Consider the following 53,005-nt stretch of genomic DNA (forward strand, 5'->3'; position numbering starts at 1 on the left):
GTCACATCGTCAGGACGACGCTGGCCGTCGTTCGGCCCGCTTCGAGGTCGGCATGAGCTTGGGCGGCATCCTTCAGCTTGTATTCGGCGCCAATCGGGTTGACGAGCCCGTCCTGCAGCGCCGCCATCAGCGCCGTTGTGCCCTGGCGGTAGAGATCCGGATCGCTGGCATAGGTCAATACGCTCGGGCGCGACAGGCCGATGGCGCGAGGCGCGGTCAGCTCCTCTATCTGGATCGGGGGAATAGGGCCGGCCGGCTGGCCGAGGCTTGCGACCATGCCGAAGGGGCGGACGACCGCAAGCGTTTGCGAGAGCATGGTGCCGCCGATCCCGTCGACGGCAAGATGTACGCCGCGGCGATCGGCTATGCGGCGTGTTTCCTGCCCCCAATCCTCAGATGTATGGAGGAGAACCACGTCGGCTCCGGCCTCATGGGCAAAGCCGGTCTTGGCTTCGGAACCGACCGTGGCGATGACGTTTGCTCCGATCCGCTTGGCAAGGCGGATGAGGAGCTGGCCGAGGCCGCCGGCGCCGGCATGCACCAGCACCCATTCGCCTGCTTTCACGGGATAGACCTTCTGCAGCACCATTTGCGCCGTCAGCCCGCGCAGCATCGTGCTGCCGGCAGCCCGCTCGCTGACGCCGTCTGGCAATTTCACCAGCCGAGCGGCGGAAAGAGTGCGCACCTCGGCATAGCTGCCGAGGGGATGGCCGATATAGGCGACGCGGTCGCCGACCTTGAGCCCTTCGACTTCCGGACCGATCGCCTCGATGATGCCGGCGCCTTCGAAGCCGAGCACGCTCTGGCCGGGTGGGAGCGGATAAAGCCCGGAACGGACATAGATGTCGACGAAATTGACGCCGGAAATGCTCTGGCGGATCCGCGCCTGGCCGGGGCCGGGTTCAGTGACTGGTAGATCGACGGCTTTCATGGCTTCGGGTCCGCCGGGACCGGTAATGGCAATCGCTAGGGGCATAGGCAAGTCTCCTTTCGGGAGATCTTTGACCATAAGCGTCGACCTGAATAAATTCGGTATGAACTCACAATATCTGTGCAATAATGCACCGATGATTGATTGGCAGGATCTTCTTCACTTCGCCGCTCTGGCGAGAACCGGCTCGCTTTCGGCTGCCGCGCGGGAGCTGGGCGTCGATCACGCAACCGTCGGAAGGCGCATTGCGGCCCTGGAAAGGTCGCTCGATCTGCGCCTCATCGACCGTCGGCCGCGCACCTCGCCATTGACCGCCGACGGCCGTGCCATCGCGGAACTGGCGGCGGGGATGGAGGAAAATGTCGAGGCCATCAGGCGCTATTCGAAGAGCGCCGTCGCCGGCCTTTCCGCCGCGGTCAAGGTCAGTGCGCCGCCATCGATCGCTGCCCACCTTCTCGCTCCGAAGGCGACGCTTTTTCGTGAAGAGCACCCGGATATCACGCTGACCATTGCCGGTGTCACCCGTCGCGCCGCGCTCAATTACGGCGAGGCAGATATCGCCGTTCGCATGACCAGGCCGGAGGAAAGTGACCTCCTGGTGCGCCGCATCGGCGTCATGCGCTTCGGCCTCTACGCCATTCCGAGCGTGGCGCAGGTGCCGGAGAAGGATTGGGTGTTCATCGGTTACGATGCGGCGATGGAGCATCTGACGCAGCAGACCTGGCTGCGCAGCCTATTGGAAGGCCGCCCGATCGTGTTCCGCGCCACCGATGTCTTCGGCCAGCTGGAGGCTGCCCGAACCGGCCTCGGCGTCGTGGCGCTTCCCGCCTTTCTGGGCGATGGCGAGCCGGCATTGGTACGCCTGCCGGTGGCGGTGCCGTCGCCTGCGCGCGACCTCTGGCTCGTGACATATCCGGATCTGCGCCGCTCTCCGGCGATCCGCGCCGTCATGGATTTCGTCGCCGATACCATCGAGCGAAGCTGTCCGTTGCGTAACGGCAGCGACGCCGCAGCGTGACACACTGGTTTTGCTTATCATTTTCCTGTTGCAGACCAGACGCGAATCTCTATCCATAAACGGATGCGCCATCCCTATGGTCGGTGATTGATGACGAAGCTGAGCAGCTGGTTCGTGGTGGACAGGGCGGATCTGGTCGCGGGCATATCGGTTGCCGGACTGATGCTGCCGGAAGCGGTCGCTTACGCAGGCATTGCCGGCCTGCCGCCGCATCGTGCAATCCTCGCCGGCATCGCCGGATGTCTCGTCTATGCCATATTCGGCCGCAGCCGCTTTGCCATCGTCTCTCCCACATCCTCGTCCGCAGCCATTCTCGCAGCCACCTTGGCGGTGGTGCCGGGCGATGCCACGATCAAGGCGGGGCTTGCCACGGTCGCCGTCGCGCTCGCCGGCATTCTCTTCGTCATCGCCGGTGCCTTGCGCCTGGGCGGCATCACCGGTTTCATCTCGCGGCCGGTCCTGCGGGGCTTCGCGCTCGGGCTGGCGATCACCATCATCCTGCATCAGCTGCCGATTCTGGTGGGCGTGCCCGTGCAGGGCTCGAATATCCTGAGCTACGCGGCGGCACTCTTCGGCGCTATTCTGCAGTGGAATCCGATCAGCGTCATAGTCGGCATCGTCGCGTTGGCGGCATTGCTGCTCTTGAAGCGATTGCCGGGCATTCCCGGCGCTTTCCTCGTGCTCGTCGCCGGCATCTTCACCTCCTATCTGTTCGGCTTGGAAGGCCATGGCGTCAAGCTGGTCGGCCCCATCGAGATCCTGCCGCAATGGCCGTCGCTGCCGGACGCTAACTGGACCGCCTATTCGCGGCTGGTACAGTTCACCGTGCCTCTGGTCCTCATCCTCTTTGCTGAGTCCTGGGGAACCATGCGAGCACTCGCCCTGCGTTATGGCGAGACGCTGGAGGTCAATCGCGAGCTTGGAGCGTTGGGTGCTGCCAATATCGCCAGCGCCGTCGTTCAGGGCATGCCAGTCGGCGCCGGTTTTTCCGCAGGCTTCGCCAGTGAGGCGGCTGGCGCGAAGACGCGGGCGACGACCGTTTTCGCTGCAATCGGCCTGGCGATCTTGATTGCCTGTGCGGGACAGCTGGTGGCGCTTCTGCCGGAACCGGTGCTCGCCGCCGTCGTGATCGCGGCTCTGACCCATGCGCTCGATCCCAGCCCCATTCTGCGCCTGCGCCGTCTGCATCGCGATTTCTACGTGGCAGTGGGTGCCGCTGTCGGCGTGCTCGCCTTCGGCGTTCTCAATGGCATGCTGCTGGCGATCGCGCTCTCGCTTGCCGCCATGATGCATCGCCTGGCATCCCCGTATATCGCCCGATTGGGACGGCTCAACAACAGCCATGACTTCGTCGATGTCAGCAGGCATGACGATGCGTCCGAGATACCGGGCATTGCCATCTGGCGCCCCGGCGAAACCCTGTTTTTCGGCAATGCCGATACGATCTTCGGCGAGATATTGTCCGGCAGTCGCAACGAAGCCGGGTTGCAGGCAGCTATTCTCAGCCTGGAAGAAAGCTCCGATATCGACAGTACGGCGATGGACGCCTTGATGGAGTTCGACAGCGCGATGCAGCGAGCTGGCCTCCGCGTCCAGTTCGCCCGCGTACATGACCGCGTTCGCGATCTCATGACGGTCGCGGGCATGGTCGACGTCGACAAGCGCTGCAGCTTCAGCGTCGATGATGCCGTGGCCGCGGTGATGGCGGCAGTTGAACCTGTTCCGAAACCGTAAGCGCCAGATTCAGAGCAATGGCCAGTGCCAGACATGGCCATGCTCGCCGTCGCCCTGAAAGCTGTTGACCAGCGTGAACGTTTTGACTGTCCAAGCAATCGGCTCTTCCAAAATCACTTCGGGAAGAATGTGGTTGCAATAAAACAGCGTCATGTGGGGTTGGAACGAAGTGGATATGCCGCTTTCAAAGCCCATACTTTGCATTGCAGTATCCAATTCCCGACGGAGTGTCGTTAGCCCCTCGTTTCCCTCCCTACACCAGAGTACATATTGACGGTTGTTGCCGTTGCCGAATGTGCCTGCCCGATCGAATGTCAGGGGAAACGATTTTAAGCAGATGGTTGACCCGGCCTCTAACGCAGCGAAGGTGGCTTCCTCCTGGGAGCGAGAGACAATGTCGATGGGATAGATGGTGGCATGGTAGAGATCATGCTTTCTGGCTGTGCGCATCAATCCATTTCGCCGACTTTGGTCGACGGTCATTTCTGCAGCCAATTTAGCGATTTCCGGGTCCGGCAACGCCGCAAAGTAGAGAGCTTGCCGACGTTTTGGCGGGCTTTTGCCCTTGCGATTAATTGGCGGTTTGCCGAGATCAAATGATAATTGATCGATGTGTTGCATGGCTTCATTCAAAACCGGCTTGGCTTTGCCTCCTTTTTCCCTGATCTCTAAAGCATATGACTCAACGACAAGGATTTCAAGAACAAAACGAGAACAAATGGCAGATTCATAAATCAGAATACCGACATCCTCGTTTCAAAAATGCGATCGAATAAAAGGCCCGTCTGATCTGTTCATTCCAAGCGAGGCTTGCTCTCTATTCTCTCCAACAAGGAATGACCGTCCATGTTTACCAGGGCCATCTTTTCAGCCGTATTTCTCGTCCTCATCGGGCTCGGCACTTCCGCTTGCTCTACGTCGGGAGATCACAATTCCGGCGGCGGCATGACGCTGAACGCGCCTCCGACTGGCGGCGGATATTGATCCCGTTCTGTCAATCGCCCTGAATCCGTTCGGCGGCCGTCAAAACGGTGGCAATTCTCGCTCCTTGCAAGAATCGGGTTGAATTCGAGGCTCCCGAGGACGATTTTCATGACAAGTGGAAACACGGGAGCTTTCGTCATGAACGAGACAAGGCAGAATTACCTGATCTTCGAAACCGCTGGCGGCTTTTGCGGCATCGCCTGGAACGAGGTCGGCGTGCTGCGCTTTCAATTGCCGACCAAGGATGCGGGCGCGACCGAACGCCTGCTTCTGCGGCGTTTGCCGAACGCGCAGCCCGGCGCGCCGAGCACGGAGATTGCGGGAGTGGTCGCCAAGGTGAAACGCTATTTTGCCGGTGAGGAGATCGACTTTTCCGACGTCACGCTCGATCTCGGCGAGCAGGACGCCTTCTTCAGGCAGATCTACGATGCCGCGCGACAGGTCGCTTGGGGCCATACGACGACCTACGGCACATTGGCCAAGCAGCTTGGCGCAGGGCCGGAAGCCGCGCGCGATGTCGGGCAGGCCATGGCGAAGAATCCGGTGGCGCTGATCATTCCTTGCCACCGCGTTCTAGCCGCAGGCGGCAAGATCGGCGGCTTTTCCGCGCCGGGCGGCTCCAACTCCAAGGCTCGCATGCTGGAGCTGGAAGGCGTTCAGCTGGCGTCGCCGAAGCCGGTGCAGCAGTCGCTGGCGTTTTGAGCCAGTCGATCCGGGTGTGCGGCTAAAGCTGCCCGCCCCCTATTCCTTCGGCTGACGGGCGCGGGAGAACAACAGTGTCTGCTTGTCATTGAGGCGCATTGGCTTCGGATCGCCATAGCCGGCTTTTTCGGCAACACGGATCGAGGCCGCATTGTCGGGCGAGATCAGGCAGACGCTGCGATCAAATCGCGGCTGTTGGTCGAGCCAGGCGACGGCGGCTGCCAGGGCTTCCGTCGCAAAGCCTTTGCCATGCGCCCACGCGGCCAGTGCCCAGCCGGCCTCCGGAATACCCCTGATTGGCGGTTCCATCACCCTGTGAAAGTCGGCAAAGCCGAGATCGCCGACATAGCGGCCGGAGGATTTTTCGCGGATTGCCCAATAGCCATGCCCGAGCAGCGGCCACAGACCATGATAGGACAGCATCCGCATCCATGACTCCCTGGAAGTGGAGACCACATTGCCGAAAATATGCCTCACGACCAGAGGATCGCTCCACATGCCCGCAAGCGGCTCGAAATCATCGAGCGTATGTCCCGTCAGGATAAGCCGTTCGGTTTCCAGTCGCGGCGGAGAAAGCGTTACTTCCATAAAGGCAGACCTTTGATTTAGCTTTGGGCATTCTGCTGCAGGCGCTCCGCAAGCGCATCCAGATCGGGCAGAAACCAGACCTCGCGACCCCTATTGGATTCATAGACGAAATCGCGCAGGGCATTACTGTCCGCGATCCATCCGGAGACGTCGCCGAGAATGACGAGCTGCGAACGATAGTTGACGAATTTCTGGATGATTGCGCCGGCAATGCGGGTTGAGAGCCGGAAAAACTCCTGGCTCAGCCGTGATGTCGGAACGACCACCAGCCGGGCTTCAGCGTCCCATGCAGCGCTGATCCAGTCATTCACGTCCCTTTCGCTGGCGAGGAGCGGACCGTTGTTATCGCCGATAACGACTCTTCGGCCGGAGAATTCTTTGACTATGTACATGCTGGTTCGACTTTGCATTCCATCGAGGGAAAGGTTGTTTGTTGTTGCTCTAAGTTGATAGTGGTTTCAAGGCGTCAGTCACCATCCTTATGCTTCATTGATATCCGCAATTCTTTTTCGGAGATCGGAGCCAAAGCCTAGCCTAAGGCGTTATCGCCGCTGCGTCATATCACTTGATCTGATGATCTCGTCCGCAATAGGACGATGAAGGCGAGAACGTGACTCACAAGGAGCAGCGGCACGTAAAGCGTCGGTATATAAATGCCTGCGCCGAAGAGACCGGGATTTCCGATTTTCGTTACGCCCATGTAATAGGCATTCAGAAGATCCAGAGTTCCCCAGATGTTGAATATCCAGACAACCGGAATGGCGATCGGCGACCGCCAGGAAAGGGCGGCCATGGAAGCGAGCGCGAGTATGGCCGAGATGAGATCGCCCCATCCGACCTTGTTGGCAAAATCCGAGCTCAACTGCGGAGATACGAATCCGGATACCAGAAAATTCATCCCCAAGAACCGGAACGCATGGAAAGCAGCAAGAAGTCTTAGAGCCTCATAACGCCGCATTGTGCGAAGCGCTGGCCAGACATAGACATAGGCTATCACCGAACTTGTCAGGAAGGCGCCGGCGACACTTAGAACGAATGGGAGATTGAGTTCCGGTGGCATCTCGGTTTCCTTCGTGTTTATCTTTCTGGTCTGACGGCATCGAAATCAATAAGTGTATTTCGCTGCCTTCGGGCGTTTAGGCATTGGCCAAGAGCAGGCGGAGCGGCAAAAGCGGACCGATCGCGATATATTCGTGATCCATGAGATTTTGCTTGGCCAACGGCAAGCCTTCCATGATTGCGTGAGCGTCGGCGACATCTCTCGAATCCAGCAGGAACACGGCTCCCCGGCCATCGCCTCGTGAATACCATTCGCGTATTTTTCCATCGAGATAGAGCTGCGCGGTCCGCCGGATTTCATCTGGCATGATAGCCATCACCCGCTCGCGTGTGACGCCCGCCTTCACGGTGAGGATGACCATCACTCCGGTGACTACGGGTGAGACGGCTTGCGCTTGAGCAGGGGTTGCGTGATCGTTCATGGAAGTAGCTCCTGTGAGAGTAAAGACCAGGAAGAGGTTGCAGAGCCGGGACGTCACAAACGTTCGGGCTTGGCGTTTGCGATGCTCCCGATTTGCAACTCACGTATAAGGCCACTTTCCATGAGCGACTATTCTCGATAATGTCGACGAGTTATGAAGCAGAACTTCACAGTCAGACAGGGTGCACTCGATGGCGTGGAGGCCTTTCTGAGCGTCGCCCAGCATTGCAGTTTTCGCAAAGCAGCGGCCGAACTTGGGGTAACGCCATCGGCAATCAGCCAGGCGGTACGCTCACTTGAGGCGCGCGTCGGCGCCGCACTTTTTATTCGCACGACGCGCAGTGTCAGCCTGAGCGAAGCCGGCGAACGATTTCACTTGCGCGCAAAGCCTGCTTTCGAGGAGCTTGTCGCGGCAAGCGAGGTCGCGCGTGACCTTGGGCAGCGGCCTGCGGGACTGCTGCGCCTCACCGTACCGCGGGCAGTGATGCCAATCCTGCTGGAGCCGCTGATCGCATCCTTCTGCCAAGCTTATCCTCAGGTCGAGGTGGAGATCGCCGCAAGCGCAGATCTGGTCGATATCGCTGCCGAGGGATTTGACGCCGGCATCCGGCTGGGGCAGTTCATTGCCGCTGACATGGTTGCGGTTCGGCTTACCCCGCCCTTTCCGCTGGTGGTCGTTGGTACCCCCGAGTATCTTCGCCGGCGGGGAAGGCCCGAACGTATCGATGATCTGCGCCAGCACGCCTGTTTGCGCATGCGCCGCTCGGACGCGTCAATCGCACCATGGTCCTTTGTCGATGGCAACAGGCCGATCGAGGCAATCGTCTCAGGCCCGCTGATCGCTCGTGATTTTCCCACCATTCTTGGTGCGGCCGGGGAGGATATGGGACTTGCACAAGTGCCTGAGCCGATTGCCCTCAGCCTGATGAAAGCAGGCAAGCTCGTGCAGGTTCTGGAGTCATTCGCGCCGTTGGCGCCGGGAGTGTTTCTATACTATCCCAACCGCCATCAAATGATGCCGAAGCTGCGTGCTTTTATTGATCACGTAAAAAGCCATTCGGGCGCTATCAGCAAAACACAAAGACGCATCGATGACAAACGACCACGCGAGCCGAAAAAGCGCTGATGTCGGAGGCGTTGACCGGATTGTATTGAAGTTACCAGGTGCTGCGGGCCAGGATGCGAGGTCTCGACTGCGGTTGCAAGGGCGCCATTGCATCTGATACGCCGCGCTGATCTGTTTCATTCGGCGCTACCATCTCCTCATTTCCATTCGGTTGTCTGGATGTATTCTAACGCTTTGTTTTAATGTGTTTTGGAACTAAAGGTCGTGCGAGACCGTTTATCTCTGACTTTGACACGGCGCTGACGTCGTGACCGGCCGGCTGGGTAAGCGGCGCTTTTGAGGAGTGTCTTAATATGAGGATTTCATCTGGATTTCGTTCGGTTGCGGTTGCCGCTATTGCTGCTGCGGGGATCGGCTTTGCCGGCGTCGCGCATGCCGATAGCGGCACGATCCGCTTTTCTGTCTATAAGGCGGCTTTCTTCGTCGGCGGCTCCGGAGGCGAGGGCACACTGACCTTCCATGGCCGCAAATATCCCATCTCGATCGGCGGCATCTCGGGCGGCCTCGCCTTTGGTGCCTCCAAGACCTATTTCCAGGGCACAGTGCGCAATATTCGCCGCGCCCGCGATGTAGGCGGTGTCTACGGTGCCGCCGGCGGCGGCGGCGCGATCGGCAAGGGTGCTCAGATGATCGTCATGACCAATGACAAGGGCGCCCAGCTCGAACTGACAGGCAGGCAGGTCGGCCTGCAGGTCAACGCCGATCTCAGTGGCCTGAGCATCACCGTGAAGTAAGGTCACCAGTCCAAGCCCATGGTGCAGAAGAGCCCGATCGGCGGAATTAGCGTTCGGGCTTTTCAGGAGAAGGTATGGTTTCCTCCTTCTTTCCATGCCCTTGAAGCGCGCGATGAACAGCTTCTCCGTCGGCGCGAGATGTCGTATAGCCGCCATCCTTGACGAAGTATCAAGCCAGCCCGCTGGCACCAGTATTGCGCTGGTCATTGGAAAGGGCCTCGATGACGTTGTCGTGCTGGCACGGGGAGAACGATTGCTGCTCCCGGTATTGCTAAAAACAAAAGGCTCTAGACGAGCACGGCACCGCCATCCACGATTACGGATTGGCCGGTGACATAGGCATTGCGCATGAACGACAGGTACGCTTCAGCGATATCCGACGGCTCGCCGACACGTCCCACGGGCAGCTTCCCGCCCACCGAGCGGAAGATCTGGTCCCGTGCCTCGGATGGGATACCGGACCACAGATCGGTGGCAACCATCCCGGGCGTCACAACATTGACGCGCAGAGGCGCGAGATCGAGGGCAAGCGCGCGGGTCAGGGATTCGATTGCGCCGCAAATGCTTGCCGCGAAGGCAAAACCTGCCGGCGGCCGCCGGGCCGAGGTTCCGCTCGTCAACACGATGGACCCGCCATCGCGCATGTGTGGCTGTGCCGCCTTCACGGCAGCGACCGCACCCCAATAGCGCAATTCAAAAAAGCTGCGTGCGGTCGCCAGATCGATTTCGGCGACGGGCTTGCCGAACGGCAAAGGCTCGCCGGCAGTGAAGACCAGGTGATCGAACGCGCCGAGCGTCGTGAAGAATGCCGAGAGGGACTCCATCGACCTTACATCGACGACCGCACCTGTGGCGGTTCCTTCCGGTAAACGCGTGATGGCGCCCGCGACATTCTCTTGTTGGCTGGAAGCGATGATAACATGAGCCCCTTCATGGACGGCTCCTTGAGCCACCGCAAAGCCGATACCACGAGATCCGCCAAGGATCGCGACCCGCTTGTTATGCAACATGACTTTTCCTTTCGCAGATGCGGATGGGTTATCCGTTGAGTGCGGCCCGCCTCTTGAAGGAAAGACTACTTCGATCTAATCATTCGAGCGATAATGTATCTACCATATTAATTTATCAATCGGCCGAAATTTGGATCCTTTTCTCGACCTCATCCACCTGCTTCGCCCACGCGCCACGCTCTGGGGCGGGATCGAGGGCTATGGCCGATGGGCCGTGTCGTTCCGCAAACGGGACGACCTGCTGTTCTGCTGGCTGGAGCGCGGCGCCTGCCAGTTGATCCGAGCTGACAAGGAACCGCTCCTGCTGCAGGAAGGCGACTTCGTCCTTATCAGAACCGACAAGAGCTTTGTCCTTGCCTCGGACGCGCAAGCTGTTGCTCGGGACAGCGAGGCGATGGTCGCAACCACAGGTAAAACGCTTCTGAGGATGGGTGCAGGCTCGGAAGCGCCTGTGGTATTACGTGGCGGGCGGTTCGTCTTCGACACCGCGAACGAGGGCCTCCTCACCTGGCTAATGCCATCCTTTGTCCATGTCATGCGTGATGACGTCTCCTCTTGGCGTGTTCGCAGTTTGCTGAGTTTGAACCTGTCGGAGTCATCGCAACCGAGAGCCGGTAGCGACTTCGTCATTACGCGCTTGATGGAATTGACATTTGTCGAGATTCTTCGCGGCGCCGTCCCTGACGCAACCCGGGAGCACAGGGGCTTGCTCGCCGGATTGAATGATCCCGTGACAGCCCGGGCGCTGACGGCACTGCACGAAGACGCCGCGAAAGACTGGACGCTGGCAGACTTGGCGCGGCTCTGCGGTGTTTCCCGATCCAGCCTTTCGAGCCGGTTCCGCAGCGTGGTCGGCATGGCGCCGATCGGCTATCTTCAGCACTGGCGCATGGCCGTTGCGAAGGATGCGTTGCGTCGCGGTGACAAAACTATTGGCGAGATCGGGCTCGCCATAGGCTTCCTGTCACCAAGCGCCTTTAGCACCGCCTTCACCCGATTTGTCGGCGTCTCGCCCAAGACGTTCGCCGCGCGGGAGCACCAAGCCCCGTCGTGAACATGTGCCCTCAATAGCAATTGTCCCGAGCCAGCCACCGTTCCAGGCGCACGCGCGCCTAGAGCCGGATGATTTTAGGTCGAGCCGACCTAAAATCTGAAATCCGTTCCGGAACCAAAGAAGTAGAGCGTGATGTCGTTCGAAATCCCCTCATACTTTTCGGCATCGCGCCCTAATACAGGGGACCGGGAGCGGACAGACCTAAACGAGAGGAGCATCCCTTTTGAAGCCAGTCGATGCTTCGATGGAGCGATGCAACAAAGCCGGGATAGATACTCCCTGTTGATCCAGGCGGGGCGTGTAAGCCTTCTCGAGTCGCTCCGCCTCCTCGTCGCTCAACACGACCGACAGCGAAGCCACGGCATCGTCGATGTGCTTGGTCTTCAGTGCGCCCACGATCGGCGCGGCGACCACGCGATTTCGACGTAACCACGCCAGGGAAATCTCGGCGGCGCCCACATCACGTTCCGCGGCGATGGCGTTTACCGCCTCGACGATTGCCCGATCGCTGGCCGCCGTATCCGGGTTTTGCTGGGCGCCGGACGGTTCGGTCTCCGTTCGCGTCGTCGTCATCCCCCATGGGCGGGCCAATTTCCCGCGCGCGAGCGGACTGTAGATCAGGGTCGACACACCCTCATCGGCACAGAGCGGGATCATCTCGCGTTCTTCTTCGCGCGCGACCAGATTGTAATTGTGCTGCATAGAGATGAAGCGCATCCAGCCGTTGGACTTCTGGATGTGCAACGCTTTGGCAAACTCCCACGCCTTCATCGACGAGGCACCGAGATAGCGTACCTTGCCCGCTTTCACGGCGTCGTGAAGCGCTTCGAGCGTTTCCTCCCACGGGGTCAGCTGGTCGCGGCGGTGTATCTGGTAGAGATCGATATAGTCCGTGCCGAGCCGCCGCAGGCTGTGATCAAGTTCAGCCATGATGGCCTTGCGCGATAGCCCGATCGCATTGGGGCCGTTGCGTGTCGCGCCCGCAACCTTGGTGGCGATGACGACGGCATCCCGGTTCCCGAAATCCTTGATCGCGCGCCCGAGGAATTCCTCGCTTGTGCCGGTAGAGTACATGTTGGCTGTGTCGAAGAAGTTGATCCCGGTCCTGAGGGCGTGATGGATCAACTCCCGGCTCGAGCTTTCTTCCACTGACCAGGCCGGATGGCCCTTGGCCGGATCGCCGAACCCCATGCAACCGATGCAGACGGGCGACACGTCGAGTCCCGAATTGCCGAGCTTTACATATTGCATAAACGCCTCCACCGTATAGAAACGGACATATGTCCGATTTCTCGATATAGATATGGACAATTGTCCGTTTAGTCAAGGCTCATGACCGAAACCCATAAGCGTCGCGCCGACGCCCGCACCAATCGCGACCGCATCCTGGCTGTCGCACGAGATGCTCTTGCAATCGATCCAGCGGCCTCGCTGCATTCCATCGCCAAGGCCGCGGGCGTGGGGCAGGGCACGCTGTACCGCCACTTCCCGACCCGGGAATCGCTCGTCCTCGGCATCTATCGCGATAGTATCGACGAGCTGGTGAGCCTCGCACCATCGCTCCTCGAGGCGTTCAAGCCACTCGAAGCCTTCCGAAGATGGGCGGAGCGGTTCGTCGATTACGGCCGCAAGAAGCACGGTGTCGCGGATATGCTGCGGGCTGCCATGACCGACCAGGACTTCCGGGAAACCTATTGGCCCATGGTCGACGCCGTCAGGCTTCTGATGGACGCTTGCGTCGATGCGGGCGAAGTTTCGAAGCCGGTCGACCCCGAGGACTTTCTGCAGTTGCTCGCCTTGCTCACCCAACTACCGCCTACAGCAGAAGGCACAGCACGCAGCGAGCGCCTGCTAAAGCTAGCCTTCCACGGGCTGGTGCGAAGTGAGGATCACTGAGGCTGCCGGTAACTCGGACGATTGGCAGCTTACTCGTCGCTCACAGCCAGAAGCCGATTGACCTCCAAGGTCCCAAACGTAGCCGGCGCAATTATAACGTTGAGGAGAAATCCAGCCGGTGCGCGCCTGCGTCAAAAGGTTAGCGAAGGGCCCCGGCTGTCGTTCAATTGCTATTCCGTGCTATCGACGGAGCAACTTACACTACAATATCCAAAACTATCTGGCTGTATCCCCCGTCACTCCCACTCGATCGTGCCGGGCGGCTTCGAAGTGACGTCGTAGACCACGCGGTTGATGCCGCGGACTTCGTTGATGATGCGGGTCGCGGCGCGGCCGAGGAATTCCATGTCGTAGTGATAGAAATCCGCCGTCATGCCGTCGACGGAGGTGACGGCGCGCAGCGCGCAGACGAATTCGTAGGTGCGGCCGTCGCCCATGACGCCGACGGTTTGGACCGGCAGCAGTACCGCGAAGGCCTGCCAGATCGCGTCGTAAAGGCCGGCCTTGCGGATTTCGTCGAGATAGATGGCATCGGCTTCGCGCAGGATTTCCAACTTCTCGCGCGTGATGCCGCCCGGGCAACGGATCGCGAGGCCGGGACCGGGGAAGGGATGGCGGCCGATGAAGCTGTCGGGCAGGCCAAGCTCTTTGCCGAGCACGCGCACTTCGTCCTTGAAGAGTTCGCGCAGCGGCTCGACGAGCTGCATCTTCATGCGCTCCGGCAGGCCGCCCACATTGTGGTGCGACTTGATGGTGACCGAGGGACCGCCGGTGAAGGAAACGCTCTCGATGACGTCGGGATAGAGCGTGCCCTGGCCAAGGAAATCGGCACCGCCGAGCTTCTTGGCCTCATCCTCGAAGGTCTCGATGAAGAGGCGGCCGATGATCTTGCGCTTGGTTTCGGGGTCGGAAACACCCTCGAGCTCGCCGATGAAGCGGTCGGAAGCATCGACATGGATCAAATGCAGGTTGTAGTGCTCGCGGAACATGGCGACGACGTTTGCCGCCTCGTCCTTGCGCATCAGGCCGTGGTCGACGAGGATGCAGGTCAGCTGATCGCCGACTGCCTCGTGGATCAGCAGGGCGGCAACGGAGGAATCGACGCCGCCGGAAAGAGCGCAGATGACGCGCTTGTCGCCCACCTGATCGCGGATCGCCTGCACCGCCTTGGCGCGGTAGGCCGACATCGACCAGTCGCCCTTGATGCCGGCGATGTTGTGGATGAAGTTGCCGATCAGCTTGGCGCCATCGGGCGTATGCACGACTTCCGGATGGAACTGCACGCCGTAATATTTGCGCTTCTCGTCGGCGATGAAGGCGTAAGGTGCGTTCGAGGACGTCGCGACCACTTCGAAGCCTTCTGGCAGCGCGGTGACGCGGTCGCCGTGGCTCATCCAGACCTGATGGCGCGAACCGTTGGACCACAATCCTTCGAAGAGAGCGCAATCCTTGTCAACTTCCAGGAAAGCGCGGCCGAATTCACGGTGATGGCCGCTCTCGACCTTGCCGCCGAGCTGCATGCACATGGTCTGCTGGCCGTAGCAGATGCCGAAGACCGGGATGCCGCTGTCGAAGATGATCTGCGGCGCTCGCGGCGAGCCTTCGTCCACGGTCGAGGCCGGGCTGCCGGAGAGGATCACGGCCTTCGGCTGCAGCCGCTTGAAGCCGGCTTCGGCGGATTGGAAGGGAACGATTTCGCAGTAGACGCCCGCTTCGCGCACACGCCGCGCGATGAGCTGCGTCACCTGGCTGCCAAAATCGACGATGAGAACGGTGTCTGGATGTGCTGTCTGGGTCATGGCGAGCCTTTAATGAAAAGCGCTTTCCCTGGCAATCGGGCAAATCACGTGAGAGCCGATTTTATTGTCCCGATTGTCCTTACTTTGCTTAGTTTCTGGCCCCTCAGAACCAGAATACGCCGTCTTCCAGCGCCGTAAACAGGCCGTCGACGGCATAGGAGAGTTTGCGGTCGATCACATGCAGATATTCCGTCCAGTCGGAAATGTGCTGCAGATCGACCTTCCCGTCGGAAATGCCCCGCAGGCCGATCAGCGGCAGGCCATAGGTCTGGCAGGCGCGCAGCACCGCGAAGGTTTCCATGTCGACCATGTCGGTGCCAATGCGCTCATAGGCCTCCGCGCCGGAGACGATATTGGCGCCGGTCGAAAGGCTGCCCTCGGCAATGGTCGGGATGCGCAGCGGCAGTTCGATCGTCGCGGGCAGATCGAGAAAGGGCGTACGGCCCTTTTCGAAGCCGAGCGGCGAGGCATCCATGTCGCGGTAGGAAACCGAGGTGACCTGATAGACTTCCGTCTGTTCCAGCCTGGCGGAGCCCGCCGAGCCGAGCGACACCACGAGATCGGGAAGATCGCCCTGGGCTTCGAGCTGTGCGAAGGCGCGGGTCAGCGCGATGGCCGCCTCGACCGGGCCGACGCCCGTCATCAGCGGATCGATGCGCGAGCGCAGGAAGGGCCCATATTCCGCCTCGGCGGCCATGACGAACAGGATCGATTTGCCCGATACCCGCTTCAGTTCGAATTTCATCCGCTAATTCCCTCTCTGCCCCGGATGACCATCATCGTTCCCGTCATCGAGGCGATCAGCTTGGCTGGCCCATCGCCGATGGCATAGCCGCGTCCGTCGGCGACGATGATCGTCGTGCCGGGCTTGGTGACATCGCCGCGAAACAGGAAGCGCTCGCCGCGCCCCGGCGACATCAGATTGATCTTGAATTCGATCGTGAGGATCGATGCGGAAGGGTCGATGACGCTATAGGCGGCAAAGCCGCAGGCCGAATCCAGCGCCGCGGCAATGATGCCGGCGTGCAATATGCCATGCTGCTGCGTCAGCTTGATATCGAAGGGCAGCTCGATCTCGACCGTTCCGTGCTCGACGCGCGTCAGCTCTGCGCCGATCGTCGCCATGGCGGCCTGCCGCTCGAAGCTGGTCCTGATACGGCTCCGAAAATCGCCGCTGGTCCCCGTATCGTCTGCCCCTGTCATGCCGTCCCCTTTCGCGGGTGCGAAATTGGCACGGGGAGGCGGTTTGGACAAGGGTTATCCGGTGGAAAAGCGGAGGCGTTCCAGCCTCCACTCCGGACATCGAATTTCCACGATCGGATAGTCATGCTATCCGAAGCGATGATGCTTGTGGCGAGGGCGCAGATGACGACGATCCGGCAATCGGTGGATGCCTACGAGACCTGGATGCGGGCGCAGCTCGGCGCCGATCTGGTCGAGGCGGGTCTGGCAAAGAAGCACAAGCTGATGAAGGCCGACAGCTTCTCCTTCCTGCGCGGTACCTATTGGCGCTGGGCGGAAACCATCCTCGACGTCTGCCCCGAGCTCAAGAGTGCGCCGCAATTGCTGGCGATCGGCGATACGCATCTGGAAAATTTCGGCACCTGGCGCGATGAAGAAGGCCGCCTCGTCTGGGGCGCCAATGATTTCGACGAGGCGGCCGTCATGCCCTACGCGCTCGATCTCGTGCGCCTTGCCACGAGTGCCATGCTGGCGCGCGGCGAGGACGGCCCGACGCTGCGTGTTGTTGCCGACAGCATCCTCGCCGGCTATCGCCGCGGACTGCGCGAGCCGTCTCCCGCCATTCTCGAGCGCGATTACAAATGGCTGCGCAATGCCGTCTTGCTGCCGAATGCCGAGCGCAAAGCCTTTTGGGAGAAATACCGCAACCTGCCGCCGGCGACGGATCCCGTGGCGGACCGCTACCTCAAGGCACTGCGCAAGGCGTTGCCCGAACCAGCGACGACATTCGAGCCGAAACCGCGTCTGGCCGGCACCGGCAGCCTGGGCCGTCCGCGCTTCATCGCCTATGTCGAATGGCGCGGCGGCCCGGTATTGCGCGAGGTCAAGGCGCTTCTGCAATCCGGCTGGTCGCTGAAGCACGATCCGTCGGACAGTACGATCCGGACGGGTATTATCGCCGGCGGGCGGGCGCGCTCACCCGATCCGCGCTATCAGGTGGACGGAGGCTTGCTGGTGCGCCGGCTCTCGCCCAACAGCCGCAAGATCGAAGTCGACGGTGATGCCGAGGTGCTGCTGTCGCCTGACATGCTCGATCTGATGGGGTTTGAAATCGCCAATTGCCACGCCAACGATGCTTCGCTCGTTCCCGGTATTCTGGCCGATCTCGATGCGCGCAATGCCGATTGGCTGCGTGTGGCCGTCAAGGCGGCGGCCGCAGCGGTCACGGCGGAGCAGGCGGAATTTGCGGGAAGAGGCTAAGGCCGGCGAACCGGTCAATGCCCAGCAGCTTCCAGGATCAGATGGGCGATTGTATCGGGATGCGAGATCAGCGAGAGATGGCTGGCCTTCACCTCGATCGTCGTCGCGCCCATCCGCTTGGCCATGAAGCGCTCCAGATCCGGATTGATCGTCCTGTCTTCGGTGGAGACCGCATACCAGCTGGGCTTGCTGCGCCAGGCGGCCTGCGTGGTCTTGCCGGACAGAAGCGCCTTCTGGAAGGGCTGCTGCACGGCATAGAGCACCTCGGCCTTGGCCTTAGGCAAGTCGCCGGCGAAGTCGCGCAGGAACGCTTCCTCGGTCAGCCGTCCTTCGTCGCCATCAAAGACGATGCCGGCTGATGCCGGCGGTGTCGGATATGTCTTGGCGAGCGCCGTATAGTCTTCGCCGGCATCCGGCGCGCGGGCGGCGACATAGACGAGCGCGGAAACCTTCGGATGCACACCGGCTTCGGTGACGATCATGCCGGAGAAGGAATGGCCGACGAGGACAGTCGGGCCGTCCTGACGATCGAGAACCCGCTGCGCGGCCCCCACCGCTTCCGGAAGTGTCGTCAACGGATTTTGTACCGCCGTGCAGTTCAGCCCCCTGGACTGCAGCCGGGCGATAACCTCCGTCCAGCAGGAGCCGTCTGCGAAAAGTCCGTGGGCCAGGACGACATTGCGTGCCTTCAATGGCGCAGACTTAACCGCTCCGGATGCGGGTGTCGCATTGCTGGCGGCCACGCCGCGCGCGGAAACGAGGGAGGCCGCGGCGCCGGCGATAATGGCGGTCGAGAAACTCCGTCTGGTCAACATCATGATCGTGATCCTTATGGTTGGAGGATTAATAGGCGCCAGAAAGCCGTCCGCGCCGAATGTCGGAGCGGCAAAGCTTCTGAAATTCTGTATGTCTCGGAGCGGCATATGATCAAACGCGCGGATCAAATATGGCCGATCCTGTATTCCTGTTCAGCGTCGAGCTTGCCTTGTGTATGCAAAGCGGAGGCTGTTGATTGTTTGTGTATTCGAAGTGGCGGATTTGGTCAATGATTGGATGCGTAACGGTTGCGTGATGGGTTATATGTATGCGAACACAATGAGGTGATATGCTTTTGCATACAGCCTTGGTTGACCTTGCCGAGGTAGGAGCGATGGTGGGCGACGCTGTTGAAGATCGCGAGTTGCTGTCGGAGCGTATTCACAGCCCGAAACCATCGTGCAGGCTATAGCAGAAGAGGATGGGGAAATGGCGTCGCGGCCCATGTGGAGACATATGCTGAATGCCGCGACGGCATTGCGGCACTTTATCGAGGCAGCAAGCTTACCTGAGCATTGCAGCCAAAGTCCGGCTCAGCCGCGGGCGATCCGCACGATATGCTGATCCCAGGCGACATCGCTGTGCGCACCGAGGAAATTGCCGTCGTAGGATGAGACGGCAAAACCGTGCCGTGCCGGCGCGATGCCGGCCGCATCGGCGATGCTCTCCACCTTCAGCACCTTGCCCGTCGTCGCATCCAGCGTAACCGAAGTTCCTTCGATCGGTGATGTCACACCGACCAGATTTTCGGCGCGATTGACGGCGATGGCGCCGACGTAATTGCCAAGTGCCCGCGTGGTCTCGTCGGGCAGGGTGACGAAACTCAGGTCCTCGCCTCTCGCGAAATGGCCGACAAGCGGCGGCAGGTCGTTGCGATGCCCTTCATATTGGCAAGCGAACCAGACGCGGCCACTGGCGTCGATATCGACATGCCGGGTCGAGACCTGCGCGTATTGCGCCGGCAGCGTATGTTTTTCGATCAGCTGGCCGCTCGCGGCGTCGATCAGCGTCAGCGACGGTTCCATGTGATCGAGGTTGAGCTTGGTGCGGCCGAAATCCGGATGGGTCTCGATGCCGCCATTGGCGACGATCAGGAATCTGCCATCGTCTGAAACCGTCATGTCGTGCGGGCCGACGCCATAGGTGTCGTATTCGCCGATGCGGGCAAAACGGTTGCTGCTGTCGTAGAGCCCGATGATGCCGCGATTATAGTCGAAATCGTTCTCGCTGGCATAGAGCAGCCTGCCATCCGGCGAAAACGTGCCGTGCCCGTAGAAATGCCGGCCTTCTCTAGCGGAAATGACGATCGGCTCGGCCTTGTTCCAGGGATCGAAGATCATCGCATAGGTGCCGGGCCGGCGCGCGAAGGCGACGGTCTTGCCGGTCGCCTTTGAGAAGGCCATGCCATGGGCGCGGGCGGGCAGCGCCACCTGGTCGACGATGTAGCCCTGTTCTGTCACGGTCGCCACGGCAAAGGAACCATCGGCACTTCGAATGCCGGAAGCATAGACCGCATCGGCCCGCTCCAGCGCCATCAAGGCACCGGGCTTCAGGGCCGCCAGGAAGGTCAGCCCCGCGGCTTTGACAAAAGTTCTCCGATCGATCAGGCCGCTGCGCATCGCGCTCAGTCCCCGTCGGCGAAGGAGAAGCCGGCCGAAAGACCGATGGCGCCGCCATACTGGTCGCTGAAGCCGGTAGCGAGATCGCGGCTGATGGAAAGCAGCTTGTCGATCTTGGCGCGTTCCGCGTCGTTGCCGATGGCGGCTTCGATATCCGGGTTGATTGTTGGCGCGGTGGTCGCGAGTTCGTTCAGCAGCCCGTCGATCTTGATAGCGACATCACGCTTGTCTGATGGCAGCAGGCTTGCCATGTCGGTCTTTTCCCACAGCGTCTTGATGCCCTCGACATTGCCGGTGAACGACGTCCAGGTGTTGCCCGAGCGCCAATAGATCGCCATCTTCGGCCGCGCCGCCGCCGGATCGCCCTTGTAGAAGGTTTCCAGCCGCTGGTCGCGCATATTGGCAGCGCTGTGCACGAGGATGCCGAGCAGTGCGGTGACGGCCTCCTTGTTGTCCATGAAATCGTCGCTGGTCTTGCCCGGGAATTTCCAGGATTTCTGCACGCCGTCGGGCGCGTCCCATTCGTCGGCGATTTCCTTGGCGGTGTTTTCGATGTTGCCGGCAACCGCCGCGCCATAGCGGCAGCGGAAGCTCTGCTTCTCCTTGCCGAGGACATCGGAGCCGTTGCCGAAGAGCACATATTCCAGCGCCGTCATGCTCATCAGCGCCACGCTCTTGCCGGCGACGGCTTCAACGGTCGTATCCTGCTCGTCGGCCTTAGCGATCAGCGCCTGCACCTGCTTGAGGCCGACGCCCTTACGGTCGGGATAGAAGAGGATATGCTCGAAGCGGTTCTGTTCGATGATCGGGCCGGTATCGACGATCTCGATGCGCGACCAGCTCTTCACGGTGTCGCCGAAAGCCGATTTGGCGCCGGAAAGGGTGGCGTCCGTAGGATCGGCGCAAAGCGTCTTCATCGCGGCAGTCAGTTTCGAGGCGGAGTCGTGCATGGCGCGGTAGCCGGGACGAATCACGTCATCCACCGCCTTCTGCAGAGTGGCTGGCACCGCTGCCTCATTCAAGCCCGTACCAGCGGTCGTCGCATCCTCGGCATGGGCAGGCAGGGCCGCAACGGTAAGCAGCAGGCCGAATGCAAGGCATTTCCATTGGCGCATCAGAGGGACTCCAGAAAGTTGATGAGGACTTGCCGATCGTCCTTCGAAAGACCGGCGAATGCGTTGCGGGCTTTTTCCGCCTCTCCTCCATGCCAGAGGATGGCTTCGGTCAGCGTACGGGCGCGGCCGTCATGCAGATAGGCCTGCCGGCCGCTCACCGTCTGTGTCAGGCCTATACCCCAGAGCGGCGGCGTGCGCCAATCGCGACCGGATGCCACGCCCACCTGCTGCCCATCCGAAAGACCTTCGCCCATGTCGTGCAGCAGGAAATCGGAATACGGCCAGATCAGCTGGAAAGCCTGCGGCGAATCCTTGGCGTCGCTGCTCTTCAAGCCGTCCCGCGTCACGAATTTCGGTGTGTGGCAGGCCGCACAGCCGGAGCGGTAAAACATCTCCTTGCCGTGCAATACGGCGGACTGGCTCGTCGCGCGTCGGGCCGGCACGGCGAGATTTTCGGAATAAAAGGTGACGAGGGGCAGCACGGGGTCCGGCGCTTCCGTGTCGCCCATCCGCTTCTGCACGCCAGTCGGCATTGTCAGGCAGTGGGCTTCCTTGGGCGTGCAGTCGCCATAGGGGTTTGGCCGGTCGGGCGTCGAAATGCCGATATCGGCGGAAAAGGCGTCGGCCACCTGGTCGCGCACGGTCGCGTTCTGTGCTTTCCAGCCGAATCGGCCGAGCGCGATCTTACCAGTGCGATGATCGCGGACGATGGCGGGGCGGCCGCGTATGCCGGTGCCTTTCCTGTCGTCCGGGTCGGCATTGGCGAGAATATCGGCATCCGGAATGGCTTCGATCAGCCCGAGCCCGATCATCGGCGGCGCTATGCGCGGCGAAAGGGTGGTGCTTGCATCCAGCGGACCGTAGGCGAGATCGCTGACGCCGTAATGCGGCTTGCGCAAGGTCACGGTTTCCCCGCCGGCAAGCGTCACCGTCTCCTCGCTATAGTTGACGGTCACCTTGCCTTCGGCCGCAAGGCCGGGGACGGCTAGATCCTGCAGCTGTGCCCCGTATGTCGAATCCGGAAAATTGAGTGCGTGAAAATCCTTGACGGCCTGCTCTTCCTCCGGCGTCACGGCGGGCCGCGCAAGGCGCAAGACCATCGAGGTCGCGGCAGCGCCCGCTTCCTCGGGCGGATGGCCGCGCCCGTCGCGAATATGGCAGCTCTGGCAGGAGCGGGCATTGAACAGCGGCCCCAGGCCGTCGGATGCTTGCGTGGAGGAGGGGGCGGAGACCCAAAGCTTGCGGAAGAGTGCATTGCCGAGATGAAAGTCCTGGCCCTGTTCCTGGTTTAGCTTGGCCGAAGGCTGGGAGAAAATATCGCGCGTGATCTTGTCGATCGAGGTCAGACCACCACCCTGCATCGTTTCATAGGGTTCGGCCTTGACGAAGTTGCTAGTTGCGCGAGTCACGTCGCGCACGCGCTTCAGCTCTTCCGTAGAGAGATCGCTACGCGTGCTCGGAAAATCGAGAATATCGGCGGCTGCCAGCGTGATGGAAAAAACCAAAAAACCCGCAGCGAGGGCGGGCAAAAGGGCACGATTGGCCGGGATGCGTGTCATGGGTGTCGGGGCGGCAACGCCTTGTCGCGCTGCCGCCATCCCTTATTACTTCTTGGTGAAGACGGCGTTCGGGTTGTCCAGGCTGTCCGAACCTTCGAGCTTGATCGTGCCGAGATCGAGAGCGGCGATGACCCGCTGGATGCTCTTCGTCTGGTCGAGCAGGCCGTCGATGGCCTTCTGCACGGTGGCGTTGCCTTCCTTGTTGCCCTCGCCAATCATCTGGTCGTATTTCTCGACCGTCTCGCCGCGATGCACCATCGCCTTCATGGCGGCAAGCGTCGCGTCGAGCTTGCCTTCCATTTCCTTGTCGAGCGACGGATCCTTGGCCTTGACCAGATCGTGCAGCGACGGGCCCTTCAGCTTGGTGCCGTCGACGCGGGTGTAATTGCCGGTATAGGCAGACGCGATGCCGATGGCGTCGCCATTGTGCTCGTTATAGGTATTGTCGGAGAAGCAATCCTGCTCTTCTTCCGGATCGTGCAGCAGCAAGCCGAGCTTCATGCGCTCGCCGGCAAGTTCACCGTAGGAAAGCGAGCCCATGCCGGTCAGGATGGTGGTCAGGCCGGCCTTCGGATCGGCTTCCACATGCTTGGTGGCTTCGCCGTCCGCCGCCCACTTGTCGGTCATCTCCTGCAAATCCGAAACCAGCAGCGTCGAGGCCGATTTCAGATATTCGGCGCGGCGGTCGCAATTGCCGTGCGTGCAATTCTTCAGATCGTAATCGGTGGCGGGACGTTCGCCGGCGCCGGCACCCGTGCCGTGCAGGTCCTGTCCCCACAATAGGAACTCGATGGCGTGATAACCCGTCGCGACATTGGCCTCAACGCCGCCGGCCTGATGCAGCGTACCCGAGAGGAATTCCGGCGTCAGATGCGAGGCGTCGACATCCTTGCCGTTGATCTTGATCGTCTTGTTGGCGATGACGTTCGCGACATAGAGCGCGTTCTCATCGCTTTCCGTGCCGTAGGAGGCGTCGACATAATCGATCAGTCCCTCGTCCAGCGGCCAGGAATTGACCTTGCCTTCCCAATCGTCGACGATCGGGTTGCCGAAGCGGTAGACTTCCGTCTGCGCATAGGGAACACGGGCCTTGATCCAGGCCGCACGTGCCGCCTTCAGCGTCTTGTCGCTGGGGTTGGCGAGCAGAGCATCGATCGCCTTGTCGAGTGCTTTCGCTGTCGTCAGCGCATCCTCATATTTGGCATGTGCCAGGTCCGCATAGTGCTTGAGAACGGCGGCCGGCTCGGGAGCGGCTGCGAGAGCCGGCAGGCTGAATGCGGCGGTCGTGACCACGGCCACCGCGAGCGCGGCGCCAATTCTGTTTTTCAGTTTCATGTTCCTCTCCTGTGACAGCGGGGGCACCGTCAAAACTTGGCAATTTGTGTCATGTATGAAAAACAAACTTGTGTCAAACGCTCTAGTTTAGAACGATTTTAAGGCGAGAGACCAAGGGTTTAACGCCACAAGCGAAATGGATTCGCTTGTGAATGCGCAGCTATAGGCCGTTTGGATATTGCGTCAGCAAGGCGTGGAAGCCGGCTCGATCGCCGCCAGCTCACATCTTCCGCTGCAGGCGGCTGAAGAAGAAGCCGTCGGTATCGGTAGAGGCCGGTGTCAGGGTAATGGTCTTGCCGTCGGAGGAGCGCGGCTTTGCGACATCCTTGCCGAACAGCGTCTCCCAGGAGCTCAGGGTTTCCACCACTTCGAAATCCGGATTCTGGGCGGCGAAACGGTTCACCTGTGCCTCATTCTCCTCCGGCAGCACCGAGCAGGTGACATAGAGCAGAGCGCCGCCGGGGCGGACGAATTCGCCGGCTTGCGCCAAGGCTTCCTGTTGCTGGCTGGTGCGTTCGTCGAGGTTTTTCTGTGTCAGCCGCCATTTGGTATCGGGACGCCGCCGCCAGGTGCCGGTGCCGGTGCAGGGAGCATCGACCAACACCTTGTCGAACTTGCCGCGCAGTTGGAGCAGGCCGTTGCGGTCATCGTGGACTTGAACGTTGCGGGTGCCGGCCCGCTTCAGCCGCTCGATGATCGGTGCCAGCCGCCGCCGGTCGCTGTCATAGGCATGGACCTGGCCCTTGTTGTGCATCGCGGCCGACATGGCGAGCGTCTTGCCGCCACCGCCGGCGCAATAATCAAGCACCTGGTCGCCTTCATCAGGCAGGACCAGATCGGCGACGATCTGCGAGCCTTCATCCTGCACCTCGAACCAGCCCTTCTGGAACGAAAGTTCGGCCGTGACGTTCGGCAGGCGGGATGCGCCTTCTCCGGCGGGAATACGGATGCCGAAACGGGCGATGTTCGATGGCTGCCCACCGGCGCGCTCCAGGGCCTTCACGACTTTGGCGCGGTCGGCCTTCAGCGCATTGGCGCGAAGGTCGAGCGTCGGGCGCTCGGCAAGGGCCTTGGCTTCGGCAAGCCAGCCATCGCCGAAGGCTTGGCTGAAGGAGGGCTCGACCCATTCGGGAATATCACCCTGGACGTGACGAGGCGCATCTTCGAGCTTGCGGGCCGCAAAGGCGGCCAATGTTTCGGCGCTCGGCGCCTCGGGTGCGAATTTATCGCCGTCCAGCTCGGCAGCCAGCGCCTCCGGCGTCAGGCCCCATTGGCGGAAGAGTACGGCATGGGCAAGCGCGGACGCGCTGTCGTCTCCCATCAGCCAGGCATGCGAAAGCCGCATGCGCAGGGCGTCATAGACGATGTTGCCGATCGCGGCCCTGTCGCCGGAGCCGGCGAAGCGATGGGCCAGGCCCCAATCTTTCAGGGCATCGGCCACCGGTCGCTTGCGCGCTTCGATATCGGCAAGAACTTCGATGGCCCCCTGCAATCGGCCGCCCAGACGCATTCACACTCTCCTGCTCGCGCGTGACCCGGAACCCGTTGGAGCTCATCTTGGGACTCTGCGCCCTACCAAAATCGCTGACGGCTCGCCAATCCGCGTAAATAGTGCCCAAGGCGGCGGATTTTGAGACGTCTCAATCGCGTGGTAGCCGCGATTGGCCGAGAGAGCAAGCGTCATGCCGATTTGCCGGATGGTTCCGGCTTGCCGCGATTACTTCGAGGCGACGACCTCGTAACAGACTTTCGCGGTACCCGAAGCGACCATGCCGATGTTCTGTGCGGCAGCGCGGGAGAGATCGAGAACACGTCCGCGAATGAAAGGCCCACGGTCGTTGATGCGAACGACGACGCTACGGCCATTGTGCTTGTTGGTGACCCTGAGACGCGTGCCGAATGCGAGCGAGCGGTGGGCTGCAGTAAGATTTCTGGAACTCATACGTTCCCCGGAAGCAGTTCGGGAGCTTCCCCCGTACCATGAAGCGCCTCCGCAGCCAGCGGATGCAAATGCCGGAGTCGAAACGACAGCAATGGAGGCGGATATAGTTGCGGCGATTGCCAAAGAACGTGCGATTTTCTTCAAACCGATTTTTCCCTCAAGCTATTGAACTTGCGCCCTGGGTAGGCGGCGGGGCTTAAATCAGGCCAAAAATGGCGAAAAAGTGCCACCATCGATCACGGAATGTTACAATCTGTAACATTTGTGATGCTGAGGGAATACTAGGACTATTCAGCGGATTTGCTTAATTGTGGAAAAAACCCAATAAAATCAGTTAAAAATAGAACGAATTTTCTCGTAAGCATCGACCGATGCCAGGCATCACAAAAATCGGAAAAATAATTTTCCGGCTTTGCCATAATCGCTGCCGCATTTGTGCAATTTTAGAGGTCATTAACCATAAATGCGGAGCAAATTGAACTAAGGCAGCCGGCTAAGTAGGAATTTTCATGCGATATAGCGGGGATATCGGGAGCAATTTCTCAGCCGCGCCATGCTCCAGAGGACCAGAGTTCGGCAAGCGACATGCGATACTCTGGGTAGCGGAGCTGGAAGCCGAGCGCACGCAGTTTCGCGTTCGAAACGCGCTTGTTCTCGCCATAGAAGGAGCGTGCCATCGGCGTCAGCTCAGCCGTTTCGAAAGGCTGTTCCGGTGGCGGTTCGACGCCCATCAGGCGGGCGGCCTCGGCAACGACATCCTGCGGCGGTGCAGGTTCGTCGTCGGTGACATTATATATGCCGCCGAGCTTGCGATCGGACAGGAAGCGGGCACATGCGCCGATATCCTCGACGCGGATGCGATTGAACACCTGGTTCGCCTTGATGAGCCGCCGGGCGGTTCCCTTTTCCAGATTGCAGAAGGCATTGCGGCCCGGGCCGTAAATGCCAGAGAGCCGCAGCACCGCGACGGGAAGGTCAAGCCGGACGCCTGCGCGCAGCCAGCCGTCTTCTGCCTCGACCCGCTCGACGGAGCGATCGGCGATTGGATGCAGTGATGTTTGCTCGCTGACCCAAGCGCCCTTATGGTCGCCATAGACCCCGACGGTCGAGAGATAGCAGATCCATTCCAGCTTCGGCATCAAGGCCTTGAGATTGAGCTGCGCCAGCCGCAGCAGCGGATCGCCTGATTTGCCCGGTGCGATCGATTGCACCAGATGCGTGGCGCTTTGCATCGCCTCGGCAAGAGCCAGGTCGAGGGCCTCGCCATCGAAGACGAAGGCCTCGATGCCATCTTTCGTCAGCTGCTTGGCCTTGTCGGCGGAGCGGTTGGTGCCCGTGATGCGAATGCCGGAGCCGGCGAAGGCCTTGGCGATGGCCGTTCCGGAATAGCCGCAGCCGAAAATCATCACATGCATCACGATACCCCTGCCAGTTTCCATTCGGCGCGGACTTCTTCGTCCGCCTCGTCATTTCTTTCTGCCGCAAACGCGTGGAATTCGCCAGCCGTCATCAGCCGGGACAGCGCCCAGACCGCCATGCCGCGCACGACTGGCGATGGGTCTCCAGCCAGTTGGCGACATCTCTCTATAAGGAAGCGATCGCGCGAATTGCCGGCAGCGATCAGCACATTGCGGATGAAGCGGTCGCGACCGATACGCTTGACCGGCGAACCGCTGAAGAATGTGCGGAAGCTTGCATCATCCAGATCGAGCAGGAAGGCGATGGACGGTTCCTTGAGATCGTCCCGAGCCACCAGCTTCATTTCCGAGGCGGCACTGGCGAACTTGTTCCAGGGGCAGGCGGCAAGACAGTCGTCGCAGCCGTAGATGCGGTTGCCGATCAACGGCCGAAGCTCAGGATCGATCGGACCCCTGTGCTCAATGGTCAGATAGGAAATGCAGCGACGCGCATCGAGCTGATAGGGGGCCGGGAAGGCAGCGGTCGGGCAGGCGTCGAGGCAGGCCCGGCAGGAGCCGCAATGGTCAATCTCCGGCTCATCGGGCTCGAGATCGGCCGTGGTGAACATCGAGCCGAGAAAGAGCCAGGAGCCAAAGCCACGGCTGACCAGATTCGTGTGCTTGCCCTGCCAGCCGAGGCCGGCAGCCGCTGCCAGAGGCTTCTCCATGACCGGCGCCGTATCGACGAAGACCTTGACGTCCTCTTTCGAGCGCGCCGCGAAGCGGGTGGCGATCTCCTTCAGCCGTCCTTTTATGACATCGTGGTAGTCACGGTTCCGGGCGTAGACCGATATTGCCGCCTTATCCCTCTTCTCCAGGATGTCGCGCGGGTCTTCCTCCGGGCCGTAATTGAGGCCGAAGACGACGATGGACCGCGTCTCGCTCCAGAGTACGCGCGGATCGCCTCGGCGGTCGCGGGTCTCCTCCATCCAGCTCATGGTGCCGTGATAGCCCTTGTCGAGAAACTGGCTGAGCCGGACGGCCGCTTCCGGAATGGCATCCGGCCTGGTGATGCGACAGAGATCGAAACCCTGAGCACGCGCTTCCTCTCGCACGAAAGCCGTCAGCGTGCTTCTGCGCTTGTCCGCTTTTTCCGTTTCGCGATCATCGGGCATATCGAGCCCTCGTCATAGCAATTCCAGGATAAGGTGCGTTAGCGGTTTTCCGTTCGGAATTGCGTGAAAAACGCTCTAGAAATCCAGATCGGCGTAATGTGAGACCGGGGTGACACCGCGCACACGCTCCGCCAGGATCGGCCTGAAGGAAGGGCGCGACTTCAGCCGCTGATACCATTCCTTGGCAACAGGCGATTCCGTCCAGTCGATCTCGCCCAGATAATCTAGCACGGAAACCGAGGCCGCGGCGGCGAGATCGGCGTAGCTCAGCCGCTCGCCGGCCAGCCACTGCCGCGAACCTGCGAGCCAGGAAAGATACTTCATATGCTGGCGGATATTGCCGCGCGCCATGCGCATGACCTTGGAATCCGGCGCGCCGCCGCCCTGTTCGGCGGTCATCTGCAGCTTGAAGACGCGCTCGCGCGTCAGCGGCCGCGTCACATCCTGCTCCATCTTCTGCATGAACCATTCCGTCAGCCGGCGGATTTCGGCGCGCTGGAACGGATCTTCGGCCAGAAGCCGGCGATCGCGCTTCAGAACGCCGTGTGTCTCGTCGAGATATTCGGAGATGACCGAAGCACCGCAGAGCGCCCGCATGCTGTCATCGACGTAGACAGGCAGGGTGCCAGCCGGGTTCAGCGCCAGGAAATCGCGGCGCTTTTCCCAGGTCTGTTCCTCGATCAGCTCCGTCTGATAGCCATATTCCGTCAGGATCAGACGAACGAACCGGGAGGAAGATGACATTGGGTGATGATACAGCGTCGGCATTGGTACTCGGGTGTTTCTGATTGATGCTACGGAAGTCTTTTCGGTCGCGATCCTGCGGCCCTAGTCATTTGTCATCGGTTGAAGCTATAGGATCTTGGCCTAGTTTGCACAAGCGAATCGGGCCGCCCTGCCGTTAGACAAAGGACACGATATGGCTGAACAAATTGTTATCGCGTTGGTTTTAGGCCTTGTAGAGGGGCTTACGGAGTTCATTCCGGTCTCCTCGACAGGCCATCTGATACTGCTTGGACATTTTCTCGGTTTCAAATCGGCCGGTACTTTTGAAGTTTTGATCCAGCTCGGCGCGATTCTCGCCATTCTGCTTGTCTATTTCAATCGCCTCGTCCAGATCGCCAAGGCGCTCCCCGTCAGCGCCAAGGCTCGTCACTTCGTGCTCGCTGTCCTTTTCGGCTTCCTGCCCGCCGCCGTCATCGGCGCACTGGCGCATGATTTCATCAAGACCGTGCTGTTCGATTCGCCGAAGGTCATCTGTATCTCGCTGATCCTCGGCGGCATCGTCCTGCTCGTCATCGACAGGATCGAGTTCAAGCCGAAATACACCAGCGCCTATGAATTTTCCTGGCCCATGGCGGTCAAGATCGGCTTCTTCCAGTGCCTGGCTATGATCCCTGGAACGTCACGCTCCGGTTCCACCATCGTCGGTGCCCTGTTGCTCGGTGCCGATAAGCGTTCGGCCGCCGAGTTTTCCTTCTTCCTCGCCATGCCGACAATGGTCGGCGCCTTCACGCTGGATTTGTGGAAGAGCCGCCACGATCTCAGCTTCGCCGATGGTCAGCTGATCGTCATCGGCTTCTTCATGGCCTTTATTTCGGCGCTGTTCGTGGTGCGCGCGCTGCTCGACTTCGTATCCCGCCGTGGTTACGCACCCTTCGCATGGTGGCGCATTGCAGTCGGCGCAATCGGTCTCATCGGTCTCTATTTCGGCTGAGACCGATCGTCGGGCTGATATCCTGGAAAAAGTGAAGGCCGGTCAAAACCGGCCTTTTTCATACCCGATCAGTTTCGGGAGGACGCGTCGATGGAACCCGTCGTGCAGGGGTCGACGCCATAGGTTGGCGCACATTCGCCCTTGATCGAGGCGATGCTGCCGCGAGCCACGAAGGAGCCTGCGAGAATCACCAGTGCCGCGCACGCAAACAGAAGCGCGATAGACTTGCCCATCGAAGAATGCCTTTCCGCAGAAGTGTGAAGCGCGCCGCGAACCGGTTCATTGTCCAAGCCTGAGACGCGCGGCTGTGTTAGTCAGTGGAATGAGCAATAGCAATAAATGTTCATATTAAATTTGACGTTAATGCTACTATTTCCGCACTGCGTCTTTTAAGCAACGCTGAGCTGTGAATGGCGCGGCTCCGCCAGCGTCGTAAAGTACGATCCTGCCTTCGCGGAGCAGCAAAAAACGCCGCCCGGCAGAACCGTGCGGCGCTTGAACTTCATGAGATGGCTGAATCGTCAGGCGGCTTTGCCCGAGCCGGTGAACTGGCCCTGCGGACGGTAACGCACCAGATAGGACGGCAGCACGGAGACGAGCAATGTCGGCAGCAGGCCGATGCCCTTCAGGGTGCGTCCTTCCGCTTCCGCCTGCTTGGAAACGACATTGTCGCTCTTCAACAGCGTTACCTGATCGGCGGTGATCGGCGGCTTGATGAGCGGCACCAGCGAGGCGACCGAGCCGATCAGTGAAGCCAGGCCGAACGGAATGGAGACGAGCGACTTCTTCCGGTTGATGACGGCAAGCGTGGTCTCGAGACATTCGCGGAAGGACAGCACTTCCGGACCGCCGAGCTCATAGGTCGTGCCGGCCTTCAGTTTGCCGTCGACGCTGCGGGCGACGGTTTCCGCGATGTCCTGAACGTAGACCGGCTGGAATTTGGTCTTGCCGCCGCCGATCAGCGGCAGGAAGGGCGCGGTGCGCGACATGTCGGCGAACTTGTTGAAGAATTCGTCTTCCGGTCCGAACACGATCGAAGGACGCAGGATGATTGCATCCGGCTTGATCGATAGGATGGCGGCTTCGGCGCGTGCCTTGGTTCGGGCATAGGCCGAGGGCGAATTGGCATCGGCGCTGAGGGAGGAAATATGCGTCAGCGAAGCGCCGGCATTGCGGGCGGCTTCCGCAATCGCCTTGGCACCGAATTCCTGTACCGCGTCGAACGTGTTGCGGCCGCTTTCGGCGAGAATGCCGACGCAGTTGACGACATGCTGAGCGCCTTCAACGGCACGGTCGATGGAATTGCGGTAGCGCACATTGGCCTGGACGATCGAAATCTGGCCGAGATTGCCGAGCGGCTGCAGGAAACCGGCAAGATCGGGGCGGCGAACAGCGACACGGATGCGATAGCCGCGCTTGGCAAGCGCACGCACGGTGTGTCGCCCGATGAAACCTGATCCTCCGAACACGGTGACGAGCGGCGGGAGGTTGGACAGGGTCATGGCAGGCTCCTCGAAAGGCTTTGATTGGGCTTATCTGGTTTCGTCTTAGCCGATCCGCGCGCCGAGGTGAAGTGCTATCGCGCTGCATTGCAGCGGCCGCTTTTCAAAGGGTTTAAACCCCTTCGACGACCACCATTTCCGCGTCTGCCACCTGCTGCCGGATTTTGGCCGCGATCTGGTATTCCGGCGAATTATAGCAATCGACGGCGTGCTGCAGCGACGGAAACTCGATCACAACGTTGCGGCCGCGCGCCTGTCCCTCAAGCGGCGTGAAGGCGCCGCCGCGCGCTAGGAAATTCGCGCCGTACTTCTCGAAAGCGGGTTTCGCGGCTGCGACATAATCCTTGTAGCGCTCGGGGTCGCGGACATCCACGCGCGCGATCCAATATCCCTTTGCCATATCTACCTCCCTGATTGTCGTCGTAGTTTAGAGCGCGGCGTCCATCTCGGCGAGGATGGTGCGGGCGGCCTCTTTCGGATCGGCCGCCTTGACGATCGGCCGCGCGACGACCAGATGGCTGGAGCCGGCCTTGATGGCATCGGCTGGCGTCATCACCCGCTTCTGGTCGCCCTTGTCGCTGCCGGCCGGCCGGATGCCGGGGGTCACCAGCGCCATATCCGGCCCGATGATCTTGCGGACGGCGGCGGACTCTTCGGCCGAGCAGACGATGCCGCCCATGCCGGCCAGATGGGCCTGTTCGGCCCGGCGCAGCACCAGCGTATGCGGGTCATATTCGTAACCGGCGGCGATGAGATCGCCTTCGTCCATCGAGGTCAGCACGGTGACGCCAAGCAGGCAGAGATCGGAGCCCTTGGCGGCTTCGACAGCCGCCTTCATGGCTTTCGGATAGGCGTGCAGCGTCAGCATCGACATGCCCATCTTGACGATGTTCTCCACGCCGGAGGCGACAGTATTGTCGATGTCGAGCAGCTTCATATCGAGGAAGATCTTCTTGCCGCTGGCGGCAAGGTCGCGCGCGAATTCCAGGCCGCCGGCAAAGGCGAGCTGATAGCCGATCTTGTAATAGAGAATATCGTCGCCGAGGGCGCCGACCACTTTTTCGGCCTCCTGAAGGTTTGGAACATCCAGTCCAACGATCAAGCGGTCGCGTGCGGTCATATCAAGCCCATCCCATCCAATCTTCCATGGGTGTCCAGTCGCATGAGACGGCGCGCTTCGCAAGATCGAAACAGAAAAGATTGCCGCCCCCTGGCGGTTGATCCCCCTGCCGCGCGATCGGCTTTCCCTCCAGATGACATTTCAGCAGCGTGCCGACGCCGCCATGGCCGACGAAGGCGATCGGCACCTTCGGATCGTGCCGCGCAAGAACGGCCTCGACATTGGAAACGATCCTCGCCTGCGCATCGATGGCGCGCTCCCAGCCCTTGAAGCTTTCATGCGGGTTGGCGAAGAACCAGTCCGCTGCTTTTTCGAACTCCGGCGGCGCCAGACAGCCCGTGGCGCTGCGGTCGTTTTCATGCATGGCCTCGATGATGTCGATCGGCGCACCGCTTGCCGTCGCCAGAGCCTCGGCCGTTTCGATCGCCTTGCGTTCGCCGCTGGAGACGATGAGGCTCAGCTTGCCCGCCCAAGGCCGGCTCGCCGCCAGGCGCGCCCGCTCGGCGCCAATGTCGGACAAGCCCCATTGCGGCACCGGCACATTCGCGTCGATGCGCACCTGCGGATGCGTAACATAAAGAGCGTACATGGATCTCTCAGCGATTGCCTCAGCCGCGGCTATAGACCCATAGCTGGGCCGGCGGAATATTGCGGACGATGAAATCGTAGTGGCGGATATGATAGCGATCCGGCTTGGCGATGATCGGCGAGACCGGGCCGTAGGAGATCTGCACCACCGGCCGGCCGGCCGGCATGCGATCCAGCAGGCTTTCCAGCAACGCGACGCGCGCCTTCATCGGGAAATTGAGGAGAGGAATGCCCGAGACGACGGAATCGAAGGTCTGCCCGCGCAGTACGCCGAGCGTCGTGTCGAGATCGAAGGCGTCGCCATTGATGAAATTGACGCCGGGATAACGGCGGACAAGATGATTGTAGAAGTCCGTGGAATATTCGATGGCGACGAGATTTTGCGGCTCCACGCCGCGTTCGAGGATCGCTTTGGTGATCGCGCCGGTTCCCGGCCCAAGCTCCAGCACAGGCAGGCCGGATTGCGGGTTGATGACACCAGCCATCTTGCGGGCCGTGATCGACGACGTAGGAACGATCGAGCCGACGGTCTTGGGGCCTTGCATCATGCCCTTGAAGAAGCGGATCTCCTCGTCGAATTTCTTGCCTAGCCGTTCCTTGAGACGCAGCGCCATGCTCTCCCCCCATAGATGTTACCGTCGCGACTTACATATTGCTTCTCTAGGATCTTGCAACGGAATGACGCAATAACAAGAGAAAATGTCGCAATCGACAAAGGACCAAATAAAAGCGCCCTTGCGTAGGTTAAACGCATGAAGGGCGCTTTAGTTTCGCTACACCCGCATCGGCATCAGCACATAAAGCGCGTCGTCCCCGGCCGTGTCGCGGATGAGCGTCGGCGAACCGGCATCGGCCAGCAGGAATATGGCCGCGTCGCCGGAAAGCTGCGCGGTAATGTCGAGCAGGTATTTGGCGTTGAAGCCGATTTCCATCGGGTCCATCTCGTAACCGACGGCAACCTCCTCGGTCGCGCTGCCCGAATCCGGATTGTTGACGGTCAGCAGCAGCTGGCCGTCAGACAGGGCTAGCTTCACAGCCCGGCCGCGCTCCGAAGAGATCGTCGACACGCGGTCGACGGCCTGGGCGAAGGTCTGGCAATCGACCCGCATTTCCTTGTCATTGTTGGCCGGAATAACGCGCTGATAGTCCGGGAAGGTGCCGTCGATCAGCTTCGAGGTCATGACGATGGAGCCGATGGTCAGGCGGATCTTCGCGTCGGAGACTTCGACGGTCACGATCGCATCCGGCGTGTCCACGAGCTTCTGCAGTTCACCCACCGTCTTGCGCGGGATGATGATCCCGGGCATGCCTTCGGAGCCGGAGGGAGCGCTGACATCGGCGCGTGCCAAGCGATGGCCGTCCGTGGCGACGGCCCTGAGCTTCAGGTCGCCGCCGCTTTCGATCGTGTGGAAGAAGATGCCGTTGAGATAGTAGCGCGTCTCCTCCGTGGAGATCGCAAACTGCGTGCGGTCGATGAGCATCTTCAGATCGCTCGCCTTCAGCTTGAAGGAATGGCTGAAGCTGCCGGCAGTGAGATCCGGGAAATCGGATTCCGGCAGGCATTGCAGCGAGAACTTCGAGCGGCCGGAGGCAACCGTCATCGAGCTGCCATCGGTGTTGGTGGCGAGAAGCACTTCCGAGCCGTCGGGGAGCTTGCGCACGATATCATAGAGCAGATGCGCGGGAACCGTGGTAGCGCCTGCCTGTTCAACATTGGCGGGCGTTGCCTCGGTGATTTCGAGGTCAAGGTCGGTCGCCTTCATGTCGAGGTTCGTGCCATCGGCCTTGAGCAGCACGTTGGACAGGATCGGGATCGTGTTGCGACGCTCGACCACGCGATGCACGTGGTTCAGCGACTTCAGGAGGTTCGACCGCTCAATTGTAATACGCATGGATGCTACCGCTTTCGACCGTGACTAGCCGGGCGGCCCGAGGCGCCCGAGCGACATGTTTTCGGACAAGGCCCGAAAGATTGGACAGGCAACTTGGCAGACTTCTCCATCTGAATGCAAGAGGCATAGACGTTTTGCCTAGCGCCAATTCGCCATTTCGATGGCAATGCTCCACAGGAATTGCACCGCTCTTGCCGTCTGTGCGTACCTCGCCCATAAAGGCTGCTTATCCCAAGTGAATTCAGGACCGGCATGAGCGAAGATCAATCAGGCAGCGGAGCGCGCAGTTTCCGCCTGCACAACAATCAGATCCCGGCCCGCCCTCTCGAACCGGCGCTCTATCTGGTCGCCACCCCGATTGGCAATCTCGGCGACATCACGCTGAGGGCGCTGGAAACGTTGGCCGGTGCCGATGTGCTGGCCTGCGAGGATACGCGCGTGACGCGCGTCCTGCTCGATCGCTATGGCATCCAGAACAAGCCCTATGCCTATCACGAATACAATGCCGATGAGGCCGGTCCGCGGCTGCTGCAATCTCTGGAAGCCGGCCGATCTGTTGCATTGGTCTCCGATGCCGGCACGCCGCTCGTCTCCGATCCCGGTTACCGTCTTGCAGTGCAGGCGATCGAGGCGGGATACAAGGTCGTGCCCATTCCCGGCGCCTCCGCACCGCTGGCGGCTCTGGTCGGCTCCGGCCTGCCGAACGATGCCTTCTTCTTCGCCGGTTTCCTGCCTGCCAAGGACAAGGGCCGCCGCGACCGTCTGGCCGAACTGGCAGCGGTGCCGGCGACCCTCATCTTCTTTGAATCGCCGCATCGCATTGCCGCCACCCTTGCCGCCGCCGCCGATGTGCTTGGCGGTGAGCGCGCGGGCGCCGTCTGCCGCGAGCTGACGAAGACCTTCGAGGAATTCCGGCGCGGCACATTGTCCGAACTCGCGTCATTCTATGACGCGGTCGACAATGTGAAGGGCGAGATCGTCTGGCTTGTGGGACCGCCAGCGGAAAGCGTTGCCGCGGAGGCCGATGTCGATGCCATCCTCGCCGATCTCTCCGGGACGATGCCGACAACCAAGGCCGCGACCGAGGCTGCGCGCCTCACCGGCCTGCCGCGAAAGGAGCTGTACCAGCGCCTGCTCGACATGAAGGAGCGCCATGGCTGATACGAAGCCCGGGGCCGGCGAGAAGCTTAAGCGACAACAAGCCTGGCGTCGCGGCCATGTGGCCGAATATCTCGCGGCTGCCTTCCTGATGCTCAAGGGCTATCGTATCCTGGCGATCCGCCACCGCACCAAGCTCGGCGAAATCGATATCGTCGCCCGCAAGGGCGATCTCGCAGTCTTCGTGGAGGTCAAATCGAGGCGAGGGGCGCAGGAGGCGATCGACGCCGTTTCCTTCTCGTCGCAAAATCGCATCCGTGCCGCGAGCGATCTCTGGCTTGCCCGACAGCCGGATTTTGCCCGCCTGTCGCAACGCTATGACATCGTCGCCATGCTGCCCGGCCGCTGGCCGCAGCATTTTCCGGATGCGTTTTGAACACGGCGTTACAGGACCGTCATAAAATCAGCCTATTGCCGGACCGATAAGCGTTTGCGACTTCCGCCGCGCTCACAATGCTATTTCGACAGGCTTCAATATGATCCGCAACATCGTTTCCGCATTCATCGTTCCCTCGCAGGAAGAGCGCGAGAGCTTTATTTCACTCGAAAGGACCGCGGGCGTTCACGCCGAGAAGCTTGCATCGCTCGCCTGCCTGAATACGGTGCGCATCGGCGGAGCGGATGCCAAGATCGAAGCTCTGTCCTTTCCGTTTACGGTCGCGGCCTGGAATCTCGAGCGCTGCCTCTTTCCCGAGGAAAGTGCCGCCAAGCTGCGGGAGACCAGCGCGCCGCTGATCCTGCTGTCGGAAATGGATCTGGGCATGGCCCGCACCGAGCAGCGCGACCCGACGGCGATCATCGCCGGCGAACTCGGCATGAACTACGCCTATGGTGTCGAGTTCCTCGAACTCAGTCTCGGTTCGGAAATCGAACGCTCCTACTGCAAGGACGATTTCAATGAGAAGGGCTTTCACGGCAATGCGCTGATGGCCTCCGTCGCCCTAAAGGATGCCTTCATGATCCGCTTACCCGGCGAAGCCGTCTGGTTCAACGACAGCAACGAGCAGCCGCGCATCGGCGACCGCTGCGCTGTCGGCGCCATTGTTGAGACAGAAGCTGGTCCCATGATCGCCGTTTCCGTTCATCTCGAAAGTGTCGCAACCGCTGCCTATCGCGAGCGGCAGTTGGCGGCGTTGATCGATGAAGTCGAGGCCTTCGCACCCGATCTGCCGATCTTGATCGGCGGCGATCTCAACACCGGCAATCACACGGGCGGCGATTTCTCCACCGATACGCTGTTCGCCATGGCCGAAGGCCGAGGCTTCGAGTGCCATGGCGGACCGCTCGATCAGACAAGCACGCGCCCGAGCCTGATCACGCGCTTTCCCGATCGCACCATGAAGCTCGACTGGTTCATCACCCGCAGCTTGAAGGTCGGCGAAAGCCACCTTGTTTCCTCCCTGAACGGAGAAGGCAAGCCGCTCTCCGACCACGATATGGTCGTCTGCACAATCGAGGGTTTTTCCGCCTGATCGCTGCAATCGTTAAAATGCGCTCGGTTTCATGAACTTTCCCCTTACCCGTTCCATGCGATGAGATCGCAGACGCACATGGAATTTTGGGGGATTGCATGGTCTTGAAACTGATGTTGGCGAGCATGGCGGCCTTTGCCACCCGTGCCGCGCCGGTTGTGCTCGCGATGCCGCAGTCGAAAAGCTTCGTGGCGGGCGCCAGCAACGAAATGGAAATGAAGCCATCGCCGATCGAACCCTCCTGGGTTTTGTCGGGGAATCCGGTCGCCCGTATCGCCGAGCACTCGCGGGGGCAGGACGATGCCGCAATGACGGCGCTGTGGGATTGCACCGCGGGCGAGTTCCGCTGGTATTTCGGCTGGGACGAAACGGTGATGATCCTTGAGGGCGAGGTGCATATCACCACGGAAGATGGCGTCGAGCGGACGCTCAGCGCCGGCGATGTCGCTTATTTTGCCGGTGGCACCTGGGCGACATGGCGCATCGATCGCTACCTGCGCAAGGTTGCCTTTCTGCGCAAGCCGTTCCCGAAGCCTCTGACCATGGCTTATCGCCTGCGCAACTTCGTCCGCCAGGGCGGCGCACAAGGCCTTGCTGCCTAAGCGGCCACTTGAGGGAAGCCATTGAATAGCCGTTGCGTTTGGATGCAGGCCGACCTACATCTGTCCGCAAATCCGAGCGAGGGCTGACTATGGCTGGTATCAAGAATGTTGCGGTCCAGATGGACCATGTGAAAAGCATCAACATTGCGGGTGACTCCACCTTCGCCATGAGCCTCGAGGCGCAGAACCGGGGCTACAGGCTCTTCCACTATACGCCGGAGCGGCTGAGCATGCGCGACGGCAAGATCTATGCCTCCGTCGAGCCGATGATCCTGCGCGACGTCAAGGGCGATCACTTCGAACTCGGTGAGCCGGAGCGCGTCGATCTTTCCACCATGGACGTGGTGCTGCTGCGCCAGGACCCGCCCTTCGACATGGCTTATATTACCTCGACGCATCTCTTGGAGCGCATCCACCCGAAGACGCTCGTCGTCAACGACCCGGCCTGGGTGCGCAATTCGCCGGAAAAGATCTTCGTCACCGAATTCGCCGATCTCATGCCGAAGACGCTGATTACGCGCGATCCGGCTGAAATCCGCCGCTTCCGCGATGAGATGGGCGATATCATCCTGAAGCCGCTCTACGGCAATGGCGGCGCCGGCGTCTTCCACTCGACCCGCGACGACCGCAATCTCTCGTCGCTGCTCGAAATGTTCGGCCAGCTCTTCCGCGAGCCCTTCATCGCCCAGCAATATCTGCCCGACGTGCGCAAGGGCGACAAGCGCATCATCCTCGTCGATGGCGAAGCTGTGGGCGCGATCAACCGCGTGCCGGCAGAGCATGACGCCCGCTCCAACATGCATGTCGGCGGCCGCGCCGAAGCCACCGAGCTGACAGCGCGCGAACAGGAAATCTGCAAGCGCATTGGACCGGCACTTAAGGAACGCGGCTTCCTGCTCGTCGGCATCGACGTCATTGGCGACTACATGACCGAGATCAACGTGACGTCGCCGACCGGCATCCGCGAAGTCAAGCGCTTCGGTGGCGCCGATATCGCCAGCCTGCTCTGGGACGCGATCGAGGCCAAGCGAGCCTGATCGGCAGTTCCCCGCCACGCTTTCGGCTGAACGATCTAGTCACCCCGCATGTCGTTGATTTCGATATGCGGGGTGAAATTTTTGTTCGTTTATTGTTCTTGTTTCATTCTTTGTCTTATGCCAGATTGCAACCCGAAGTTTGCTGATCGAGGCACGTAACGGCAAACGGGTTCGGCGACAGGGGATAGGGAATGGTAGCGCGCGTCAGTACGGTGGCATTTCAGGGCATTGAGGGCGTACCCGTCGAAGTGCAAGTGATGATCGCGCCGGGCAAGGTGCTGATGCATATCGTCGGTCTGCCGGACAAGGCTGTCGCGGAGAGCCGTGAGAGGGTTCAGGCAGCACTACACGCCTCTGGTCTTGCCTTGCCGCCGAAGAAAGTCACCGTCAATCTCGCACCGGCAGATCTGCCCAAAGAGGGCAGTCACTTCGATCTTGCCATCGCGCTTGGTCTGATGGCGGCGCTCGGTGCGATCCCAGCCGATGCCCTGTCCTCCTACACCGTCATCGGCGAACTCAATCTCGACGGCACGATCGCGCCCGTTGCCGGCGCTCTTCCCGCCGCGATCGCCGCCAATGCCATGGGCAAGGGGCTGATCTGCCCGGCCGAAAGCGGACCGGAAGCGGCCTGGGCCAGCAAGGAGATCGATATTCTGGCGCCGCGCAGCCTGATTGCGCTCGCCAATCATTTCCGCGGTACGCAGGTTCTCTCGCGGCCGGAGCCATCCGTTCGCGCCAATGCCGCCAATCTACCCGATCTTGCCGATATCAAGGGCCAGGAAAGCGCCAAGCGCGCGCTGGAAGTGGCGGCCGCCGGTGGCCATAATCTGCTGATGTTGTGATACATTATTTACCGGGAATTACCCGCTTTCCATAGAGCGAAAAGGCGGTTGCGATTATTTCGACAAGGCTCCACCTTGCGGAGTATGGTCGAAGAGCGGTCTAACGGATGAGGGGCAAGTGCCGAATAAGCAGAGGCATTACTACGAGGCGAGAGGGTTCAGCGTCTACTACTTTGCGAACGCCGCCTTCAACATCGTAACGAACGCCGGTTCCTACCTGCGCGGGATAGAAGAGATCCTTGGCGACATGCAGACTAAAGTTCTGATGCGCCCCTTCCATCGCTTCACGAACCTGCACCATTTCTTGGATGCGATCGTCCGCGAAATAGTTGAAGAAGAGGTCGACCAGCTAGAGGACGAACAGCCGCGATTTTTGCGGCAATTCCTTTCAACTTACAGCGTGCCATTCTCTGCACACCACCTGAAGGATGAAGAATCTTTCTATGACTTCACCTCAGAGTGCCAGCGATATCACGACGCGCTGGAAGAACTCGGGGATGAAGTTTTCCATGTCCTGTTCAACGACGTGGGTTTCCTGCAGGCATTCAACGTTCTCTGTGCAGATTATATTGAGCTCTCGGGATTCGGCGCCGAGCTCCGTAACAAGACGGGGCAGCTTAAGCGAACCGCCATCCCGGCATGGGCTCAGCACGCGATATACCATCGCGACAAGGGTGAATGTCGCGAGTGCAAGCGGAGCCTCGCTGCGACCATCACTCAACTAGAGACCGAACGTTACGACCACATCGTTCCGTTGGCGCGCTTCGGAGCGAACGATGTCACAAATTTGCAGTTATTGTGCGAACCCTGCAATCTGAGAAAGTCTTCTGCGGCGCATCCTGTCTCGAAGATGTACCAGCGGGCTATAGTTCCCCGCTGAGGAAAGTCTTCACGCGACGGATCATTGCCTCCCTGTCTCTGATCTTAGTCTCACATTCCCAGATTGACAGAACGTCCCATCCGTCCCCTCGTAGAGCGGCCTCGTTGCGGACGTCGCGCTCCACATTCCGTCGGATTTTGGCATGCCAGTAGTCGGCGTTCGCCACTGGCTTCCGATTTCCCCGTGCACAATCGTGGCCATGCCAAAAGCAGCCATGTACAAAAATCACTTTGTGGCGCCCGGGAAAAACAAGGTCCGGAGAGCCGGGCAAATCCCGCCTATGGAGGCGGAACCGGAATCCCAAGGAATGGACCAAGCGCCTCACAATCAGTTCAGGCTTGGTGTCCTTCGATCGGACCGCGCGCATGGTCCTCGATCGAGTCTCGTCGATCGTCATCCTTCAAACTCGATCCTCAAACTCGGGTCGCTCTCAGCGTCAGCGACGATGCGATTGTAGCGCTCAATTATGTCCTGAACAGTTGTCGGCCGTGCATCGCGTTCGAAGGCGCTCCATTCGTAGATGTTCGTTGCGATGAACTGTTCAATCTCGATGACATCCAACCGATCGTCCACCCCGGCTTGCTTGGAAAGCGCCTTCGCCCCGCCAACACCGTCTTCGGTCGTGATGATGAGAGGGCGGAGTCCAGTTGAAAGGTTGCCTTGGCATTTCCTAACCAGAGCCTCCCCGGGGGCTGTCGTGACATGGATTGCTACGTCTCCGAGCAAGAAGTCGCCGGAGCGATTGGAGGGAGCGTCTGCGACCGAGAAACCATGATGGACCATGGCGCCCTTCGTGATGTAGTCGAGCTTTGCTCCCACGAGGTGCTGCATCACGGCGCCGGCATACATCGTTCCTCGAACTTCCCGCTGTCGGGCGATGGCCTGCGAGAGGAGATCGCGAATACAGGCGCGAAGGGATCGGCTTGGGTCCAGCTTGAAGGTGAAGGGAAGAGCGTCGAAGTAGGCCTGAGTACGTTCGACCCAGTATCGTTCTGCGTCTTCCAGATCAAGCGCGCCTGCGACGAACAGGTCATTCAAGACATCGATGTAAGCGCCCATGCGCTCCATATTGCCTCGGCTCGTTCGGCCGCCCTCGGTCGATAGGATTCGCTCCACTCCATGCTCCGCAAGGATCTTCTTGACCGCGGCCCCTCCAAGTCCGACAACTTGGCCACCTTTGGCGGTCACGAATTCGGCCTTGTCCATGGGAAAGCTCTTTGACTTCGCATTCCTGGTCAGGATCAGCACGAGCGACAAGGAGCCTTTGGACAGGCCAATGTGTTGCGCATCGAAGGCCTTCAATGCCTGTCTCTGGGGAGTGGTCATCTTGCCTCTATACTCGGCGGATTGCGGTCATGTCTGAGGTTTGCTGGATGGTGCCGTTGCGCCGGATGGTAGTCTGGCGCATCAAGTCACCTCCGGCGTGGGAGATGCTGAAGTCCACTTGATGGACTTCTTCGTCGCGTCCTTGGAAACAAGCGTGGAAGGCGCCGAGCAGTTCCACATCCTCAAGACGCTGCGCGACCGCCACAGGGTTCTGCACCGACGGAATGCCTGCCGGGAAGGTATAGATGCATGGCGGTGGTGTCCGGAAAGGGCCGAACTCAGAGGCCCTTTCCGGAGACGATAGCTTCGGACAGGGGCGGCCGATCGTGCCACATACCATATCCCAGACGACAACGCCGTCGACCCGCTGGTTCCGTGAAATCATCTCGGCGCTCAAGCGCGTGTGAATGCCGGACCAAGCGTTTCGACGCGGATCGGCTCCCGGATTCGAACAGATGCTCCAGATGACGAACTCATCCGCCGCCGGTGGCCTCTCAAAAATGTTGGTGTTGTTGCCGTCCAAGCACCCCTTCAGATCGATGACAGCCGTCCGGCCGCTGTTCAGACGAACGATGTAGTCGTTCCGATTTGCGTCCTCCGTCAGGTCCCAACCTGCAATGAAGCCCCCATCTTCCATGTGGTTCAAAGCATGCTGCGCGAACTCCCGCTTGCCCCGCATGGTCGCCGAGAACTGGCCCCGGATACGTTCAACGGCACCTCGGAACAGCCCAGAGTTATAGAATTCGCGTTCGTCGAGGCCGTGGTTGCCGAGTGTGTGCGCCTCGGTCTTCAAGACTTCGGCAAACCGCTCGATCTGTTCCCGTAGGCCCTTGTTCTGCTCGCAAGGGACAACGCTCATGCTGCTGCCTGACGTTCGGAGGTGGAGATACCAAGCACAGGCTCAAATATGTGGTGCGCCAAGTGCCGGACGACGGGAACGGCTACGCCGTCGCCAGTGAGGTGATAGGCCTCGTTGTAGTTCTTCGGAAGCTTGTAATCGTCAGACAATCCCATGAGGCGAGCGGTCTCCCGGGTGGAGATCAGACGAGACCGAATCCTGTCGCCGTCGACGACGACGATTGTTTGTCTGCTCGATCCTCCGGCAGGTGTCCGCAGGCAACCTGCGATGTCGTCGAAGCGAACTTCGGCGCGTTGAACCTTCACGCCGTTCTCGTCCAGACGCGTCCTCTTGTACACGCCGCCAACCATACGGCGCTCGGATCGCATCGCCGCGTTGACCTTCGCGAGATTCGTGGTCGACATCATCGCGAGAAGCTTTTTCGTCTCCGATGGCGAGTGCCATGAAACCCCGGTGGGGTTCTCCTCTACCAGATCTGCGAACGTGGAATTTCGATGTGGAGGAGTCGGAATGTTCCACCACACGAGGTTCTCGCGAGCGCTACCAGAGATACCCTCAACAGCCTTGCAGAGGCCCTTTGAATGGAAAGGTCCCAATGGTTCGGGGGACAGTAGTGCCGAATCGATTTCCACATCCTCACGAACACCAATCATGAACAGTCGCGGCCGCGACTGCGGTACGAATAGAGCCGCATTGATGATGAGGGCACCATATCTGTAGCCTGAATTGGCAAACGTCTCGCAGATCGCCTCGAAGTCCTTTCCTCCATGCGAAGTCAAAGTTCCGAGCACGTTTTCGAGCGCGATGACCTTCGGCGCCCTGCCTTTTTCGATGAGGTCAGTGATGACTCGCCAGAATGGATAGAAGGTTCCCGATCGCTCGCCCCTCAAGCCCGCGCCGGCTCCGGCGAGAGATAGGTCTTGGCATGGGAAAGACCCCCAGACGAGATCGGCACAGCCGGGAAGCTTGTCCGCCTTCACGTCGTTGACATCCCCGACCTTCAGCTCGCCACCCGTGCCCCAGTTCGCCTGATAGGCTAGGCCCTTCTTGTGGTCGAAGTCGTTGGCGAACAGGCACGTCCATCCTGAACCGAGACCAGCGCGCGCCATTCCGCCGCCAGCGAAGAACTCGTAGTAGCTAGGCATTTGCGGCCTGCTTCAGGTTGATTGACGGGACCGGCATAGCTTCCCGGGCAAGCTTCTCCTCAATCGCCTCGGCTATCCATGTGTTTCTGGAAACGCTTCCAGGGCGCCCGCTGCGGGCGACATCGATTGCGTCGAAGGTCTGGGGTGAAAGGCGGAGGTTGATTCTGTCCAAGCTACTCACCGAATCGTTGAATGATCTGTTGTGGCGCCACAATGGCGCCTTTGCACGGGAGTGTCCATATGTTCACGTTAAGTTCTTGCGTGGATAGGAATGTCCCTTGACGCTTGCACGCCGACGATCGAGCATGAAAAAAGCCGCTGTCACTGGGCTGGAACCCTCGGCGGCTTTTCATGGATTGTTCGATGATTGTGAACGACGGCGAAAAATTTGTAAAGCACCCTGAAACGGCTCGGTGAGCCGGGGGCTGGGACATATCCCAGCCGCTTCACAAGACTTTCATACCCTCCAGTGTCAACAATTTGGGCCGAACCTCTCGAATGGCATGGCCGGGTTCGAAACCCGCTATGAAGAGGCCCAGCGTCTGAGCCGCCGGGAGCGTATCCGGAAAGCGGAACAGCGCGACCAGCGCGCCGAACGCACTCTGGACTACGACACTGCGACCTTCGCACGCCAGGCGGCAGAACAGCGCAATCTTGTACGGCAACGGCTAAGGCGCGGCTATATTCAGTCTGGCGAGCGCCACATCGGCGGCCGGTGGCGTAGTGGTGTTTGGGAAATGGGCCTGCGATCGGAAGACAACACGGTCCTCAAATATTTCGTGTCCCTCGTACCGAAAGGCAGTAGGGCACGGGCATCGTGGGACAAAGCCCATCTTGAAAACCAGTGCCCGCAAAAGATTCTGACGCTCGACTATCCGTACATTGAATTGAACCGGGAGTTTATGGCAGCGCTGCGCGTGGACTGCGACGGGGTATTCCTGACCCCTGCCGCATGTCTTGCCGCACTGACGGAACAGGTGCGCGATGGCCGGGTTCCGTGCCTGCCGCACATCATCGTCGGCGACCTGCTGAAGGATGGTCGCTATTCCCGCCCGCATTTCATCTGGCTACTTCCTCCAGGTTCGGCAGTCTGGCGAAGCGACGACAAGCGGTGCCGGCAGCAGCCGATCCAACTGTTCGATGCTGTGGCCCGTGGCCTTGCGGCGGCGCTCCTCGATCTCGGCGCCGATCCGGCGGCTCCGACGATGACCGGGCGCATGAAATGCCCGACATCACCGTTCTGGCACACGATGACACCGAACGACGACATCTGGCCGACACTGTCGGAATACACAGATTACGTGGACACCAGCGTCGGACGGGCGGTGCTCGTTCGGAGGGCGGCGGCGGCGCAATCCGGGCTCGGCCTGACGGCATCCAACGCGATCTTCGACGCGCTACGCACGGCAGGCCAGCGGCTCCTGGCCGAATGGCATTTCGGAGCAGATGTCCGGATGCGCGGCAGCCGTGCCGCTCTGGCCGATCATCTCCATGAGGCGCTTGCAGACTATGCCGAGAAGAGCGGTCACGAGGACAAGACCGTCAGTTACGTGACGGCGAAGGTCGCCGACTATCTGGTCGCGAACTTCGATCCGGTGAAGCTCGAAGGCAAGGCCGTGAACCGTGGCAAGCTGCTCGATGTCGTGGATGGCCTGAAGACGGTCACTGAGCGACAGGCGGCGGGCGGGCGGCATTCGGGCAAGGCCAAGGGCGCGAACACGCTCCAGCGGCTGCAAGAAGCCCACCAACGGCTTGTTGCTTCCGGTGAGAGCGTGACGCGGTCGGCGCTCGCCTCTGCTGCGGGTGTTTCCATCCGCACGGCGACGGCTCGATGGAATGAAGTTGTGCAGTCGCAGTGACCACAACTTCTTGACGGTGAAAATAGGTGTATAGATAAAAAGGTAGCCGCCCGCCCCGGCTATACCGAAACTACACCGCTCACCGCACAACGGAGCGTCCAAGGCGTGTCACGTTGGACGAAGCCGCGTAGCGGGAATGTCGGGTATCCCGGCATCGTCGAGGGCAACGCCTCGAGCCACGTCCAGTGGTGAAGTCACCGAGCGGCAGTCGTCGACTGCCTCGTCGTCCATCCAGACGGCGACAAGGCCCCGCCAAGGTCTCCATGAAGTGGCCCCTCGGGAGAGTCCGGCGGAAGCCTCCCCGAAGGGCCGACGCTTCGACCAACGGAAGAGGCATTAGTCGGTCACTAAAGACTTGTTCTCGGCTCCGCCGGCGCTGAAGATTCTTCCACCAGCATTGCATCATCGGGAGGATCACGTGCGGGAATACGAACGCGACATATTCATCACCAACCACGGCCCTATCGCTCTGGCCCGGCTCAAGGTCATCCGGCTGCCAACGTCTTGGTACGCCGTCATCTGGGAGAGCCCGGAACGGTACGCTTCGTTTTCACAGGATCGAACGGAGTTGAACGGCGGTCACGAACATCTGGACGACGACGATTTCCTCAATCGAGTTCGGCTGGTCGCCAGCTTCACGCAGGGCATCAGTTTCGACTACGAGGAGGTGATTGTCTGATGCACATTTCCGCTCATCGCACTTATTTCACCGCCGTCGAGCTCGAATCCGGAAACGCTGCGTCACTGCTCATCGAGACCGAGCCCGGGAAGATCATCGCTTGGCTCAAGTCGGCTGATGACGAGCAGCGCGTTGTGCTCGGACGTGACGACGGACAAGAGTTCAAGAGCCGCACTGTCCAAGCTCTGCTCTTTCTTGTCGCTACAGGATTCGAGCGGTTTAAAGGCGTTCGCTATTCGTATCTCCCTCACGTCTACGCTGTAGACGTGGACGCAAGCAAAGCGGCGGTGAAATCGCTCGATCAGACGGTGCACTGAGTCCGCTTCATGGCTTTCCAGTTCATCCATATGACGGCGTACAGCCGCAAGGGCGATGGAAAGGGCCGCTCGACTTCCTACGTGTTCAATGAAGCCCGACGCGATCCAGCGGCCTCTGTCCACGTCTCGAATCCTTCGTCGCCCGTGGTTGTCTATGGCTCGACGATCGACGAGGTGGAACGGCTGCACGATGCCGCCGCCGATGTCGCGACGACGACTCCTAAGGGCGGCAAGCCGAGGAGGATTCAGAAGTCCCAGCACACGCTCATGACGGTCGTGGCCAGCCACCCGCATACCATGGAAGAAGTCCGAACTGATCCGGAAAAGCGGCGTGAGGCGCAAGAGTGGGAAAAGCGGACGGTGGCGTGGCTTAGTTCGGAATACGGCGACAAGCTCCTGTCCGTCGTTCGGCACGAGGACGAATCCCACTATCATCTGCATGCCTACGTCTTGCCCGACGACCCGGCCATGCGTGCGGCGGCCTTGCATCCCGGCCAGTGCGCCAAGGCCGCAGTGATGGCGGCCGGTCCCTTGGAAGGGGAGGACACCAAAGCTCTGAACAAGCGTGGGGACCAAGCATATCGGGCCGCGATGCGTGCATGGCAGGACTCGTACTATGAGACCGTTGCCGTCGTCTGCGGCTTAACACGTCTCGGCCCGCAACGTCGCCGTCTTACTCGCGAACAGTGGCACGCCGAGCAGGTCCAGGCCAAAGCTCTGAGGACGACGATCGAAAGAGCGAAGGCCGTGAAGGCGCGCGGTGAATCCATGATCGCCAACACGAAGGAAGAGGCCGCCCGGATCGCGGCTGAGGCAGCCAAGGCGAAGGCGGAAGCGGATCACCAGCTTGCCGCCGCGAAGGCCGCGACGGAAGCCGCGCTGGCGGCGCAGGATAAGGCCGTTGCCGAGCAACGCAAGGCAAGGAGCATGATGGCGCGCGTCCGTCAGGAGGCGGCAAGGCTTCAGCACCTTCCCGGTGTCCTTCGAGGCATATGGGATGGTTTCCGGCAATCGAAGGTCGCGACTCGCATCCGCGCTGCCGTCGATGCGGAAATGGAAGCGCTCCGGCGAACCGCCGCCGATGCCGCCGAGCGTGCCAGTGCCGCCGATGCCGGACGGCGGGAGGCGGAAGCACGGGCGAAGAACCTGCGGGAGAATCTTGCAGAGACCGGGCGCGAACTGGCGACGGCCAGACGTGAGCTTGCGGCGCTGCGCCCTCCAGAACCGGAGCGCACGCCGGGCATTTCGACGCCCGTTCTCCGGCGGCGGTAATGCGCTGGTTTTCTCTTGCCTGCTCCGACGACCGGGCTCATCATTTTCAAGCCATAGGAGATGCCCAGTGACCGACGAACTGAATGACTTGATCGAAGAACAACGCGCCGCGATCCATTATCACGAGACCTTTCTGCGATTGAGCGCCGAAGGATACAAGAACGCCAAAGCGGAAGACCCTAACCATATCATCGTCGCCGGCTACGAAGAGCAGATGGGGTATCTGGAAGGACGCAGGCAGCGGCTGGCAGAACTCCTGAAAGAAGCCGCAGCTTGATCCGGACGTTGAGTGTGATCTGTTGAGGGAGGCTTCGGCCTCCCTTTCTCGTTCCGGAACCCGAAATCCTCCAAGAATCGCGATTTGCCCAGAAATTGAGCGCCAGAGAAGGCCATACAGTGCGTTCGGCGCTGCTGGGTGGGTACGAACCTGTCTGGTTTCGACGTCGAAGCCTTCTTCCGGGACTCGCGGCGCCCGCTCTGCATTTGCGCCGGTCCTCGCTGAACCGCATCCTGAAAGGAGGCAATGGCAACGGAGGATCGCGCATGTCGGCAGTCAACGAGCGTATCGAGCATGTCTATCAGTCTGCACACTGGCTGGCAGAGGGGGTGCTGATAGAAGTCTGCGAGCAAGGCTGGCCCGCCGACCAGATCGCTCAGGCAGCACATGAGTGGCATCGCACGCGCGAACTTCTGGCGATGTCGAAGAGATGGCGGGAAAAGGTCCGCCCGGGTAATGTCGAGGCCTCCGATGAATGAGAGGCAACGCCGTCGTCGAACTTGCGCCGATAGGCTGCGGCGCGATCTCACTGAACGCCAACGGCAGCGCCGGGGTGGCGATCCTGCGGGCAAGCTCATGCTCCAACTGCTCGCGCTGCTATCGGGAGCGCTCGCGATGATGCCCCCCATACCGATGCCGACGTTCTCGCTTCCCCTCCGTCCCGCCCGACAACCTTCCTCGTCGATCGACGAGGATAGGGGCCCAACCGCCTATATGATGGAGCGCGGCCTGGAACCGCTGAACTACGCCAGCAGCCGCATGCGTCCGCCACCTTCCTTCCGGCGGCTTGTCAAGGACCTGTCGCGCCCACGCAAGGCTGGCAAGGCCCGCGAGCTTCTGGAAGCGCGGGTGCCGCATGCTGTCATCGAGTGGCTGCGCGACTCCATCAGCACGGGCGACCTTTGGCGGCTCCGGATGGCCGCTCGGCCCGGCGCCTCTGACGACGAAACCATAGCGTCCATGCTGACGGCGGCCCAGACGTGGGAAGTCGAACGGCAGCAGGCTGCGGCTCCAGAGACGGAAACCCCGGAGGACACAGCGGACGACAAGAAAGGACCGAACCCATGACCGACGAAATGACCAGTTCCAGCCTCGCCGGCTTCCTCGATCGGGTCGGACTTCCGGCCTCCGCTCGTGACCGGGTAATCGCCATCGACCGGGAGCTTGCCCGGGAGCTTGAAAGCGACCACCCGGACACGACCGGCTGCGCGTCACTCGTCCTTGAAGCGGCGGACCTGATCGCGAATGCCGGGCCGCTGGGATTCGACTGGTCGGCATGGGACGACGGTGACGACGACGAATTCGAGGAGGAGAGAAATCATGTATAATCTGGTCATCGGTGTGATCGCGGGCATCATCCTCGGCGTGCTGACCGTTGCAGGCGCCTGGTACGGCGGCGCGGTCTACGAGCGATCCCGGCTCCGGGCCGAGCTTGTCGCGGTGGTGGGGCAACAGCAACAAGTCGCTGCGGCGCTCGATCTCTACGAGGCGGCCGGCGGTCGCGTGTCGTCGCTTGGCGACGACGGCGCCGTCTTTACTGGGCTCCTGGAATCCGGCCTTCTGAACGCACCCCCTCCCGGGACATGGCGCATCCGGCGCGGCGGAGAGCAAGTTTGGAATCCGCTGAGCATCCAGACACCGGAGGCCTGTGCCTCGATCAACGGCTTCGCCGGCTTTCCGGAGGTCTGCCCTCCATGCGACAGCGAGACGCTGAAGACCTACCCGGCGTGTGAACTCCCGGAGGGCGAAGTATGAAGAAGACTGTCGCCGTCATTGCCGCGCTTGCGGCTCTCTGGAACGTCGATGCGTCGGCCGGGATGTACGTGCTGCGATCGTCGACGACGGGCGTGATCGTCGCTCCGGTTGTGGTGCCCCCAGAGGAGCCGATGAACCCGCTGCCACCTGAGACCCCGGCGGGCTTCACGTTGTCCATGGGAGGGACGAAATCTGTAGCTGCCGGAGGCGCGCTCGATCTGCGTCCGGTCGTGTCCGGGGCATCCGGCTCGCTGTCGTATTCATATTCTGGCAGGCTGCCGCTTGGGGCGACTTTCGACGTCGCGTCGGGCCGGATCGCCGGACAGGCGCTGATCGCGGGGAGCTATGAAGTCTGGGTCTCGGCGACGGATTCGGCCGGGACGACGGTGACGACCGAAGTTCTGATCGTCGTTGCCTGATGACATGGAAACGGGGCCAATCGGCCCCGCAGTCCACTTTCTAACGCGTTTAAATGGCCCGTACAGCGCTTCTGGCGGGCCGGGTGGCATCTTTACCTCTCCGCTTCTCGATCCCGTCGTGCGTCGGCGATGGCCTGATTGCTCAACGCGATATCTACCTCCCGGGCGCCCGCATTCGAGTTCTCGATCTGTGCAGCGCGCGCCTTCTCGAGTCTGCTCTCGAGCGCTGCGACCTCCGCTTGCCCGGCAACGCATAGGCGGTACCACTTATCGAGCAGGTCGCCGCTGTCGGAGGTTCTTGAGCGGACGGCGGCAAGCTCATCCTGGAAAGCTGTGGCTGCCGTCATCCTCGCGAACGTGAGTTCATCGACGAAGAGACCCGTCGTCATGTGGGTGATCTCGATCATGGTCATCCTTTCATTCAATAGGCCTGATCGCCGCTCGGCGGGCTGCGATCACGGCAAGGCGGCAAGCCTCCTCCCATGATGATGCCCACCCATCTGCAAACGTCACGCCGGTCCTGTTGCGGGTGCCTGTGACGCTGTAGTGCGTCGGTCCGGTACGGCCCGGCTCGCCAACTACCAGCATGTCGTAGGTATCCTCGTCGCCGTCACCGACGATGAGGAGGTTCGTCCATGTGTTAGTATCGTCGGCAACGGTGTCGTCGCGCTCCCAGCCGAGAAGTCGAAGAGCCTGCATCATGCTGCCTCCTTCTTCAACGTTGCCTCGATGGCCCTGACAACGTTGCTACCGCTGAGGACGTACTGCGTCACATGGTCGGTGCCAACGGCAAGAAAACGAGCTTTTTTGCGGATCTCACTATCCTCATCGAGTAAGCATACGAGGTCATCCATCCGGTCGAGGTAGCGGTCGTAGGTCTCCTTGAACGCTTTGAACTCGGCAACGATGTGGTGGGCGATGATGCAGTTCGTATTATGTGACATGACGGTCTCCTTTTCTGTCTGTCGCTCATTCATGACGCTGGAGAGCGTGGCGAATTTCACGGGAATAATCGAGGAATTTCATATCCTTGAGGCGTGTCCGGTCTGACTTCGCAACGGTCGCGAATCCTTGCCGGAAAGGACTCGAAGGGCATCGAATCCTTGCTGGGGCAAAACGAGTCCTTGACGAGTCCTTGGAAAAATATTTCAGACGGCCGGCGAGAAAATTTCGAGAGCACGAACTCCACGCTCCTGGACGGCTCGCGCCAGCTCCTGTCCAGTTCCCGGAATACGGCTTCGGCGCACCACACGCTGGGCGCCCGTGGTTCGGGAACGCACCACGATTTCGGCGACGTAGAACAGCACTCCGCCGGCATCTGCGTGCGTCGTCTCGATGACAAGAACATCGAGCGCCAGACCCCGAATCGTGGTGGTGGTTGTCTTCATTCGTGAAGCTCCTAAACCATTGAAAACATGAATTTTATAGCAAATTTCCGGGATCGAGCCCAGGGCGATCGGAGATGATCTCCGTCCCTAGCGATCGGATGGCGATCGAAGTGTTAACGGCTCCGGCGGAGCGGGAGGGCGGTCAATGGCAAATCGATGCGCAGTGGTGCGGGAGCGTCAGCGACCCGGTGCGCGTCTATTTCCATTGACGGACCGGAGCGACCCGATCCTCCCGCAACCGGAGCTGGACAAGGAGGCCAGAGGCCGCAATGCCCTGCTCCGGACTAGGCCCGCGCCAATGAGCGTAAGGGTGGCCAAGCGAAGCGCGGCAAGGGGCTGAAGCCACCGCGAGAATCAAGGAAAGGAGAGCATATCGGAGCGGCAAATGTAGTGGCCCCGTTGCGGGGATGACGCGGGAATTCGCGCATGCCGGTGACCGGATG

Annotated in this window: 62 protein-coding genes and 1 pseudogene; 27 read left to right on the forward strand and 36 right to left on the reverse strand. The window is 60.7% G+C overall.

Annotated features, from left to right (window positions below; translation table 11 throughout):
* Position 1: 1 nt before the first annotated feature.
* Positions 2 to 976, reverse strand: coding sequence for a quinone oxidoreductase family protein (locus AC13RC_RS28930; protein WP_145633659.1), 975 nt, complete (start codon positions 974 to 976; stop codon positions 2 to 4).
* Positions 977 to 1,067: 91 nt separating this feature from the next.
* On the opposite strand from AC13RC_RS28930, the gene AC13RC_RS28935 reads away from it, so the two are divergent.
* Positions 1,068 to 1,949, forward strand: a complete 882-nt coding sequence (locus AC13RC_RS28935; RefSeq protein WP_488559324.1) for a LysR family transcriptional regulator — start codon at positions 1,068 to 1,070, stop codon at positions 1,947 to 1,949.
* A 90-nt stretch (positions 1,950 to 2,039) separates the two neighbouring features.
* On the forward strand, positions 2,040 to 3,683 hold the full coding sequence (locus tag AC13RC_RS28940) for a SulP family inorganic anion transporter (protein WP_488559325.1): 1,644 nt from the start codon (positions 2,040 to 2,042) through the stop codon (positions 3,681 to 3,683).
* 9 nt (positions 3,684 to 3,692) lie between these two features.
* On the opposite strand, the gene AC13RC_RS28945 is transcribed toward AC13RC_RS28940, so the two are convergent.
* Positions 3,693 to 4,304 (reverse strand): 2'-5' RNA ligase family protein, encoded by a 612-nt coding sequence (locus AC13RC_RS28945; protein WP_145323461.1) that lies wholly within the window; start codon positions 4,302 to 4,304, stop codon positions 3,693 to 3,695.
* 225 nt (positions 4,305 to 4,529) lie between these two features.
* On the opposite strand from AC13RC_RS28945, the gene AC13RC_RS28950 reads away from it, so the two are divergent.
* Together AC13RC_RS28950 and AC13RC_RS28955 are read left to right on the forward strand one after the other, a co-directional pair.
* Positions 4,530 to 4,667 (forward strand): hypothetical protein, encoded by a 138-nt coding sequence (locus AC13RC_RS28950; protein WP_488559326.1) that lies wholly within the window; start codon positions 4,530 to 4,532, stop codon positions 4,665 to 4,667.
* 138 nt (positions 4,668 to 4,805) lie between these two features.
* Positions 4,806 to 5,369, forward strand: a complete 564-nt coding sequence (locus AC13RC_RS28955) for a methylated-DNA--[protein]-cysteine S-methyltransferase (protein ID WP_488559327.1) — start codon at positions 4,806 to 4,808, stop codon at positions 5,367 to 5,369.
* Positions 5,370 to 5,408: 39 nt separating this feature from the next.
* On the opposite strand, the gene AC13RC_RS28960 is transcribed toward AC13RC_RS28955, so the two are convergent.
* The 4 genes from AC13RC_RS28960 to AC13RC_RS28975 all read right to left on the reverse strand — a co-directional run bounded on the left by AC13RC_RS28960 (position 5,409) and on the right by AC13RC_RS28975 (position 7,438).
* Positions 5,409 to 5,957: a GNAT family N-acetyltransferase gene (locus AC13RC_RS28960; protein ID WP_145323463.1), complete on the reverse strand. Its 549-nt coding sequence runs from the start codon at positions 5,955 to 5,957 to the stop codon at positions 5,409 to 5,411.
* 17 nt (positions 5,958 to 5,974) lie between these two features.
* On the reverse strand, positions 5,975 to 6,349 hold the full coding sequence (locus tag AC13RC_RS28965; RefSeq protein WP_488559328.1) for a DUF4180 domain-containing protein: 375 nt from the start codon (positions 6,347 to 6,349) through the stop codon (positions 5,975 to 5,977).
* A gap of 164 nt (positions 6,350 to 6,513) precedes the next feature.
* Positions 6,514 to 7,017, reverse strand: a complete 504-nt coding sequence (locus AC13RC_RS28970) for a hypothetical protein (protein WP_145322119.1) — start codon at positions 7,015 to 7,017, stop codon at positions 6,514 to 6,516.
* A gap of 76 nt (positions 7,018 to 7,093) precedes the next feature.
* On the reverse strand, positions 7,094 to 7,438 hold the full coding sequence (locus AC13RC_RS28975; protein WP_233788606.1) for a hypothetical protein: 345 nt from the start codon (positions 7,436 to 7,438) through the stop codon (positions 7,094 to 7,096).
* Between the two features lie 153 nt (positions 7,439 to 7,591).
* Between AC13RC_RS28975 and AC13RC_RS28980 the strand changes: the two genes are divergently transcribed.
* Positions 7,592 to 8,563 (forward strand): LysR family transcriptional regulator, encoded by a 972-nt coding sequence (locus tag AC13RC_RS28980; protein ID WP_488559329.1) that lies wholly within the window; start codon positions 7,592 to 7,594, stop codon positions 8,561 to 8,563.
* Between the two features lie 293 nt (positions 8,564 to 8,856).
* Positions 8,857 to 9,297 (forward strand): lipid-binding SYLF domain-containing protein, encoded by a 441-nt coding sequence (locus tag AC13RC_RS28985; RefSeq protein WP_069611058.1) that lies wholly within the window; start codon positions 8,857 to 8,859, stop codon positions 9,295 to 9,297.
* Positions 9,298 to 9,584: 287 nt separating this feature from the next.
* Here AC13RC_RS28985 and AC13RC_RS28990 read toward each other — a convergent pair whose 3' ends face one another.
* Positions 9,585 to 10,307, reverse strand: coding sequence for an SDR family oxidoreductase (locus AC13RC_RS28990; RefSeq protein WP_145633648.1), 723 nt, complete (start codon positions 10,305 to 10,307; stop codon positions 9,585 to 9,587).
* A gap of 130 nt (positions 10,308 to 10,437) precedes the next feature.
* On the opposite strand from AC13RC_RS28990, the gene AC13RC_RS28995 reads away from it, so the two are divergent.
* Entirely contained in the window at positions 10,438 to 11,361 is a 924-nt protein-coding gene (locus AC13RC_RS28995; protein ID WP_488559330.1) for an AraC family transcriptional regulator, read from the forward strand.
* 201 nt (positions 11,362 to 11,562) lie between these two features.
* On the opposite strand, the gene AC13RC_RS29000 is transcribed toward AC13RC_RS28995, so the two are convergent.
* Entirely contained in the window at positions 11,563 to 12,612 is a 1,050-nt protein-coding gene (locus tag AC13RC_RS29000) for an aldo/keto reductase (RefSeq protein WP_488559331.1), read from the reverse strand.
* 81 nt (positions 12,613 to 12,693) lie between these two features.
* Between AC13RC_RS29000 and AC13RC_RS29005 the strand changes: the two genes are divergently transcribed.
* Entirely contained in the window at positions 12,694 to 13,257 is a 564-nt protein-coding gene (locus AC13RC_RS29005) for a TetR/AcrR family transcriptional regulator (protein WP_488559332.1), read from the forward strand.
* A gap of 236 nt (positions 13,258 to 13,493) precedes the next feature.
* Here AC13RC_RS29005 and guaA read toward each other — a convergent pair whose 3' ends face one another.
* The 3 genes from guaA to AC13RC_RS29020 all read right to left on the reverse strand — a co-directional run bounded on the left by guaA (position 13,494) and on the right by AC13RC_RS29020 (position 16,259).
* Complete coding sequence (guaA, locus tag AC13RC_RS29010) at positions 13,494 to 15,056, reverse strand: glutamine-hydrolyzing GMP synthase (RefSeq protein WP_069611063.1); 1,563 nt, start codon at positions 15,054 to 15,056, stop codon at positions 13,494 to 13,496.
* A gap of 103 nt (positions 15,057 to 15,159) precedes the next feature.
* Positions 15,160 to 15,801, reverse strand: coding sequence for a 5'-methylthioadenosine/S-adenosylhomocysteine nucleosidase (locus tag AC13RC_RS29015; RefSeq protein ID WP_069611064.1), 642 nt, complete (start codon positions 15,799 to 15,801; stop codon positions 15,160 to 15,162).
* Positions 15,798 to 16,259 (reverse strand): PaaI family thioesterase, encoded by a 462-nt coding sequence (locus AC13RC_RS29020; protein ID WP_113329908.1) that lies wholly within the window; start codon positions 16,257 to 16,259, stop codon positions 15,798 to 15,800. The genes AC13RC_RS29015 and AC13RC_RS29020 overlap by 4 nt, the downstream gene beginning before the upstream one ends.
* A gap of 162 nt (positions 16,260 to 16,421) precedes the next feature.
* Between AC13RC_RS29020 and AC13RC_RS29025 the strand changes: the two genes are divergently transcribed.
* Positions 16,422 to 17,498 carry a DUF2252 family protein gene (locus AC13RC_RS29025; protein WP_488559409.1) on the forward strand — a complete coding sequence of 359 codons (1,077 nt, stop codon included), beginning with the start codon at positions 16,422 to 16,424 and terminating at the stop codon, positions 17,496 to 17,498.
* 14 nt (positions 17,499 to 17,512) lie between these two features.
* Here AC13RC_RS29025 and AC13RC_RS29030 read toward each other — a convergent pair whose 3' ends face one another.
* From AC13RC_RS29030 to AC13RC_RS29075, 10 genes are all read right to left on the reverse strand, one after another.
* Positions 17,513 to 18,316 carry an alpha/beta fold hydrolase gene (locus tag AC13RC_RS29030; RefSeq protein WP_488559333.1) on the reverse strand — a complete coding sequence of 268 codons (804 nt, stop codon included), beginning with the start codon at positions 18,314 to 18,316 and terminating at the stop codon, positions 17,513 to 17,515.
* A gap of 531 nt (positions 18,317 to 18,847) precedes the next feature.
* Entirely contained in the window at positions 18,848 to 19,933 is a 1,086-nt protein-coding gene (locus AC13RC_RS29035; protein ID WP_488559334.1) for a DUF1513 domain-containing protein, read from the reverse strand.
* Between the two features lie 5 nt (positions 19,934 to 19,938).
* Entirely contained in the window at positions 19,939 to 21,048 is a 1,110-nt protein-coding gene (locus AC13RC_RS29040; protein ID WP_488559335.1) for an imelysin family protein, read from the reverse strand.
* The gene (locus AC13RC_RS29045) at positions 21,048 to 22,607 is read right to left on the reverse strand and encodes a di-heme oxidoreductase family protein (RefSeq protein ID WP_488559410.1); all 1,560 of its coding nucleotides are present in this window, start codon (positions 22,605 to 22,607) and stop codon (positions 21,048 to 21,050) included. Before AC13RC_RS29045 ends, AC13RC_RS29040 begins: the two co-directional genes overlap by 1 nt.
* Positions 22,608 to 22,652: 45 nt before the next feature.
* The gene (locus tag AC13RC_RS29050) at positions 22,653 to 23,942 is read right to left on the reverse strand and encodes an imelysin family protein (RefSeq protein ID WP_488559336.1); all 1,290 of its coding nucleotides are present in this window, start codon (positions 23,940 to 23,942) and stop codon (positions 22,653 to 22,655) included.
* 220 nt (positions 23,943 to 24,162) lie between these two features.
* On the reverse strand, positions 24,163 to 25,452 hold the full coding sequence (locus AC13RC_RS29055) for an RsmB/NOP family class I SAM-dependent RNA methyltransferase (RefSeq protein WP_488559337.1): 1,290 nt from the start codon (positions 25,450 to 25,452) through the stop codon (positions 24,163 to 24,165).
* A 207-nt stretch (positions 25,453 to 25,659) separates the two neighbouring features.
* Positions 25,660 to 26,028, reverse strand: a complete 369-nt coding sequence (locus AC13RC_RS29060; protein WP_069611070.1) for a septal ring lytic transglycosylase RlpA family protein — start codon at positions 26,026 to 26,028, stop codon at positions 25,660 to 25,662.
* Positions 26,029 to 26,426: 398 nt separating this feature from the next.
* On the reverse strand, positions 26,427 to 27,299 hold the full coding sequence (locus AC13RC_RS29065; RefSeq protein WP_488559411.1) for an SDR family oxidoreductase: 873 nt from the start codon (positions 27,297 to 27,299) through the stop codon (positions 26,427 to 26,429).
* Positions 27,299 to 28,456: a tRNA epoxyqueuosine(34) reductase QueG gene (gene queG / locus AC13RC_RS29070; protein ID WP_488559338.1), complete on the reverse strand. Its 1,158-nt coding sequence runs from the start codon at positions 28,454 to 28,456 to the stop codon at positions 27,299 to 27,301. Before queG ends, AC13RC_RS29065 begins: the two co-directional genes overlap by 1 nt.
* Before the next feature lie 75 nt (positions 28,457 to 28,531).
* Positions 28,532 to 29,224, reverse strand: a complete 693-nt coding sequence (locus AC13RC_RS29075; RefSeq protein ID WP_015338534.1) for a glutathione S-transferase family protein — start codon at positions 29,222 to 29,224, stop codon at positions 28,532 to 28,534.
* Positions 29,225 to 29,375: 151 nt separating this feature from the next.
* Here AC13RC_RS29075 and AC13RC_RS29080 point away from each other — a divergent pair, with 151 nt between their 5' ends.
* Positions 29,376 to 30,173: an undecaprenyl-diphosphate phosphatase gene (locus AC13RC_RS29080; protein WP_069611073.1), complete on the forward strand. Its 798-nt coding sequence runs from the start codon at positions 29,376 to 29,378 to the stop codon at positions 30,171 to 30,173.
* Between the two features lie 68 nt (positions 30,174 to 30,241).
* On the opposite strand, the gene AC13RC_RS29085 is transcribed toward AC13RC_RS29080, so the two are convergent.
* From AC13RC_RS29085 to dnaN, 7 genes are all read right to left on the reverse strand, one after another.
* The gene (locus AC13RC_RS29085) at positions 30,242 to 30,406 is read right to left on the reverse strand and encodes a hypothetical protein (RefSeq protein ID WP_488559339.1); all 165 of its coding nucleotides are present in this window, start codon (positions 30,404 to 30,406) and stop codon (positions 30,242 to 30,244) included.
* 288 nt (positions 30,407 to 30,694) lie between these two features.
* Positions 30,695 to 31,675: a complex I NDUFA9 subunit family protein gene (locus AC13RC_RS29090; protein ID WP_488559340.1), complete on the reverse strand. Its 981-nt coding sequence runs from the start codon at positions 31,673 to 31,675 to the stop codon at positions 30,695 to 30,697.
* 112 nt (positions 31,676 to 31,787) lie between these two features.
* Positions 31,788 to 32,075, reverse strand: a complete 288-nt coding sequence (locus AC13RC_RS29095; RefSeq protein ID WP_015338538.1) for a DUF1330 domain-containing protein — start codon at positions 32,073 to 32,075, stop codon at positions 31,788 to 31,790.
* Positions 32,076 to 32,102: 27 nt separating this feature from the next.
* Entirely contained in the window at positions 32,103 to 32,795 is a 693-nt protein-coding gene (gene pyrF / locus AC13RC_RS29100) for an orotidine-5'-phosphate decarboxylase (RefSeq protein WP_488559341.1), read from the reverse strand.
* A gap of 1 nt (position 32,796) precedes the next feature.
* The gene (locus tag AC13RC_RS29105; RefSeq protein ID WP_488559342.1) at positions 32,797 to 33,384 is read right to left on the reverse strand and encodes a histidine phosphatase family protein; all 588 of its coding nucleotides are present in this window, start codon (positions 33,382 to 33,384) and stop codon (positions 32,797 to 32,799) included.
* Positions 33,385 to 33,403: 19 nt separating this feature from the next.
* Complete coding sequence (gene pmtA, locus AC13RC_RS29110; protein ID WP_145322143.1) at positions 33,404 to 33,997, reverse strand: phospholipid N-methyltransferase PmtA; 594 nt, start codon at positions 33,995 to 33,997, stop codon at positions 33,404 to 33,406.
* 159 nt (positions 33,998 to 34,156) lie between these two features.
* A complete protein-coding gene (gene dnaN / locus AC13RC_RS29115) occupies positions 34,157 to 35,275 on the reverse strand; it encodes a DNA polymerase III subunit beta (RefSeq protein WP_113329920.1) in 1,119 nt (372 codons plus the stop codon).
* Between the two features lie 252 nt (positions 35,276 to 35,527).
* Here dnaN and rsmI point away from each other — a divergent pair, with 252 nt between their 5' ends.
* From rsmI to AC13RC_RS29150, 7 genes and pseudogenes are all read left to right on the forward strand, one after another.
* Positions 35,528 to 36,436 carry a 16S rRNA (cytidine(1402)-2'-O)-methyltransferase gene (gene rsmI / locus AC13RC_RS29120; RefSeq protein ID WP_488559343.1) on the forward strand — a complete coding sequence of 303 codons (909 nt, stop codon included), beginning with the start codon at positions 35,528 to 35,530 and terminating at the stop codon, positions 36,434 to 36,436.
* The gene (locus AC13RC_RS29125) at positions 36,429 to 36,809 is read left to right on the forward strand and encodes a YraN family protein (protein WP_488559344.1); all 381 of its coding nucleotides are present in this window, start codon (positions 36,429 to 36,431) and stop codon (positions 36,807 to 36,809) included. The genes rsmI and AC13RC_RS29125 overlap by 8 nt, the downstream gene beginning before the upstream one ends.
* A 100-nt stretch (positions 36,810 to 36,909) precedes the next feature.
* Positions 36,910 to 37,905 (forward strand): endonuclease, encoded by a 996-nt coding sequence (locus tag AC13RC_RS29130; RefSeq protein ID WP_488559345.1) that lies wholly within the window; start codon positions 36,910 to 36,912, stop codon positions 37,903 to 37,905.
* Between the two features lie 98 nt (positions 37,906 to 38,003).
* Positions 38,004 to 38,507 (forward strand): cupin domain-containing protein, encoded by a 504-nt coding sequence (locus AC13RC_RS29135; RefSeq protein ID WP_113329924.1) that lies wholly within the window; start codon positions 38,004 to 38,006, stop codon positions 38,505 to 38,507.
* An 89-nt stretch (positions 38,508 to 38,596) separates the two neighbouring features.
* Entirely contained in the window at positions 38,597 to 39,544 is a 948-nt protein-coding gene (gene gshB / locus AC13RC_RS29140; RefSeq protein WP_488559346.1) for a glutathione synthase, read from the forward strand.
* A gap of 191 nt (positions 39,545 to 39,735) precedes the next feature.
* Positions 39,736 to 40,383 (forward strand): annotated as a pseudogene (locus AC13RC_RS29145) (magnesium chelatase domain-containing protein); the annotation flags it as partial.
* A gap of 121 nt (positions 40,384 to 40,504) precedes the next feature.
* The gene (locus AC13RC_RS29150; RefSeq protein ID WP_488559347.1) at positions 40,505 to 41,266 is read left to right on the forward strand and encodes an HNH endonuclease; all 762 of its coding nucleotides are present in this window, start codon (positions 40,505 to 40,507) and stop codon (positions 41,264 to 41,266) included.
* Here the strand turns inward: AC13RC_RS29150 and AC13RC_RS29155 are convergent.
* Genes AC13RC_RS29155 through AC13RC_RS29170 form a run of 4 tightly spaced genes read right to left on the reverse strand, consistent with a single transcriptional unit; the run spans position 41,250 to position 44,596 of the window.
* Positions 41,250 to 41,663 carry a very short patch repair endonuclease gene (locus tag AC13RC_RS29155; protein ID WP_488559348.1) on the reverse strand — a complete coding sequence of 138 codons (414 nt, stop codon included), beginning with the start codon at positions 41,661 to 41,663 and terminating at the stop codon, positions 41,250 to 41,252. The genes AC13RC_RS29150 and AC13RC_RS29155 overlap by 17 nt on opposite strands.
* Positions 41,660 to 42,592 (reverse strand): DUF4928 family protein, encoded by a 933-nt coding sequence (locus AC13RC_RS29160; protein ID WP_488559349.1) that lies wholly within the window; start codon positions 42,590 to 42,592, stop codon positions 41,660 to 41,662. The genes AC13RC_RS29155 and AC13RC_RS29160 overlap by 4 nt, the downstream gene beginning before the upstream one ends.
* A 7-nt stretch (positions 42,593 to 42,599) precedes the next feature.
* Positions 42,600 to 43,451: a hypothetical protein gene (locus tag AC13RC_RS29165; RefSeq protein WP_488559350.1), complete on the reverse strand. Its 852-nt coding sequence runs from the start codon at positions 43,449 to 43,451 to the stop codon at positions 42,600 to 42,602.
* Entirely contained in the window at positions 43,448 to 44,596 is a 1,149-nt protein-coding gene (locus tag AC13RC_RS29170) for a DNA cytosine methyltransferase (protein ID WP_488559351.1), read from the reverse strand. Before AC13RC_RS29170 ends, AC13RC_RS29165 begins: the two co-directional genes overlap by 4 nt.
* Positions 44,597 to 45,099: 503 nt before the next feature.
* On the opposite strand from AC13RC_RS29170, the gene AC13RC_RS29175 reads away from it, so the two are divergent.
* The 10 genes from AC13RC_RS29175 to AC13RC_RS29220 all read left to right on the forward strand — a co-directional run bounded on the left by AC13RC_RS29175 (position 45,100) and on the right by AC13RC_RS29220 (position 51,174).
* Positions 45,100 to 46,455, forward strand: coding sequence for a replication initiation protein (locus tag AC13RC_RS29175; protein ID WP_488559352.1), 1,356 nt, complete (start codon positions 45,100 to 45,102; stop codon positions 46,453 to 46,455).
* 418 nt (positions 46,456 to 46,873) lie between these two features.
* The gene (locus AC13RC_RS29180; protein WP_488559353.1) at positions 46,874 to 47,134 is read left to right on the forward strand and encodes a hypothetical protein; all 261 of its coding nucleotides are present in this window, start codon (positions 46,874 to 46,876) and stop codon (positions 47,132 to 47,134) included.
* Positions 47,134 to 47,451 carry a hypothetical protein gene (locus AC13RC_RS29185; RefSeq protein WP_488559354.1) on the forward strand — a complete coding sequence of 106 codons (318 nt, stop codon included), beginning with the start codon at positions 47,134 to 47,136 and terminating at the stop codon, positions 47,449 to 47,451. The genes AC13RC_RS29180 and AC13RC_RS29185 overlap by 1 nt, the downstream gene beginning before the upstream one ends.
* Positions 47,452 to 47,460: 9 nt before the next feature.
* The gene (locus AC13RC_RS29190; protein WP_488559355.1) at positions 47,461 to 48,723 is read left to right on the forward strand and encodes a plasmid recombination protein; all 1,263 of its coding nucleotides are present in this window, start codon (positions 47,461 to 47,463) and stop codon (positions 48,721 to 48,723) included.
* A gap of 67 nt (positions 48,724 to 48,790) precedes the next feature.
* Positions 48,791 to 49,000, forward strand: coding sequence for a hypothetical protein (locus tag AC13RC_RS29195; protein ID WP_488559356.1), 210 nt, complete (start codon positions 48,791 to 48,793; stop codon positions 48,998 to 49,000).
* Positions 49,001 to 49,266: 266 nt separating this feature from the next.
* A complete protein-coding gene (locus AC13RC_RS29200; RefSeq protein ID WP_488559357.1) occupies positions 49,267 to 49,479 on the forward strand; it encodes a hypothetical protein in 213 nt (70 codons plus the stop codon).
* 97 nt (positions 49,480 to 49,576) lie between these two features.
* Positions 49,577 to 50,068, forward strand: coding sequence for a hypothetical protein (locus AC13RC_RS29205; RefSeq protein ID WP_488559358.1), 492 nt, complete (start codon positions 49,577 to 49,579; stop codon positions 50,066 to 50,068).
* Complete coding sequence (locus tag AC13RC_RS29210) at positions 50,065 to 50,328, forward strand: hypothetical protein (RefSeq protein WP_488559359.1); 264 nt, start codon at positions 50,065 to 50,067, stop codon at positions 50,326 to 50,328. Before AC13RC_RS29205 ends, AC13RC_RS29210 begins: the two co-directional genes overlap by 4 nt.
* Entirely contained in the window at positions 50,321 to 50,755 is a 435-nt protein-coding gene (locus AC13RC_RS29215) for a hypothetical protein (protein ID WP_488559360.1), read from the forward strand. Before AC13RC_RS29210 ends, AC13RC_RS29215 begins: the two co-directional genes overlap by 8 nt.
* Complete coding sequence (locus tag AC13RC_RS29220; RefSeq protein ID WP_488559361.1) at positions 50,752 to 51,174, forward strand: putative Ig domain-containing protein; 423 nt, start codon at positions 50,752 to 50,754, stop codon at positions 51,172 to 51,174. The genes AC13RC_RS29215 and AC13RC_RS29220 overlap by 4 nt, the downstream gene beginning before the upstream one ends.
* A 92-nt stretch (positions 51,175 to 51,266) precedes the next feature.
* On the opposite strand, the gene AC13RC_RS29225 is transcribed toward AC13RC_RS29220, so the two are convergent.
* The 4 genes from AC13RC_RS29225 to AC13RC_RS29240 all read right to left on the reverse strand — a co-directional run bounded on the left by AC13RC_RS29225 (position 51,267) and on the right by AC13RC_RS29240 (position 52,562).
* Positions 51,267 to 51,581, reverse strand: a complete 315-nt coding sequence (locus tag AC13RC_RS29225) for a hypothetical protein (protein WP_488559362.1) — start codon at positions 51,579 to 51,581, stop codon at positions 51,267 to 51,269.
* 10 nt (positions 51,582 to 51,591) lie between these two features.
* Positions 51,592 to 51,876, reverse strand: a complete 285-nt coding sequence (locus AC13RC_RS29230) for a hypothetical protein (RefSeq protein WP_488559363.1) — start codon at positions 51,874 to 51,876, stop codon at positions 51,592 to 51,594.
* Positions 51,873 to 52,118, reverse strand: coding sequence for a hypothetical protein (locus AC13RC_RS29235; protein WP_488559364.1), 246 nt, complete (start codon positions 52,116 to 52,118; stop codon positions 51,873 to 51,875). Before AC13RC_RS29235 ends, AC13RC_RS29230 begins: the two co-directional genes overlap by 4 nt.
* A gap of 204 nt (positions 52,119 to 52,322) precedes the next feature.
* Positions 52,323 to 52,562, reverse strand: a complete 240-nt coding sequence (locus AC13RC_RS29240; RefSeq protein WP_488559365.1) for a hypothetical protein — start codon at positions 52,560 to 52,562, stop codon at positions 52,323 to 52,325.
* Positions 52,563 to 53,005 lie beyond the last annotated feature (443 nt).

Source organism: Martinezella sp. CNPSo 3890 (assembly GCF_057784455.1).

What these genes read in the sequence shown, in the direction of transcription:
- AC13RC_RS28930 (WP_145633659.1), bottom strand. Translation starts at nt 976, where the DNA reads ATGCCCCTAGCGATTGCCATTACCGGTCCCGGCGGACCCGAAGCCATG.
- AC13RC_RS28935 (WP_488559324.1), top strand. Translation starts at nt 1,068, where the DNA reads ATGATTGATTGGCAGGATCTTCTTCACTTCGCCGCTCTGGCGAGAACC.
- AC13RC_RS28940 (WP_488559325.1), top strand. Translation starts at nt 2,040, where the DNA reads ATGACGAAGCTGAGCAGCTGGTTCGTGGTGGACAGGGCGGATCTGGTC.
- AC13RC_RS28945 (WP_145323461.1), bottom strand. Translation starts at nt 4,304, where the DNA reads ATGCAACACATCGATCAATTATCATTTGATCTCGGCAAACCGCCAATT.
- AC13RC_RS28950 (WP_488559326.1), top strand. Translation starts at nt 4,530, where the DNA reads ATGTTTACCAGGGCCATCTTTTCAGCCGTATTTCTCGTCCTCATCGGG.
- AC13RC_RS28955 (WP_488559327.1), top strand. Translation starts at nt 4,806, where the DNA reads ATGAACGAGACAAGGCAGAATTACCTGATCTTCGAAACCGCTGGCGGC.
- AC13RC_RS28960 (WP_145323463.1), bottom strand. Translation starts at nt 5,957, where the DNA reads ATGGAAGTAACGCTTTCTCCGCCGCGACTGGAAACCGAACGGCTTATC.
- AC13RC_RS28965 (WP_488559328.1), bottom strand. Translation starts at nt 6,349, where the DNA reads ATGTACATAGTCAAAGAATTCTCCGGCCGAAGAGTCGTTATCGGCGAT.
- AC13RC_RS28970 (WP_145322119.1), bottom strand. Translation starts at nt 7,017, where the DNA reads ATGCCACCGGAACTCAATCTCCCATTCGTTCTAAGTGTCGCCGGCGCC.
- AC13RC_RS28975 (WP_233788606.1), bottom strand. Translation starts at nt 7,438, where the DNA reads ATGAACGATCACGCAACCCCTGCTCAAGCGCAAGCCGTCTCACCCGTA.
- AC13RC_RS28980 (WP_488559329.1), top strand. Translation starts at nt 7,592, where the DNA reads ATGAAGCAGAACTTCACAGTCAGACAGGGTGCACTCGATGGCGTGGAG.
- AC13RC_RS28985 (WP_069611058.1), top strand. Translation starts at nt 8,857, where the DNA reads ATGAGGATTTCATCTGGATTTCGTTCGGTTGCGGTTGCCGCTATTGCT.
- AC13RC_RS28990 (WP_145633648.1), bottom strand. Translation starts at nt 10,307, where the DNA reads ATGTTGCATAACAAGCGGGTCGCGATCCTTGGCGGATCTCGTGGTATC.
- AC13RC_RS29000 (WP_488559331.1), bottom strand. Translation starts at nt 12,612, where the DNA reads ATGCAATATGTAAAGCTCGGCAATTCGGGACTCGACGTGTCGCCCGTC.
- AC13RC_RS29005 (WP_488559332.1), top strand. Translation starts at nt 12,694, where the DNA reads ATGACCGAAACCCATAAGCGTCGCGCCGACGCCCGCACCAATCGCGAC.
- guaA (WP_069611063.1), bottom strand. Translation starts at nt 15,056, where the DNA reads ATGACCCAGACAGCACATCCAGACACCGTTCTCATCGTCGATTTTGGC.
- AC13RC_RS29015 (WP_069611064.1), bottom strand. Translation starts at nt 15,801, where the DNA reads ATGAAATTCGAACTGAAGCGGGTATCGGGCAAATCGATCCTGTTCGTC.
- AC13RC_RS29020 (WP_113329908.1), bottom strand. Translation starts at nt 16,259, where the DNA reads ATGACAGGGGCAGACGATACGGGGACCAGCGGCGATTTTCGGAGCCGT.
- AC13RC_RS29025 (WP_488559409.1), top strand. Translation starts at nt 16,422, where the DNA reads ATGACGACGATCCGGCAATCGGTGGATGCCTACGAGACCTGGATGCGG.
- AC13RC_RS29030 (WP_488559333.1), bottom strand. Translation starts at nt 18,316, where the DNA reads ATGATGTTGACCAGACGGAGTTTCTCGACCGCCATTATCGCCGGCGCC.
- AC13RC_RS29035 (WP_488559334.1), bottom strand. Translation starts at nt 19,933, where the DNA reads ATGCGCAGCGGCCTGATCGATCGGAGAACTTTTGTCAAAGCCGCGGGG.
- AC13RC_RS29040 (WP_488559335.1), bottom strand. Translation starts at nt 21,048, where the DNA reads ATGCGCCAATGGAAATGCCTTGCATTCGGCCTGCTGCTTACCGTTGCG.
- AC13RC_RS29045 (WP_488559410.1), bottom strand. Translation starts at nt 22,607, where the DNA reads ATGACACGCATCCCGGCCAATCGTGCCCTTTTGCCCGCCCTCGCTGCG.
- AC13RC_RS29050 (WP_488559336.1), bottom strand. Translation starts at nt 23,942, where the DNA reads ATGAAACTGAAAAACAGAATTGGCGCCGCGCTCGCGGTGGCCGTGGTC.
- AC13RC_RS29055 (WP_488559337.1), bottom strand. Translation starts at nt 25,452, where the DNA reads ATGCGTCTGGGCGGCCGATTGCAGGGGGCCATCGAAGTTCTTGCCGAT.
- AC13RC_RS29065 (WP_488559411.1), bottom strand. Translation starts at nt 27,299, where the DNA reads ATGCATGTGATGATTTTCGGCTGCGGCTATTCCGGAACGGCCATCGCC.
- queG (WP_488559338.1), bottom strand. Translation starts at nt 28,456, where the DNA reads ATGCCCGATGATCGCGAAACGGAAAAAGCGGACAAGCGCAGAAGCACG.
- AC13RC_RS29075 (WP_015338534.1), bottom strand. Translation starts at nt 29,224, where the DNA reads ATGCCGACGCTGTATCATCACCCAATGTCATCTTCCTCCCGGTTCGTT.
- AC13RC_RS29080 (WP_069611073.1), top strand. Translation starts at nt 29,376, where the DNA reads ATGGCTGAACAAATTGTTATCGCGTTGGTTTTAGGCCTTGTAGAGGGG.
- AC13RC_RS29085 (WP_488559339.1), bottom strand. Translation starts at nt 30,406, where the DNA reads ATGGGCAAGTCTATCGCGCTTCTGTTTGCGTGCGCGGCACTGGTGATT.
- AC13RC_RS29090 (WP_488559340.1), bottom strand. Translation starts at nt 31,675, where the DNA reads ATGACCCTGTCCAACCTCCCGCCGCTCGTCACCGTGTTCGGAGGATCA.
- AC13RC_RS29095 (WP_015338538.1), bottom strand. Translation starts at nt 32,075, where the DNA reads ATGGCAAAGGGATATTGGATCGCGCGCGTGGATGTCCGCGACCCCGAG.
- pyrF (WP_488559341.1), bottom strand. Translation starts at nt 32,795, where the DNA reads ATGACCGCACGCGACCGCTTGATCGTTGGACTGGATGTTCCAAACCTT.
- AC13RC_RS29105 (WP_488559342.1), bottom strand. Translation starts at nt 33,384, where the DNA reads ATGTACGCTCTTTATGTTACGCATCCGCAGGTGCGCATCGACGCGAAT.
- pmtA (WP_145322143.1), bottom strand. Translation starts at nt 33,997, where the DNA reads ATGGCGCTGCGTCTCAAGGAACGGCTAGGCAAGAAATTCGACGAGGAG.
- dnaN (WP_113329920.1), bottom strand. Translation starts at nt 35,275, where the DNA reads ATGCGTATTACAATTGAGCGGTCGAACCTCCTGAAGTCGCTGAACCAC.
- rsmI (WP_488559343.1), top strand. Translation starts at nt 35,528, where the DNA reads ATGAGCGAAGATCAATCAGGCAGCGGAGCGCGCAGTTTCCGCCTGCAC.
- AC13RC_RS29125 (WP_488559344.1), top strand. Translation starts at nt 36,429, where the DNA reads ATGGCTGATACGAAGCCCGGGGCCGGCGAGAAGCTTAAGCGACAACAA.
- AC13RC_RS29130 (WP_488559345.1), top strand. Translation starts at nt 36,910, where the DNA reads ATGATCCGCAACATCGTTTCCGCATTCATCGTTCCCTCGCAGGAAGAG.
- AC13RC_RS29135 (WP_113329924.1), top strand. Translation starts at nt 38,004, where the DNA reads ATGGTCTTGAAACTGATGTTGGCGAGCATGGCGGCCTTTGCCACCCGT.
- gshB (WP_488559346.1), top strand. Translation starts at nt 38,597, where the DNA reads ATGGCTGGTATCAAGAATGTTGCGGTCCAGATGGACCATGTGAAAAGC.
- AC13RC_RS29155 (WP_488559348.1), bottom strand. Translation starts at nt 41,663, where the DNA reads ATGACGATCGACGAGACTCGATCGAGGACCATGCGCGCGGTCCGATCG.
- AC13RC_RS29160 (WP_488559349.1), bottom strand. Translation starts at nt 42,592, where the DNA reads ATGACCACTCCCCAGAGACAGGCATTGAAGGCCTTCGATGCGCAACAC.
- AC13RC_RS29165 (WP_488559350.1), bottom strand. Translation starts at nt 43,451, where the DNA reads ATGAGCGTTGTCCCTTGCGAGCAGAACAAGGGCCTACGGGAACAGATC.
- AC13RC_RS29170 (WP_488559351.1), bottom strand. Translation starts at nt 44,596, where the DNA reads ATGCCTAGCTACTACGAGTTCTTCGCTGGCGGCGGAATGGCGCGCGCT.
- AC13RC_RS29175 (WP_488559352.1), top strand. Translation starts at nt 45,100, where the DNA reads ATGGCCGGGTTCGAAACCCGCTATGAAGAGGCCCAGCGTCTGAGCCGC.
- AC13RC_RS29185 (WP_488559354.1), top strand. Translation starts at nt 47,134, where the DNA reads ATGCACATTTCCGCTCATCGCACTTATTTCACCGCCGTCGAGCTCGAA.
- AC13RC_RS29190 (WP_488559355.1), top strand. Translation starts at nt 47,461, where the DNA reads ATGGCTTTCCAGTTCATCCATATGACGGCGTACAGCCGCAAGGGCGAT.
- AC13RC_RS29200 (WP_488559357.1), top strand. Translation starts at nt 49,267, where the DNA reads ATGTCGGCAGTCAACGAGCGTATCGAGCATGTCTATCAGTCTGCACAC.
- AC13RC_RS29205 (WP_488559358.1), top strand. Translation starts at nt 49,577, where the DNA reads ATGCTCCAACTGCTCGCGCTGCTATCGGGAGCGCTCGCGATGATGCCC.
- AC13RC_RS29210 (WP_488559359.1), top strand. Translation starts at nt 50,065, where the DNA reads ATGACCGACGAAATGACCAGTTCCAGCCTCGCCGGCTTCCTCGATCGG.
- AC13RC_RS29215 (WP_488559360.1), top strand. Translation starts at nt 50,321, where the DNA reads ATGTATAATCTGGTCATCGGTGTGATCGCGGGCATCATCCTCGGCGTG.
- AC13RC_RS29220 (WP_488559361.1), top strand. Translation starts at nt 50,752, where the DNA reads ATGAAGAAGACTGTCGCCGTCATTGCCGCGCTTGCGGCTCTCTGGAAC.
- AC13RC_RS29225 (WP_488559362.1), bottom strand. Translation starts at nt 51,581, where the DNA reads ATGATCGAGATCACCCACATGACGACGGGTCTCTTCGTCGATGAACTC.
- AC13RC_RS29230 (WP_488559363.1), bottom strand. Translation starts at nt 51,876, where the DNA reads ATGATGCAGGCTCTTCGACTTCTCGGCTGGGAGCGCGACGACACCGTT.
- AC13RC_RS29235 (WP_488559364.1), bottom strand. Translation starts at nt 52,118, where the DNA reads ATGTCACATAATACGAACTGCATCATCGCCCACCACATCGTTGCCGAG.
- AC13RC_RS29240 (WP_488559365.1), bottom strand. Translation starts at nt 52,562, where the DNA reads ATGAAGACAACCACCACCACGATTCGGGGTCTGGCGCTCGATGTTCTT.